This is a genomic window from Sphingomonas sp. GW821-FHT09E03 (assembly GCF_059416225.1).
Genome location: NZ_JBWKOS010000006.1, coordinates 56,571 through 114,241 on the forward strand (window position 1 = coordinate 56,571; position 57,671 = coordinate 114,241).

The 57,671-nt window shown below is 67.1% G+C and carries 47 protein-coding genes and 1 pseudogene (2 of these 48 cut by a window edge); 26 read left to right on the forward strand and 22 right to left on the reverse strand.

Annotation, left to right across the window (positions count from 1 at the left end; translation table 11 throughout):
• The 6 genes from AC07M8_RS13875 to AC07M8_RS13900 all read right to left on the reverse strand — a co-directional run.
• Nucleotides 1-233, reverse strand: the start of a protein-coding gene (locus AC07M8_RS13875; protein WP_495174921.1) for an HpcH/HpaI aldolase/citrate lyase family protein. The gene continues 613 nt to the left of window position 1, outside the view; only the first 233 of its 846 coding nucleotides appear in the window; the start codon lies at nucleotides 231-233; its stop codon lies off the left edge, out of view.
• 428 nt (nucleotides 234-661) lie between these two features.
• A complete protein-coding gene (locus AC07M8_RS13880) occupies nucleotides 662-3,307 on the reverse strand; it encodes a sensor domain-containing protein (RefSeq protein WP_495174922.1) in 2,646 nt (881 codons plus the stop codon).
• A gap of 120 nt (nucleotides 3,308-3,427) precedes the next feature.
• On the reverse strand, nucleotides 3,428-4,111 hold the full coding sequence (locus tag AC07M8_RS13885; RefSeq protein WP_495174923.1) for a TadE/TadG family type IV pilus assembly protein: 684 nt from the start codon (nucleotides 4,109-4,111) through the stop codon (nucleotides 3,428-3,430).
• Nucleotides 4,108-4,713 (reverse strand): TadE/TadG family type IV pilus assembly protein, encoded by a 606-nt coding sequence (locus AC07M8_RS13890; protein ID WP_495174924.1) that lies wholly within the window; start codon nucleotides 4,711-4,713, stop codon nucleotides 4,108-4,110. The genes AC07M8_RS13885 and AC07M8_RS13890 overlap by 4 nt, the downstream gene beginning before the upstream one ends.
• Nucleotides 4,710-6,611 carry a TadE/TadG family type IV pilus assembly protein gene (locus AC07M8_RS13895; RefSeq protein ID WP_495174925.1) on the reverse strand — a complete coding sequence of 634 codons (1,902 nt, stop codon included), beginning with the start codon at nucleotides 6,609-6,611 and terminating at the stop codon, nucleotides 4,710-4,712. The genes AC07M8_RS13890 and AC07M8_RS13895 overlap by 4 nt, the downstream gene beginning before the upstream one ends.
• A 272-nt stretch (nucleotides 6,612-6,883) precedes the next feature.
• A complete protein-coding gene (locus AC07M8_RS13900) occupies nucleotides 6,884-7,240 on the reverse strand; it encodes a hypothetical protein (protein WP_495174926.1) in 357 nt (118 codons plus the stop codon).
• Nucleotides 7,241-7,386: 146 nt separating this feature from the next.
• On the opposite strand from AC07M8_RS13900, the gene uvrA reads away from it, so the two are divergent.
• From uvrA to AC07M8_RS13930, 6 genes are all read left to right on the forward strand, one after another.
• A complete protein-coding gene (gene uvrA / locus AC07M8_RS13905) occupies nucleotides 7,387-10,311 on the forward strand; it encodes an excinuclease ABC subunit UvrA (RefSeq protein WP_495174927.1) in 2,925 nt (974 codons plus the stop codon).
• Between the two features lie 147 nt (nucleotides 10,312-10,458).
• A complete protein-coding gene (locus tag AC07M8_RS13910) occupies nucleotides 10,459-11,394 on the forward strand; it encodes a hypothetical protein (RefSeq protein WP_495174928.1) in 936 nt (311 codons plus the stop codon).
• A gap of 707 nt (nucleotides 11,395-12,101) precedes the next feature.
• Nucleotides 12,102-12,776 (forward strand): SOS response-associated peptidase family protein, encoded by a 675-nt coding sequence (locus AC07M8_RS13915; protein WP_495174929.1) that lies wholly within the window; start codon nucleotides 12,102-12,104, stop codon nucleotides 12,774-12,776.
• Between the two features lie 306 nt (nucleotides 12,777-13,082).
• Nucleotides 13,083-14,273 carry a hypothetical protein gene (locus AC07M8_RS13920; RefSeq protein WP_495174930.1) on the forward strand — a complete coding sequence of 397 codons (1,191 nt, stop codon included), beginning with the start codon at nucleotides 13,083-13,085 and terminating at the stop codon, nucleotides 14,271-14,273.
• Nucleotides 14,274-14,305: 32 nt separating this feature from the next.
• Nucleotides 14,306-14,800: a hypothetical protein gene (locus tag AC07M8_RS13925; RefSeq protein WP_495174931.1), complete on the forward strand. Its 495-nt coding sequence runs from the start codon at nucleotides 14,306-14,308 to the stop codon at nucleotides 14,798-14,800.
• Between the two features lie 353 nt (nucleotides 14,801-15,153).
• On the forward strand, nucleotides 15,154-17,097 hold the full coding sequence (locus AC07M8_RS13930; protein WP_495174932.1) for a S9 family peptidase: 1,944 nt from the start codon (nucleotides 15,154-15,156) through the stop codon (nucleotides 17,095-17,097).
• A 6-nt stretch (nucleotides 17,098-17,103) separates the two neighbouring features.
• On the opposite strand, the gene AC07M8_RS13935 is transcribed toward AC07M8_RS13930, so the two are convergent.
• The 5 genes from AC07M8_RS13935 to AC07M8_RS13955 all read right to left on the reverse strand — a co-directional run bounded on the left by AC07M8_RS13935 (nucleotide 17,104) and on the right by AC07M8_RS13955 (nucleotide 23,375).
• A complete protein-coding gene (locus tag AC07M8_RS13935; RefSeq protein WP_495174933.1) occupies nucleotides 17,104-18,159 on the reverse strand; it encodes a cell wall hydrolase in 1,056 nt (351 codons plus the stop codon).
• Nucleotides 18,160-18,230: 71 nt separating this feature from the next.
• A complete protein-coding gene (locus AC07M8_RS13940; RefSeq protein WP_495174934.1) occupies nucleotides 18,231-21,083 on the reverse strand; it encodes a M16 family metallopeptidase in 2,853 nt (950 codons plus the stop codon).
• A 93-nt stretch (nucleotides 21,084-21,176) separates the two neighbouring features.
• On the reverse strand, nucleotides 21,177-21,368 hold the full coding sequence (locus tag AC07M8_RS13945; protein ID WP_495174935.1) for a hypothetical protein: 192 nt from the start codon (nucleotides 21,366-21,368) through the stop codon (nucleotides 21,177-21,179).
• A 1-nt stretch (nucleotide 21,369) separates the two neighbouring features.
• Nucleotides 21,370-22,506, reverse strand: a complete 1,137-nt coding sequence (gene tgt, locus AC07M8_RS13950; protein ID WP_495174936.1) for a tRNA guanosine(34) transglycosylase Tgt — start codon at nucleotides 22,504-22,506, stop codon at nucleotides 21,370-21,372.
• Between the two features lie 395 nt (nucleotides 22,507-22,901).
• The gene (locus AC07M8_RS13955; RefSeq protein WP_495174937.1) at nucleotides 22,902-23,375 is read right to left on the reverse strand and encodes an EF-hand domain-containing protein; all 474 of its coding nucleotides are present in this window, start codon (nucleotides 23,373-23,375) and stop codon (nucleotides 22,902-22,904) included.
• Nucleotides 23,376-23,532: 157 nt separating this feature from the next.
• Here AC07M8_RS13955 and AC07M8_RS13960 point away from each other — a divergent pair, with 157 nt between their 5' ends.
• Nucleotides 23,533-24,312 carry an SDR family oxidoreductase gene (locus AC07M8_RS13960; RefSeq protein ID WP_495174938.1) on the forward strand — a complete coding sequence of 260 codons (780 nt, stop codon included), beginning with the start codon at nucleotides 23,533-23,535 and terminating at the stop codon, nucleotides 24,310-24,312.
• A 130-nt stretch (nucleotides 24,313-24,442) separates the two neighbouring features.
• Here the strand turns inward: AC07M8_RS13960 and AC07M8_RS13965 are convergent, their stop codons facing one another.
• Nucleotides 24,443-25,720 carry a M20/M25/M40 family metallo-hydrolase gene (locus AC07M8_RS13965; RefSeq protein WP_495174939.1) on the reverse strand — a complete coding sequence of 426 codons (1,278 nt, stop codon included), beginning with the start codon at nucleotides 25,718-25,720 and terminating at the stop codon, nucleotides 24,443-24,445.
• 87 nt (nucleotides 25,721-25,807) lie between these two features.
• On the opposite strand from AC07M8_RS13965, the gene AC07M8_RS13970 reads away from it, so the two are divergent.
• Nucleotides 25,808-26,887, forward strand: coding sequence for an enoyl-CoA hydratase/isomerase family protein (locus AC07M8_RS13970; protein ID WP_495174940.1), 1,080 nt, complete (start codon nucleotides 25,808-25,810; stop codon nucleotides 26,885-26,887).
• A gap of 15 nt (nucleotides 26,888-26,902) precedes the next feature.
• Nucleotides 26,903-27,676 (forward strand): enoyl-CoA hydratase, encoded by a 774-nt coding sequence (locus AC07M8_RS13975; protein ID WP_495174941.1) that lies wholly within the window; start codon nucleotides 26,903-26,905, stop codon nucleotides 27,674-27,676.
• Between the two features lie 6 nt (nucleotides 27,677-27,682).
• Here AC07M8_RS13975 and AC07M8_RS13980 read toward each other — a convergent pair whose 3' ends face one another.
• From AC07M8_RS13980 to AC07M8_RS13995, 4 genes are all read right to left on the reverse strand, one after another.
• Nucleotides 27,683-28,054, reverse strand: a complete 372-nt coding sequence (locus tag AC07M8_RS13980) for a response regulator (RefSeq protein ID WP_495174942.1) — start codon at nucleotides 28,052-28,054, stop codon at nucleotides 27,683-27,685.
• A 68-nt stretch (nucleotides 28,055-28,122) separates the two neighbouring features.
• Complete coding sequence (locus tag AC07M8_RS13985; RefSeq protein ID WP_495174943.1) at nucleotides 28,123-29,694, reverse strand: efflux transporter outer membrane subunit; 1,572 nt, start codon at nucleotides 29,692-29,694, stop codon at nucleotides 28,123-28,125.
• Complete coding sequence (locus AC07M8_RS13990) at nucleotides 29,694-32,948, reverse strand: multidrug efflux RND transporter permease subunit (protein WP_495174944.1); 3,255 nt, start codon at nucleotides 32,946-32,948, stop codon at nucleotides 29,694-29,696. The genes AC07M8_RS13985 and AC07M8_RS13990 overlap by 1 nt, the downstream gene beginning before the upstream one ends.
• A gap of 7 nt (nucleotides 32,949-32,955) precedes the next feature.
• Complete coding sequence (locus AC07M8_RS13995; RefSeq protein ID WP_495175006.1) at nucleotides 32,956-34,137, reverse strand: efflux RND transporter periplasmic adaptor subunit; 1,182 nt, start codon at nucleotides 34,135-34,137, stop codon at nucleotides 32,956-32,958.
• A 207-nt stretch (nucleotides 34,138-34,344) separates the two neighbouring features.
• On the opposite strand from AC07M8_RS13995, the gene rpiA reads away from it, so the two are divergent.
• From rpiA to AC07M8_RS14030, 7 genes are all read left to right on the forward strand, one after another.
• Nucleotides 34,345-35,025, forward strand: coding sequence for a ribose-5-phosphate isomerase RpiA (gene rpiA / locus AC07M8_RS14000; RefSeq protein ID WP_495174945.1), 681 nt, complete (start codon nucleotides 34,345-34,347; stop codon nucleotides 35,023-35,025).
• A 71-nt stretch (nucleotides 35,026-35,096) separates the two neighbouring features.
• Nucleotides 35,097-37,190 (forward strand): transketolase, encoded by a 2,094-nt coding sequence (gene tkt / locus AC07M8_RS14005; RefSeq protein WP_495174946.1) that lies wholly within the window; start codon nucleotides 35,097-35,099, stop codon nucleotides 37,188-37,190.
• A complete protein-coding gene (tal, locus tag AC07M8_RS14010) occupies nucleotides 37,190-38,299 on the forward strand; it encodes a transaldolase (protein ID WP_495174947.1) in 1,110 nt (369 codons plus the stop codon). Before tkt ends, tal begins: the two co-directional genes overlap by 1 nt.
• 34 nt (nucleotides 38,300-38,333) lie before the next feature.
• Complete coding sequence (gene gnd, locus AC07M8_RS14015; protein ID WP_495174948.1) at nucleotides 38,334-39,317, forward strand: phosphogluconate dehydrogenase (NAD(+)-dependent, decarboxylating); 984 nt, start codon at nucleotides 38,334-38,336, stop codon at nucleotides 39,315-39,317.
• The gene (locus AC07M8_RS14020; RefSeq protein WP_495174949.1) at nucleotides 39,314-40,126 is read left to right on the forward strand and encodes a Cof-type HAD-IIB family hydrolase; all 813 of its coding nucleotides are present in this window, start codon (nucleotides 39,314-39,316) and stop codon (nucleotides 40,124-40,126) included. Before gnd ends, AC07M8_RS14020 begins: the two co-directional genes overlap by 4 nt.
• Nucleotides 40,123-40,869 (forward strand): HAD-IIB family hydrolase, encoded by a 747-nt coding sequence (locus tag AC07M8_RS14025; RefSeq protein ID WP_495174950.1) that lies wholly within the window; start codon nucleotides 40,123-40,125, stop codon nucleotides 40,867-40,869. The genes AC07M8_RS14020 and AC07M8_RS14025 overlap by 4 nt, the downstream gene beginning before the upstream one ends.
• Before the next feature lie 332 nt (nucleotides 40,870-41,201).
• Nucleotides 41,202-42,275, forward strand: coding sequence for a spore coat protein U domain-containing protein (locus AC07M8_RS14030; protein ID WP_495174951.1), 1,074 nt, complete (start codon nucleotides 41,202-41,204; stop codon nucleotides 42,273-42,275).
• An 18-nt stretch (nucleotides 42,276-42,293) separates the two neighbouring features.
• On the opposite strand, the gene AC07M8_RS14035 is transcribed toward AC07M8_RS14030, so the two are convergent.
• On the reverse strand, nucleotides 42,294-42,446 hold the full coding sequence (locus AC07M8_RS14035; protein WP_495174952.1) for a hypothetical protein: 153 nt from the start codon (nucleotides 42,444-42,446) through the stop codon (nucleotides 42,294-42,296).
• Between the two features lie 293 nt (nucleotides 42,447-42,739).
• On the opposite strand from AC07M8_RS14035, the gene AC07M8_RS14040 reads away from it, so the two are divergent.
• Nucleotides 42,740-43,642, forward strand: a complete 903-nt coding sequence (locus AC07M8_RS14040; RefSeq protein ID WP_495174953.1) for a hypothetical protein — start codon at nucleotides 42,740-42,742, stop codon at nucleotides 43,640-43,642.
• Between the two features lie 181 nt (nucleotides 43,643-43,823).
• On the opposite strand, the gene glnA is transcribed toward AC07M8_RS14040, so the two are convergent.
• The 5 genes from glnA to aroQ form a co-directional block, all read right to left on the reverse strand.
• Entirely contained in the window at nucleotides 43,824-45,236 is a 1,413-nt protein-coding gene (gene glnA, locus AC07M8_RS14045; RefSeq protein WP_495174954.1) for a type I glutamate--ammonia ligase, read from the reverse strand.
• 91 nt (nucleotides 45,237-45,327) lie between these two features.
• The gene (locus AC07M8_RS14050) at nucleotides 45,328-45,666 is read right to left on the reverse strand and encodes a P-II family nitrogen regulator (protein WP_267394609.1); all 339 of its coding nucleotides are present in this window, start codon (nucleotides 45,664-45,666) and stop codon (nucleotides 45,328-45,330) included.
• Between the two features lie 300 nt (nucleotides 45,667-45,966).
• A complete protein-coding gene (accC, locus tag AC07M8_RS14055) occupies nucleotides 45,967-47,319 on the reverse strand; it encodes an acetyl-CoA carboxylase biotin carboxylase subunit (RefSeq protein WP_495174955.1) in 1,353 nt (450 codons plus the stop codon).
• A gap of 2 nt (nucleotides 47,320-47,321) precedes the next feature.
• Entirely contained in the window at nucleotides 47,322-47,846 is a 525-nt protein-coding gene (accB, locus tag AC07M8_RS14060; protein WP_495174956.1) for an acetyl-CoA carboxylase biotin carboxyl carrier protein, read from the reverse strand.
• A gap of 14 nt (nucleotides 47,847-47,860) precedes the next feature.
• Nucleotides 47,861-48,295 (reverse strand): type II 3-dehydroquinate dehydratase, encoded by a 435-nt coding sequence (aroQ, locus tag AC07M8_RS14065; RefSeq protein WP_495174957.1) that lies wholly within the window; start codon nucleotides 48,293-48,295, stop codon nucleotides 47,861-47,863.
• A gap of 136 nt (nucleotides 48,296-48,431) precedes the next feature.
• Between aroQ and thiS the strand changes: the two are divergent.
• The 9 genes and pseudogenes from thiS to AC07M8_RS14110 all read left to right on the forward strand — a co-directional run.
• Nucleotides 48,432-49,437: pseudogene (gene thiS / locus AC07M8_RS14070) on the forward strand (sulfur carrier protein ThiS).
• 113 nt (nucleotides 49,438-49,550) lie between these two features.
• On the forward strand, nucleotides 49,551-49,733 hold the full coding sequence (locus tag AC07M8_RS14075; RefSeq protein ID WP_267394625.1) for a CsbD family protein: 183 nt from the start codon (nucleotides 49,551-49,553) through the stop codon (nucleotides 49,731-49,733).
• 170 nt (nucleotides 49,734-49,903) lie between these two features.
• The gene (locus AC07M8_RS14080) at nucleotides 49,904-51,430 is read left to right on the forward strand and encodes an acyl-CoA carboxylase subunit beta (RefSeq protein WP_495174958.1); all 1,527 of its coding nucleotides are present in this window, start codon (nucleotides 49,904-49,906) and stop codon (nucleotides 51,428-51,430) included.
• A 9-nt stretch (nucleotides 51,431-51,439) separates the two neighbouring features.
• Nucleotides 51,440-51,859 carry a methylmalonyl-CoA epimerase gene (mce, locus tag AC07M8_RS14085; RefSeq protein ID WP_495174959.1) on the forward strand — a complete coding sequence of 140 codons (420 nt, stop codon included), beginning with the start codon at nucleotides 51,440-51,442 and terminating at the stop codon, nucleotides 51,857-51,859.
• Nucleotides 51,860-51,879: 20 nt separating this feature from the next.
• Nucleotides 51,880-52,665, forward strand: coding sequence for an enoyl-CoA hydratase-related protein (locus AC07M8_RS14090; RefSeq protein ID WP_495174960.1), 786 nt, complete (start codon nucleotides 51,880-51,882; stop codon nucleotides 52,663-52,665).
• A 95-nt stretch (nucleotides 52,666-52,760) separates the two neighbouring features.
• The gene (scpA, locus tag AC07M8_RS14095) at nucleotides 52,761-54,914 is read left to right on the forward strand and encodes a methylmalonyl-CoA mutase (RefSeq protein ID WP_495174961.1); all 2,154 of its coding nucleotides are present in this window, start codon (nucleotides 52,761-52,763) and stop codon (nucleotides 54,912-54,914) included.
• 104 nt (nucleotides 54,915-55,018) lie between these two features.
• Entirely contained in the window at nucleotides 55,019-56,014 is a 996-nt protein-coding gene (bioB, locus tag AC07M8_RS14100) for a biotin synthase BioB (protein ID WP_495175007.1), read from the forward strand.
• Nucleotides 56,005-56,373, forward strand: coding sequence for a lysozyme inhibitor LprI family protein (locus AC07M8_RS14105; protein WP_495174962.1), 369 nt, complete (start codon nucleotides 56,005-56,007; stop codon nucleotides 56,371-56,373). The genes bioB and AC07M8_RS14105 overlap by 10 nt, the downstream gene beginning before the upstream one ends.
• A 231-nt stretch (nucleotides 56,374-56,604) precedes the next feature.
• On the forward strand, nucleotides 56,605-57,671 hold the 5' portion of the coding sequence (locus AC07M8_RS14110) for an ATP-binding protein (protein WP_495175008.1). It continues 919 nt past the right edge of the window; the window shows 1,067 of its 1,986 coding nt (coding positions 1-1,067); its start codon is at nucleotides 56,605-56,607; its stop codon lies off the right edge, out of view.

Genomic DNA, 57,671 nt, shown 5'->3' on the forward strand with positions numbered 1-57,671 from the left:
AGCCCCCAGGGCGTGTCGAGCGCGTTGAGCCGGATCGCCCATTCGCGCGCGCCGAACCCCTCCACCGCGACCGCCGCGGCGCGCGCCGCGAGCTTGGCGTCGGGCGCCACCGCGTCCTCGAGATCGAGGATCACCACGTCGCACGCCAGCTCGCGCGCCTTGGCGATCGCGCGCGGGTTGGATGCCGGCATGAACAGGGCGGATCGCCGCCGCACGCTCGCCGCCGCGGTCATGGGCGGCCTACCGCGGGCAGGGCGGCGCCCGAAGCAAGAATAAGATGGTCTGCGGCCACTGTCGGCGCAGCGCGAACGGAAGCGCGGTCGATCATGGCCGCAAGTATAGCGCATGACAGCGCCGGCGCAAATAGATGCCACCACAGCGCTTGTTGCCAAGGATCATGCCTTACATAGGTTAACCGTGACAGTGCGCTAGCACTCGAGTGGATATAGCATCAGGTAACCGAGCATAACATCTACAGCAGCTGATATAATGCGATGCCAGCTATGAAGAATAGTGTCGATCTCCATTGATCGGGATGACTGCAATCATCCGTCACATTAAATTTTAAGACGGTTCTGGCAGTATAAGTACGGCATGCATCGCCGATGTCGACCGATGCCATGTGCAATGGCGACGATCGGACCGCCGCGAATCGGCGGCGTCAGCCGACCGCCTTCCACTGCTCGCCGACGATCAGCCCCGGCACCACCGCCGCCGGCACCGCGCGACCGAACAGATAGCCCTGGCCCTCGTCGCAGCCGCCCTCGCGCAGGTGGCGCGCCTGCGCCAGCGTCTCGACGCCCTCGGCGACCACCTTCATTCCCAGCCGGTGGCCGAGCCCGACCACCGCGTCGATGATCGCGGCGTCGCCGGCATCGGTATCGAGGCTGCTGACGAAGCTGCGGTCGATCTTGATCACGTCGACCGGGAAGGCCTTGAGGTGGGTCAGCGAGGCATAGCCGGTGCCGAAATCGTCGAGCGCGATGGTCACCCCGGCGCGGCTGAACGCGTCGAGCGTCTGGCCGACGCATTCGGCGTCGCGGCCGAGGAACACGGTTTCGGTCACCTCCAGCTCGAGCCGCGACGGCGGCACCCCGGCGCCGTGCAGCCGTTCCATGATCCGGTCGGCAAGGCTCTCGTGGCGGAATTCGGCGGGCGAGAGGTTGACCGCGACCCGGCCGAAATCGATCCCGCGGTCCAGCCAGTCGCGCATGTCGACGACGATCCGCTCCAGCATCCGCTCGCTCAGCGCCACCGCGAGGTCGAGGTCCTCGAACGCCGCCGCGATCGTGCCCGGCAGGTGCAGGCTGCCCTGACGGTCGCGCCAGCGCAGCAGCGCCTCGAACCCGCTCACCCGGCCGCTCAGCAGCTGCACCTTGGGCTGGTAGAAGGGGGTGATGCGATCGTCATGCGCGGCGTCGCGGGCGATGCTGATCATCGACGAGCGGCGCTGGACATCGGCGCGCATGTCGGCGCGGAACATCAGCAGCCCGCCGCGCTGGCGTCCCTTGGCCGCATAGAGCGCCATGTCGGCCGCCTTGAGCAGTTCGGCGGCGTCGCGGCCGTTGACCGGAAACATCGATCCGCCCGCGGTCGCCTGGCAGTCGAGGATCCGCCCCTCGTGCGTGAACGGCTCGCGCAGCACCCGCAGCACGCGCAGCACCAGCTCGCTCACCGTCGCTTCGCCGTCGATGTCGGTCAGCACCGCGGCAAACTCGTCGCCGCCGAGCCGCGCCACCGCGCAGTCAGGCCCCAGCGCCTCGCGCAGCCGCTCGGCAAAGGTGCGCAGCAGCAGGTCGCCGGCGTCATGGCCGATGGTGTCGTTGGTCTCCTTGAGGTGATCGACGTCGAACAGCACCAGCGCCAGCCGGCTGCCGTCGCGTTCCGCCTGCGCGATACCGCGCTCGAGCCGCTCGCCGAACGCGGCGCGGTTGGGCAGCCGGGTCATCGCATCGTGGCTCGCCGCCCAGCGGATGCGCTGCTCGGCGGTGCGCTCCTCGGTGACGTCGCGGACGGTGACGAGCACGCGGCCGAGCTGGCCCGCCGCGCCCTCGATCCGCCAGCCGCCGGTCTGCATCCAGCGCAGCGCGCCGTCGTCGGCGCGGTGGATGCGCAGCGTCACTTCGAAGCGGTGGCCGCCGTCGCCCGCCGCCACCGCGGCGACCAGGCGCTCGAGCGCATGGCGATCCTCGGGCACCACCAGCGCCAGCGCGGTGGCGACGTTGGGCTCGGTGTCGAGCGGCAGCCCGAGCATGCGCTTGAACTCATCGGACCATTCGCGCCGGTCATGGACCGCGTCATAATCCCAGATGCCGAGCCCCGCGGCATGAGCGGCGAGGCGGAACCGCTCCTCGCTTTCGCGCAACGCATTCTCGGCAAGCTTGCGGTCGTCGATATCCTCGAGCGTGCCGTACCAGCGGATCGCGCGACCCTCGCCGTCGAGCCGCGCCGCGGCGCGCGAGCGGAACCAGCGATAGCTGCCGTCGCGGGTACGCAGCCGATATTCGATGTCGACCGGCTGGCAGGTCGCCAGCGCCTCGACCCAGGCGGCCATGGTCGGCGCGGCGTCGTCGGGGTGGAGTGCCTCCAGCCAGCGCTCGCCGAGCGCATCGGCGGGCGCACCGCCGGTGACGTCCTCCCACCGCGAGCTGACCTCTTCGATCAGGCCCTCGGCGGAGCCGATCCAGTTGATCGTCGGGCTGAGGTCCACTGAATAGCGGTAATGCCGTTCGCTTTCGCGCAGGCCTTCCTCGGCCGTCCGCCGGCTGGTGATGTCGCGCAGCACGGTGATCGTCGAGATCGCCCGACCGACGTCGTCGCACACAAAGGAGATGGAGATCGCGCACCAAACCACGCTGCCGTCGCGGCGCACGAAGCGCAGGTCGCGGTCGTACGGCGTCGCTGTCGCGGTATGGCTGTTATATTCGGCATTGGCGGCGGCGGCGTCGTCGGGGTGGATGTAGGCCTCGAGCGACACGCCCGCCAGTTCATCGGCCCGGCGGCCGATCAGTTCGCAGAACCGCTCGTTGACGGCGAGCACGCGGCGCGCGGAATCGCGGTGGAGGATGCCGATCCGCGCCCGGCTCAGCGCCCGATCGAGATCGGCGCTGCCGAAATCGCCGGTTGATCCCCGTGCGGGCGGCGCCGGCGACGGCTCGGCCGCAGCGGCCGCGGCAGACAGCGCAGGATGAGCGGCGAGCGCGTCATAGATACCGGCCAGCGTGGCGGAGATTTCATCTCCGTCATCCGCGCTGCCGACGAACCTGCGACCCTCCACCTGTTCCATCCGGTCTCTGCCCCTCGTCACCCGGCCCGGTCCGAGCCTTATCCGCTTTCCCCGTTTGCTGCTTAACGAACTGTAACAGAACCGTTTTGGGTAGATGGTCAGGGCTTGCGCCTTGGCCTCTGCGGCCAGCGAGCGCCGCCGCTACACGCCAAGCGGCGTGGTGCAGTTGCTCTTCACCGGATGCGCGCTGTCGCCGGAGACGCTGAATTGGTTCTTGCGCATCCGGAAATCGGCGGTGCGGGTGATCACCAGCGGTGCCTTGAAATAGCTGAACACGCTGGTCGGCAGCAGCGGCTGGTAGCGATAGGTCACCTGCGCGTGCGCCATGATCTCGCCCACCGGCAGCACCCGGCTGAAGCTCGGCAGCGTCTGGGTGGTGTGGCACCCGAGCCTGGGCAGCGCCGCGACATAGCCGCCGTCGAACTGCTGGGCGTAGGTCGCGTCGGCAAAGACGTTGCGCACCACCCCGTCGGACTGGCGCTCGGCGCGGACCACGGTGAAGATCACCCGGCCATATTGGCGCATCTTGAGCGGCTGCGCGGAGACGTCGATTGCCTGGAACAGATCGTAGATCTGCGCTTCGGAGGTGGCGATCCCGCCCACCCCGGTCTGCGCGACCATGTCGGCGACCATCGTCGCCAGCCGCTGCGTGGTGTTGGAGGCGAGGATGTAATTGGCCATCTCCAGCCCGCCAAGCGCGAAGCCGAGCAGCAGCGGCATGGCGAGCGCGAACTCGATCAGGCTCACCGCGCCGCGATCACGCGCCAGCCGGGGCAGCACGCCGGCGCGCCGCGGGGCGGGAGAGGGCGTTGGTGCGACGCTCATTGTGTCTTCACCGGCTCGTTGCGCACCACCGAGGCTGCGCGCAGCGTCACGCCGCGCGCACCGGGGCCGCCGAGGTTGAGAAAGCCGAACAGATGCTGGACCGGGAAGGTCGCGGTATAGGTGACGACATCGCCCTCGGCGCCCACCGTGCTGTTGGCGATCGGCAGCGCCGGATCCCACACGCCGTTGCCGTTGCGATCGGTATAGGGCTCGCCGACGAACGATCCCGAAGGGCCGTCATATTTGCCGTTGCCGTTGGTGTCGGTGTAATCTTCGGGCCGGGTTTCGCTAAAATTGCGATAGGCGGTGGCGACGACGTTGAGGTGCTGGCCGGGGACGAGCAGGAACCGGTTCATCGTCCGTGAGATCGCGGTCTGCATCGCGGCGTTGCGATCGGCCTGGCTGCTCTCCTGGGTGGCGCTGCTCGCACGCGCCGCTGCGGCGACCGCGCCGGTGAGGCTGCTCTGCGCGACATAGATATAGCCGAGGTCGATGGTCCCGCAGATCAGCAGGATCAGCACCGGCGCGAGCATCGCGAACTCGACGGCGGAGATGCCGCGCAGGTCGGCCGCGAGCCGGCGGAGCGGGAGCAGCGCGATCATTGCGTCAGATGCACGTCGACGAGGGTGCGGGCGATCTGCGAAAAGGCGCTGTTGAGATCGGTCGGGCTGGTGGTCAGGAAGAAGCCATTCTTGCCGCAATTCGCCAGGCGGGTCTGACTGGCGGAATCGATGTCGTTGGAGCCGTTGATCGCGACCACATAGATCTGCGGGCTCTTGCCGCTGTCGGGAAAGACATAGGAATTGGCCAGCGCGCATGATTTGGCGAACCGCAGGTCGGCAGCGGCGAAGAAGTTGTTGGAGGCATTGTTGAGCGAGGTGGTGATGGTCTGGTCGTTCATCGAGCCATAGGCCGTGTACACCTTGTCGTTGGCATTGCTCGTCGTGCTCAGGGCCGTCTCGCCATCGGTCATGAACACCATCGCGCGCACCGGTTTGCCATAGCCGGTCGGCTGGGTGCGCGCGAACTTGTCGTAGCGCGACAGGATCCGCCATCCCCAGATAAAGCCGGTATGGTGCATCGTGCCGTTGGCCGGCTTGATCGCCCACACCTTCTGGTCGACGTAATTGTCGAAGGTGGCGCGCGGCACATTATAGGTGATCGGCAGCCCCGGCTCCGGGCATTGCCAGTTGGGCGAGGGCAAAGCGGTGCTGTTGCTCGTCACCACATAGGCCGCCGCTGCCCTGAACGAGGCGAGGTTGGGCAGTTTGTCGGCGCGGACGTAGAAATCGGTGCCGGTGTTGGTCAGCGGGTTGAACGCGCCCGCGGCGGTGGTGTCGTAGTAGCTGCTCTGGTCGGTCGCGACGATGACGTCATCCGTCATGCTCGACGCACCATTGTTCAGCGCTTTGTAGTAACGGTAGAAAAAGCGCTTGAACGTCGGTGAGTTCGCCAGCGCGCTCACGGCCGCCGTCCCGGTCCCTACCTTGGGGTCGAAATACAGGTTGTTGGTGTCGGGGCTGCTCGGCGTGTAATATGTGGTCGCCGTGGTCTGCGGCTGGCCGGTATCCTTGGGCGTCCACAGCGGCGGCATGATCAGCGGCTTGATCGCCGCCATCGTATGGGTCGACGTCGGCTGGGGAAGCTCGCCGGGCAGCACGTTGGTGATGTCATAGGCGCCGGGCTCCGGCTTGCTGGGATCGGCGACCATGTTCGTCACCGTCTCGTCATTGGCGACGCAGCCCTTCCAGCCGATTGTATCTCCCGTTGCCCAGTTGCGGTCGCTGAACCCCGCCAGGGTTTCGATCGGGATGTTCGCGGCCTTGAGCAGCGAGCCAACGTTTACCTGGTTGGTATAGTTGATGATCCCCAACGCCAGGTTCGGCTGTGGATTCTGCGATCCCTGGTACAGCACGTTGATAAAGCCGTGCATCGCGGTCTTGAGCGCGTTGATCTTGGTGGTGCCGTTGATCGAGTCCTGCATCGATCCGGTATTGTCCAGCACCACCATCACCTCCAGCGGGTGCGGCTGGAATTCGGCGTGCGCGGTGACGGACACGGTGTGCGGCCCGATCCCGAAGATGCTCATGAACGTCATCGGCACCAGCCCGACCGCGTTCACCACCGTCTGGCTGACGCCGTTGTTGGTGGTGAAGATCGGGTCCTCCAGCGCCTTGGTACCGCCGATCGGCGGGGTGCCGCCGCCTTGCTGGACGCCCATGTAGCCGTCCGGAAAGTTGTCCCGGAAATAGGCGATCACCTGCTGCTTGCGGCCGTTGGGGTCGCTGTCATCCTTGTTGTCGAAAGCATTGGCGCCGGCCAGCGCCGCCGCGTCGACGCCGGCCTGCATCTGGCTGGTGGTGATGTAGAGCCGGGCAAGGTCGATCGCCGCGCCGATCGAGGCGATCATCGGAAACAGGCCTGCCGCCATCAGCGCCAGCGTCGAGCCGCGCCGGTTGCGGCGCAGCGCGTCGACCGCCAGCACCAGCCTCGCCACCATGGTGCCGCGCGTTCGCGGCGAATTCCCCAACGACACCGTCATCTTGCCCCGCGACGTAATCTTCGCCGCCGGCATTTGACCCGAATCGGTTAATATCCAGTATGGACGTTTTCAGATGGTTGCATCGCTGCTTCCTGGGAGAATGCCGTTATTTCAGCAGTCTGGCCGCCCGAACTGGCTGTGATCAACACGTCCGGGGCGATCATTGTGACCAAATATACGCGTTTGTACGGTGATCTGGCGGCGGGGTGTTTACCAGCCGCCGCCCTGGATCAGGCCTTCTTGCCGAACAGTCGGCCCAGTACCGCGTCGGCCGCCTGGCCCAGCGCATCGGCGATCACCTGCGGGTCCGGTGCCTTGTGCGTCCCGCCCGCGCCCGGCGGCGGCGGCGATGCCGCCGCCTCGGCGCGTGGCTCGCTTGTGGTCTTCGCCTGCGTCCGGTTGCGCGCCACCGCCGCGCTCGCCGCCGCAGCCGCCATGGTCAGCCCCGCCGCGAGCATCTCGCGCCCGTGCGGGCTGTTGGCCTTCTCCAGCAGCGCGCCGCCCACCTCGCGCACCTCCTTGGGCAGCCGGATGCCCAGCACTTCCTTGGGGAGCTTCGCCTTCTTCTGCTTCTTGTCCTTGGCCATGCCGGTGCCTCTCGTTCGTGTGTCGCCAACATAAGACACTGGCGCAGGCTTTCAATTGCTGCCGGGCGCGGGTGCTGGCAGCGGCTCCCGTGCGTTCCTATCTGCCAGACTAGCCTCGCCCCCAGAACAGAAGTAGAACTGCCTCCATGAGCCTCACCAAGATCTCCGTCCGCGGCGCGCGCGAGCACAACCTCAAGGACGTCGACGTCGACATCCCTCGCGATACGTTGACGGTGATCACCGGCCTGTCGGGGTCGGGCAAGTCGAGCCTCGCGTTCGACACCATCTATGCCGAAGGGCAGCGCCGCTACGTCGAGAGCCTCTCGGCCTATGCCCGCCAGTTCCTCGAGCTGATGCAGAAGCCCGATGTCGACCATATCGAGGGGCTCAGCCCCGCGATCTCGATCGAGCAGAAGACCACCAGCCGCAACCCGCGCTCGACGGTGGCGACCGTCACCGAGATCTACGATTACATGCGCCTGCTGTGGGCGCGGGTCGGCGTGCCCTATTCGCCGACCACCGGCGAGCCGATCGCCGCGCAGACGGTCAGCCAGATGGTCGACCGGGTGATGGCGCTGCCCGAGGGCACGCGGCTGTACCTGCTCGCGCCGGTCGTCCGCGGCCGCAAGGGCGAGTATAAGAAGGAGATGCTCGAGTGGCAGAAGGCGGGCTTCACCCGCGTCCGCGTCGACGGCCAGATCCACGAGATCGACGAGGCCCCCGCGCTCGACAAGAAGTATAAGCACGACATCGAGGTGGTGGTCGACCGCCTCGTCGTCCGCCCCACCGAGGGCGACAATTCCATCTCCACCCGCCTCGCGGAGAGCTTCGAGACCGCGCTGAAACTCGCCGACGGCCTCGCCTATGTCGACCCCGCCGACCCGGTCGAGGCGCACACCCCCAAGTCCGAGGTGCTCGGCGACAACGCGCCCCCCGGCCGCATCGTCTTTTCCGAGAAGTTCGCCTGCCCGGTGTCGGGCTTCACCATCGCCGAGATCGAGCCGCGCCTGTTCTCGTTCAACGCCCCCCAGGGCGCCTGCCCGGCGTGCGACGGCCTCGGCGAGAAACTGATCTTCGACGAGGACCTCGTCGTTCCCAATCACGCGCTGTCGATCAAGAAGGGCGCGGTGGTGCCCTGGGCCAAGTCCAACCCGCCGTCGCCTTACTACATGCAGGTGCTAGGCTCCCTCGCGCGCGCCTATGACTTCAGCCTCGACACCCCCTGGGACGATCTCGCCCCCGCGGTCCAGGACACCATCCTCCACGGCACCAAGGGCAAGCCGGTCGTCCTCACGTTCGTGGACGGCAAGAAGAAATACGACGTCAACAAGCCGTTCGAGGGCGTGATCGGCAACCTCAACCGCCGCCTGCTCCAGACCGAGAGCGCGTGGATGCGCGAGGAACTGGCGAAGTATCAGAGCTCGCGCCCCTGCGAGGTCTGCCACGGCGCGCGGCTCAAGCCCGAGGCGCTCGCGGTCAAGATCGCGATGCGCGACATCGCTTATGCCACCCATCTCTCGGTGGTCGACGCGCTCGCCTTCTTCACTGACATGCCCCAGCACCTCGGCGACCAGCAGAATGCGATCGCCGAGCGCATCCTCAAGGAGATCGTCGAGCGCCTCGGCTTCCTCAACAACGTCGGGCTCGATTACCTCAACCTCGATCGCACCTCCGGCACGCTGTCGGGCGGCGAATCGCAGCGCATCCGCCTCGCCAGCCAGATCGGTTCGGGGCTGTCGGGCGTGCTCTACGTGCTCGACGAGCCCTCGATCGGCCTCCACCAGCGCGACAACGACATGCTGCTCGCCACCCTCCGGCGCCTGCGCGACCTCGGCAACACCGTGCTCGTCGTCGAGCATGACGAGGATGCGATCCGCACCGCCGATTATGTGATCGACATGGGGCCGGGCGCCGGCGTCCACGGCGGCGCGATCGTCGCGCAGGGCACGCTCAAGCAGATCCTCAAGAGCAAGACCAGCATCACCGCCGATTACCTCAACGGCACCCGCGAGGTGCCGGTCCCCGCCACCCGCCGCCAGGGCAACGGCCGCGAGATCACCGTCCACAACGCCACCGCCAACAACCTCACCGGCGTCACCGCGTCGATCCCCTTGGGCACCTTCACCTGCATCACCGGCGTCTCGGGCTCGGGCAAGTCGAGCTTCACCATCGACACGCTGTTCGCCGCCGCCGCGCGGACCCTCAACGGCGCCCGCATCCAACAGGGCAAGCACGACAAGATCACCGGCCTCCAGCACCTCGACAAGGTGATCGACATCGACCAGTCGCCGATCGGCCGCACCCCGCGCTCGAACCCGGCGACCTACACCGGCAGCTTCACCCAGATCCGCGACTGGTTCGCCGGCCTCCCCGAGAGCCAGGCGCGCGGCTACAAGCCCGGGCGCTTCTCGTTCAACGTCAAGGGCGGCCGCTGCGAGGCGTGCCAGGGCGATGGCGTGCTCAAGATCGAGATGCACTTCCTCCCCGACGTCTATGTGGAATGCGACGTCTGCCACGGCGCGCGCTACAACCGCGAGACGCTCGAGGTGAAGTTCAAGGGCAAGAGCATCGCCGACGTGCTCGACATGACGGTCGAGGATGCCGCCGAGTTCTTCAAGGCGGTGCCGCCGATCCGCGACAAGATGGAGATGCTGGTCGAGGTCGGCCTCGGCTATGTCAAGGTCGGCCAGCAGGCGACGACGCTGTCGGGCGGCGAGGCGCAACGCGTCAAGCTCGCCAAGGAACTCGCCCGCCGCGCCACCGGCAACACTCTCTACATCCTCGACGAGCCGACCACGGGCCTGCACTTCGAGGACGTCCGCAAGCTGCTCGAGGTGCTCCATGCCTTGGTGGAGCAAGGCAACACCGTGGTGGTGATCGAGCACAATCTCGACGTCATCAAGACCGCCGACTGGGTGATCGACCTCGGCCCCGAAGGCGGCGTCAAAGGCGGCGAAATCGTCGCGGTCGGCACGCCGGAAGATGTGGTCAAGGAGCCGCGGAGCTACACGGGCAAGTATCTTAAGCCGTTGCTCAAAGGGCGCGGGCCGGAGGCGGTGGCGGCGGAGTGATGTCAAGCAAACGCTGAGACAAGATGCTGAACTCTGAGGTAATCTGCGCTTAGTACACCCGCCTAAGACTATGCAAAATTATGAGCCATTGACTCTATTGTCCGTTTGTGGAGACTTCTGCTGAGGAGAGCTCTGTAGGGGTGCAATGTGGCTAAACGTCAGCGTAACAACCAGGTGACTGTGGCGTTCAATTACCTCGTTAAATCAACGCCAAATGACGAAGATCCCGATCAACCCATTGAAGAAGGGTTCACGACCGGTGAGTTCGAGCGTATCGTGCAGCGGATCAGGGATACTCATCCACTGGACGAAGGTAATGACGAAGTGGTTGCTGCCATAAAGGCTGGCCGTGATCTTCCTTTCAATTTCCATGTCGAGCCAGAGCGTGGCGTGCACTTCGGAGATTTTGACGGGGCGTATTACGGACAGAGATACCGCAATAACCGCTTGGGTGTAGTAGAAGCTGCAGATCTGAATTTGCGGGGCTTCCACTATCTCATAACGCACTTGCGTGACGGGAAGATACTTATCGGCACAACTTATCATGGCCTTTACGGCGACTATGATGGTTTGAGAAGCTGCTTCGTGAACCTGCTGCGCGGAAACTATCGGGTCATTTCTAAAACATTGAAAAGCCTCTCGGCGGAAATAGGTGCGGGGCAGCCAATCTCCCTCAAGCTGCTATATAGGAAAGCCGCTGATAGGTTGGAGCGTCGCACTCTCTTTGGTAGATCTGGAGCTATTGCCATAACAAGTGCGGAATTTGGAAACGACTTTGGCGAACGTGTCATTGATACTGCGCGTCGTGTAACTGGAGACAATGATCAGAGAAAGCGCATACTCGCTGAGATTGTGAACCAGGCAGAAATAATTTCACTTGATGAAAACGATATCATCGGATGTTCTGCCGTAATCAGTGAAGACGGCAGGCAGCGGACAATATACCTCCTTGGTGAAAATAACTTCTCTACAAAATTCGGACTTCAGGTTGGCGTGAATGAACATGGGCTTGCGGACAGGGATACTGTGATGCGCGAAATGATACGGATTATGCGACAACAAATAATGCCGCTGATGCAGTAACGACTGTGTTACCATCACTGATTCGTGAGGTATACGGCACTTACAGAGGTGACGACGCCCGACATAAGACCAGACTATGCTTTGAGCTGATATGTGTCTTAATCATTGCGATATTTGCCAATCGGGTGATTGACCAGACGTTCCCTGTGGTCTCGCTGGTCATATCGGTGTTAACTGGTTTTAGCTTTACCGCCTTGTTTTCAGAGCCCGCAGTAAGAACAACGGATCTTCCATCTCCGGACAATGAGACTGATCGTCAGGACATTGTCAAGTTGAAGGCTCTGTCTGCTAGATTTCAGACGCGAATGAGACTATTTATTGTCATTGCTGTATCAGAGCTTGCTCTCTTGACAGCTCTTACAGTATCATTTGGCGTTCCGCCCTGGCTAAGCTCGCAACTCTCTATAAACATGGTGACTTCGGATAGCTTCGCAAGCATCAAGTCGGCCGCTTTGGCAATCGGCTTTGGCGTCCGGAGAATTGCTGCTGGAATTGTAATAGGGCTTTTTCTAGAGTGGATCTATACGTTCTATCGACTTGCCGAGACGATACTAGCTATACTTAAGATCCGCACTGAATACCTAGATGCCCGGTCTGACGTGAGTCGATGACAAGAGATTGCAGGTGGCGAGCGTTCGGCAACCACCGGGTGATGACCAATCTATTTGAGCTAGCACTAGCCAGCGCTAAACCTTAGCGTTCGCGCGATGTGCAACGAAGTCGCCCGCCGCATCGCCTTGGGCCAGTTTCGCGAGGACTGGTCGGAGCTCAAGGTGCCGCTGCTCTTTCCCGAGGGGCTGCCCAACCTCGCCCCGCTCGACTCGATCCGCATCACCGATCCTACGCTGATCCTCCGCGCCGCGGCCGATGGCGTCGGCGTCGACGGCGTGATCCGCCGCTGGAGCTGGCCCGGCCCCACCGGCAAGCCGGTGTACAATTATCGCTCGGAGGGCCGCGCCTTCGCCCCGGCTGAAAGCGCCGGCTCGGGGTCCCCGCACAATACTATTGTGCGGGGTGGATCCGGCCGCTGCCTGATCCCGGTCGACGCCTTCTACGAATTCACCGATCCGCCCGCCGACCTGCTCGGCGCCAAGCCCAAGCGCGCCCGCAAGACCAAATGGCGCTTCACCGCCACCCATGATGCCTGGTTCTGCGTCGCCGGCTTCTGGCGCACCGAACCCAAGCTCGGCGAAGGCAGGGCAGGCGAGGCCTTTACCCTGCTCACCTGCGAGCCCGGGCCGGACATCGCGCCCTATCACCACCGCCAGATCGTTCTCCCCGCGCGCGCGCAATGGGCCGGCTGGCTTGACGGCTCGCTTCCCGCCGCCGACGTCTGCCGCCCGGCCGCCGCCGGCCGGTTCGCGGCGGAGCAGATGGGGTAGAGACTTCGGGCGCCTGCGCCCGCAGCAGCCCGCCGCGGTGAAGCGTCGATGGTCGCGTGCCGGCCTAACGCGGCTCGATCACCGACGGCCACGGCGATCGACAGCGCTCCAGCGCCTCCCCCCGTTCGCCCTGAGCCTGTCGAAGGGCCTGAGACTCACCGCGCGTCGAGAGGCTCAGCGCGAACGGCGGCGTGTGGCCTCCCAAGTCCTTCACGCCCCCCCAAAAACCCGCTGTCCTACAGCCCCGCGTTCTGCATATGTTCACCATCCTCCGCGCCATCGCGCGCCGCACAGGAGGAAAGGCTCGTGCTCGACGACTATCCCATTCCCGCCGCCACCCCGCTTCCCGAGGCCGCCAGGGTTCCCGCCGACCCGCTCGGCGCCGAGCCCAGCCCCACCGATAGCTTCGGCCGCGCCATGCGCCATGACGGCTGGACCCCGGCCCGCCAGCGCCGCTTCCTCGAATTCATCGCCGACGGCCACACCGTCGATCACGCCGCGCAGATGGTCGGGCTCACCGCCACCTCGGCCTATGCGCTGCGCCGCCGCCCGGCCGGCGCCGGCTTCGCGCTCGGCTGGCGCGCCGCCAATCTCGTCGCGCGCGATCACCTCGCCGATATCATGCTCGAGCGCGCGCTCCACGGCTCCACCGAGACGATCACCCGGCCCGATGGCTCGACCGTCGAGCGCCACCGCCTCAACGATCGCCTCGGCCTGCAGCTGCTCGCCCGGCTCGATCGCCAGGCCGAGGCCACGGCGACGCCCGGCGCGGTCGGCGATGCCGCCGCCGCGCGCCTCGTCGCCGGCGATTTCGAGACCTATCTCGATCTGGTCGCCGCCGAGGCCGGCCCGGCGCGCGCCGGCCTGTTCCTCGCCGCGCGCACCGATGCCGCCGCCGATCTTGCCGACATCGCCGCGCTCGCCCGCGCCGATCGCGCCCGCCGCGCGCTGCCGGACGGCACCGGCGACGATCTCGATCCCGCCGAGCGCCACCGCTGGACCGCCGAGCAATGGGCCCGCGCCGAGGCCGCCGGCCTTGTCGTGCTCGCGCCGCCGCCCCCCGAGCCCGCGCCCGAACCGGACCCTGCGACAGCCGCAGGAGCGTCTCAACTTTCTCAACTTGTCACCGCCGCTGCGGCCCAGGCCGAGTTCGAGCGCAACGTCTGGTGGTCGTCCGAAGCGGACGATTACCGCACCCATTTCCCGCCACCCGACGACTTCATCGGCGACGAGCAGGGCAGCTGGGGTGACGACGATTATGAGCGCGCGCTGTCCGACGAGGAACGCACGCTGCTCGATCTGCCCGAGTACGATCCCGACCGCGCCTGGCTCGAGGCCGCCGCCGGGCGCGACGCCTGGTTCGCTGCCAATGCCGTGGCGCTCGACGATGCCGACGAGCCGCCGCTTGATCCGGCGCGTGATCAGGCGTCCGAACAGGCATCTGGGGGAGCGCCGTCCCCCGACCACCCCGGAACACCCCCGTCACCCGCCCGTTAACCGCCCACGACCAGCGACAACGGAGTGACGCCATGGATATCAAGAAGATCGGCATCGGCCTTGGCGCCTTTGCGGTGGGCGCGGTGGCCTGGACGGTGGGCACCGCCAAATTCGGCCCCAAGCCCGGCAGCACCCGCGGTCTGCGCGCGCTGCGCCTGCCGCGCGCGACGACGGCGGCGGCGGCAGACAGCGACGAGGCCGGCGCCGGCGCGGTGGTCGGCGACAGCATCACCGCACCGATCGCCCCCAAGCCCGCCGACATGGCCGCCGCGCCGGTCGGCATGGCCGAGACCGAGAAGCATTTCCACGAGGGCACGGCCAATCCTGCGGCCGAGCACGTCCCGAGCGATCTGATCGGTGGCCGTCACCCCGGCGCCGGTGATCGCGCGCCCGAGGCGTTCCGCCCGGACCCGACCGCGGTACCGACCGACGCCGAAAAGGAAGCGCTCCGCCCCGCCACCGGCCCGGCGCCGACGCTGGTCGCCGATCGCGGCAGCGGCTTCAGCGAGGCCGCCGGCGCCGCGTGAACCGCGGATCGCTGGTCTGGTTGGCTAGTGGCTGGCCGGCGGCTGGAACGGGGGGAAGCGGGCACAGCCTCCCCCCGTTCTGCACACACCGCGGGGAGGACGCGGTATGCGCGATCCGCTGCGAGTTCGCGCCTGAAGGGGAGGGGGGCACGAACCGCGACGTCATCCGCGGCACCGCCGGGCGCCGCGACTCCTTCATAGCGTTGGGAGCGATAAGAAACCGTCAACTATTACAACAGCTTCCGGTGTAAATCCGGCTCATTCCGGGGGCGAATTCGAAGGCGGCGCAAGCATGCGGCTTGTGGCGGTGGGCGCAGCCGCTAAGCATCGCGGCTTCCTTCTCGGAGACCCCGATGCGCCTCACCGCTGCTGCTGCCGTTGCCGCCCTGCTCGCCACCACCGCCGCCATCGCCGGCCCGGCGGCGCCGACCCCGCCGCTCCACCAATATGGCGGGCTGATGATCTCGCCGCGCGGCGACCGGCTGGCGGCGATCGAGTCGAGCAGCGGCCGCGGCGGCCATGCCGCGATCACCCTGCGTTCGGCCGCCGACGGCCATGTCCTGCGCACCCTCGATCCCTGCACCACCTGTTCCTACGCCGGCCTCGCCTTCGCCCCCAACGGCGACCTCGTCTTCCTCAGCCGGGATCGCACCGCCGGCACCGTCTCGCTCCAATTGGCCACCGACAAGGCAATCCGCACCCTTGCCACCATCCCCGGCATCGCCCAGACCCCCCGGGTGTCGCCGGACGGCAAGCGCGTCGCCCTGCTCGTCACCCTCGGCGCCGCCAAGGAGAGCGGTGCCACCCAAGCCGGCGCCCGGCAGGTCGGCGAGATCGGCGAGAAGAGCGACGAGCAGCGGCTGGCGGTATTCGACATCGCCGCCACCGTTCCGGCAACCGCGGTCGCCCCGGTCTCCCCGGCCGGCCGCTATGTCTATGAATATGACTGGACCCCCGACAGCCGCGGCTTCGTGGCCACCACGGCACTCGGCAACGGCGACAACAATTGGTGGGTCGCCACCCTCGACGCCATCGACGCCGCCACCGGCGCCGTCCGCCAGATCGCCAAGCCCGCCACCCAGCTCAACCAGCCCAGGGTGTCGCCGGACGGCAAGACGGTGGCCTATATCGGCGGGTTGATGAGCGATTTCGGCTCGGTCGGCGGCGACGTCTTCACCGTCCCCTTCGCCGGCGGCAAGCCCCGCAACCTCACCGCCGGCGCCAGGTCGACGGTGACCACCATCGCCTGGACGCAAGGCGGTCTGCGCACCGTCAGCCTCGCCGGCGACGCGGTCGAGGTCGCCTCGCTGACTCCCGGCGCCGCCCCGGTCGTCGGGTTCAGCCGCCCGGTCAGCACCGCCGCCGGCGACGGCCGTGCCGTCTTCTCCGCCGACGGCAGGGTGGCGGCGGCCGTCGTCCAGGATTTCGAGCATGCCCCGGCGATCAACGCCGGCCCGCTCGCCGCAATCCGCCAACTGACCCACGACAATGACGCCGCCGGCTCGCTGGTCGCCGCCCGCAGCATCAGCTGGAGCAGCGAGGGCCACAGCGTCCAGGGCTGGCTGCTCGCACCTCGCCAGCCGGCGGCGGCGGACGGGGCGAAGGCGCCGATGATCGTCAGCGTCCACGGCGGCCCCGCCGCCGCCTCGACCCCCTCCTATGTCACCGCCGGCAGCTCGACTGCGGCGATGCTCGAGGGCGGCTATTATCTGTTCCTGCCCAATCCGCGGGGCAGCTACGGCCAGGGCGAGGCGTTCACCGCCGCCAACCGCCGCGACTTCGGCGGCGGCGACCTCCGCGACATCCTCGCCGGCGTCGATGCCGCCGAGCGCGTCGCTCCGATCGACGATGCCCGGCTCGGCCTCGCCGGCTGCAGCTACGGCGGCTTCATGGCGATGTGGGCCAACACCCAGACCAATCGCTTCAAGGCAATCGTCGCCGGGGCGGGACTGTCGAACTGGGTGAGCTATTACGGCACCAACGGCATTGACCAGTGGATGCTGCCCTATTTCGGCAAGTCGATGTACGACGACATGAAAGCCTATGAGGATGCCTCCGCGATCTACCAGGCCGGCAAGGCGAAGACGCCGACCTTCATCTACGTCGGCGAGCGCGACATTGAGGTGCCGCCGACCCAGTCGATCGAGTGGTGGCATGCCCTCAAGGACCGCGGCGTCCCTGTCAGTCTGGTGATCTACCCTGATGCCGGCCACTGCGTGACCGCTCCTGACCAGGCCGCTGACGTCCGCAAACGCTCGCTCGCCTGGTTCGACACCTTTGTGAAGAATGCCAAATAGGGCGGGTTAGAACAGCAGCTTGCCCGAATCCTTCCACCGGTCGAGCACCTGTGCGGCCGGTGGCAGATGGTCATCGGCTGCGACCTGCGCCGACGCCGGCGCCGCAGCGGCGGCGTTGGTCTCGGCCAGTGGCATCGCCGCCAGCGGCGCGGTCGCGGCAATGATTGTGGCGATCGGCGCTAGTGTCGTTGGCAGATGCGGCCCTGGGATCGGCTCGCCACCCCGATATATTTGCCTGCACGCCGCCGCGGTGCCCCAATACCCCTTCCAGCGATGGAAGAAATGGGCACCCACTACGTCTGTCATCACCATGCTGCGGTTCCACGCCGGGGTCACGGCATAGGTGTGGTAATGCGTCGCCAGCCCCACTGGGGCGTAGACATAGCCGGCGAGCGCCATTCCGGCAGTCCGCCCGGCCCGTAGCCACGCCGCCTTCTCTGGAATCCGGGCCAACGCGCCGTCGCAAGCGAAGCTGAACTGGCAGCCGGCGTGCTCGGATCCCTGATAAACCACTCCGCACACCGTCGCCGGAAACGCCGGGAGTCGAACCCGGTTGAGGATGACCTGTGCCACGGCGGACTGGCCCGCATCCGGTTCGGACGCGGCTTCATAGTAGATCGCCGTAGTCAGGCATTCGAGGGCCCGGGCTTGATCGACATAGCTTGCGGACCGCATCGAGAATGGAGCCGCCGGCATTACGCCGCCGTCTGCCATCCCCGTGGAGGCAGACGCCTCCGCACCGGCTGGCGGGGTTGGCAGAGCAATCGTCCCTGTGACCCCTGCCGCCGGCGCGGCCGTATCCGCCACCGGCTGGGCGCTGCCGATCGGGGTGCCGCCGGTGGGTTTAGCAGTGGTCTCGTCGCTAGCGGCAGTCGAGGGGAGCGAGCCTTGGTGCTCGATCACTGCTCGATAGGCGGCTTGAGCCGACAACAACGCAAGCAGCAGCAGTCCGGTGCCGGCGAGCATCAGCCAGACCCGCATCATCGTCCGGAACGTCTGCTGCCGTACCCTCAAGCCTGCCTCCGCGGCTGCCCCGTGCAGCGCGGCCGCGTCGTAGCGCATATCGGTGGCATCGTCCGCCCTGGATTCCGCTGCGTCCCGGGGTGGGACGCAGCGGATCGGCGGTAAGACTTTTACTTCAACGTCGCGCTGTCGAGCTTGAGCTCGGCCTCCGTCAGCGTTTCGACTCGCGGATAGGACCGACGCAGCGGATCGATGAACTGCTTGGCGTCGCCGACCACGACGATGCTCGCCGCCTTGGGATCGAGGAAGGCGGCGGAGGCAGCCTGCACCGACGCCGGGGTAACCGCCTCCACCTCGGCGGTGAACTGCTGCAATTCGACGAGCGGGATGTCGTTCTGGACGTAGGCGCCGATGATGCCGGCGATGCCGCCGGTGGTTTCGATCGTCCGCCCAAAGTTGCCGACCAGCACCGCCTTGCGGGTGCTGAGCTCGTTGGCCGACACCGGCGCCTGCCCCATCTTGGCCATTTCCGCCGTCATCAGCGTCGCCACGTCGGCCGCCGTCTGGTTCTTGGTCTGGGTCCGCGCGGCGATGGTGCCCTGGACCCGACTGGCGTCAAACCCGCTGCCGGCGCCATAAGCCAGCCCGCGCTTGATCCGCACTTCCTGGTTGAGCCGCGACGAGAAGCCGCCGCCGAGCACGGTGTTGGCGACCCCGAGCGGGTAATAACGGGGATCCGAGCGGGCGATCGCCGGCCGCTCGACGACGACGCCGGCCTGCCCGGCGCCGGGCATGTCGATGACGATAACGCGCGGTGCCGGATAGGCGGCCGGTGCGGTGGCGGCGGCGGGGGCGCTGCCAGCGGCTCGCCAACCGCCGAGCTGGCGCTCGGCAAGCGCCTCGGCCTGGGCCGGGGTGACGTCGCCGACCATGACCAGGGCACTTCGATCGGGACGGAAGGTGCGGGCGTAGGCGGCGGTCACGTCGGCCCGGGTGATCGCCTTGAGCGAAGCCGGGGTGCCACCTTCGGGCGCGCCGAATGACGAGGCGCCGAAGGTTGCGCGGTCGGCCACCAGAGCCGCCAACTGCGACGGGTTCTTGAGCGAAACGGTAACGGCGTCGATCTGCTGAGCCCGGGCGCGCTCCAGTTCTGCCGGAGCGAACACCGGATGGGTGGCGACATCGGCGAGGATCGCCATCGCCGGGGCAAGCTGATCGGACTTGACGGTGACGTTCACCGAGCCGCCGTCGGTGGCGATGTCGCTGTCGATCGAAGCGCCGAGGCTCTCGATCTGGCGGGCGATGTCGGTCGCCGAGCGGGTCGTCGTGCCCTTGGTGAGCAGCTCGGCAGTGAGGTTGCCGACCCCGGCCCGGTTTGCCGGGTCGAGCGCCGATCCGCCGGTGGAGACAAGATAGGCGGTGACGATGGGCAGGTCGTGCCGCTCGACGGTGATCACCCGCAGGCCGTTGGCGAGACGGGTTTCCACCGGTTGCGGCAGGCTCGCGGCGACGGGTGCAGCCGGCGCTGGCGGGGCGATCCGCTGACTGTCGGGTGCCGGGGTGACGATTGGGATGTCGGCGGGCGGCGTCAGCGCCGCGGTTTGGACGCTCGCTGCGACCTGGATGACGTCACCGGCGGCGCCGGCGGGCTTGGCGGTGTCGGGCAGGTAGCGGATCGTCGCCGACTGGTGGTCGCCGAGATACTGGCGGGCAACGCGCTGGACGTCGGCGGCGGTGACCCGTGCGATCGCGGCGAGCTGGCGATCATTGTCGCGGGGGTCGCCGTCGATGATCACCGAGGAGGCGAGCACCCGGGCCTTGCCCTCGGCGGTCTCACGCTGCTTGATCGCGGCGGTAAGGATCTCATTCTTGGCTTCGGCGAGCTCTGCCGCGCTCACCGGCGCGTCGCGGAAGCGACCGATCTCGCGCTTCAACGCCGCCTCGCCCTGGTCGACCGTCTTGCCGCCGGCAAGGATGGCATAAGCGATCAGATTGCCGGTGCCCTGCTTGCTGTCGAGGAACGACGACGCATCCTGGGCGAGCTGGTCGCGGTAGACCAGGCTTTCGTAGAGCCGCGAGCTTTCACCGGTGGAGAGGATCCCCTGAAGCACCGTCAACGCCGGGATGTCGGCGGCGCGGTCGGCGGGGATGTGCCAGCTGATCAGCACCGCGGGCAGCGGCGTGTTGGGTTCGTAGACGGTGTAGCTGACCGCCTTGGTGCGGTCCGGCTCGGTGACGGTGACGCGGGGGATGACGGCGGCCGGCTTCTTGATGCCGGCAAAATACTGGTCGATCCAGGCATTCAGCTGCTGCTCGTCAAAATTGCCGGAGACGACGAGAATGGCGTTGTCCGGCCGGTAATAGGTCGCATGGAAGGCGCGGACGTCGTCGATCGACGCGGCTTCGAGGTTCTCGATGCTGCCGATCGTCGAGCGGGCATAGGGATGGGTCGTGTAGGCGGCGGCCGACGAATAGGTGGAGAACAGCTTGCCATAGGGGCGGGCGAGCGTGCTCTGGCGCAGTTCCTCCTTCACCACGTCGCGCTCCGAGCCGAAGCTGGTGGGCTCCACCACCAGGCTCGCCATCCGGTCTGCCTCGGCGAACAGCAGCCGCTGCAGGTGGTTGGCGGGGATCACCTCGAAATAGTTGGTGTAGTCGTCGTTGGTGGAGGCGTTGTTATAGCCGCCGACATCCTCGGTGAGCCGATCCATCTGCTCGGAGACGAGGTTGCGCGTCGCCTTGAACATGAGGTGCTCGAACATGTGGGCGAAGCCCGAGCGGCCCTTGGGATCGTCCTTCGAGCCGACGTCGTACCACACTTGCACCGCTACATTGGGCGTCGAAGTGTCGCGCAGGGCATAGACCCGCAGGCCGTTGGCGAGGGTGCGTTCGGTGAACGCCAGCGGCTTCACCGCCGCAGCCGCTGCTGCCGGGACAGGCCGAGCCGGCGCGGTCTGGGCGGCGGCGGCGGCGATCGGGAGCAGCGCTGCACCCAGCAGCAGGGTGGCACGAACAAGGCGCATGGAGGTCTCCGGTCGGGCAGGATGATGCCTGGCGTTCACCCGGAGCCGGAGCAGGGTGTCAATCGACCGCGACGCCTTGCGCGGCCGATCCGCTCAATCCTTCTTCTTGCCCGAGTTGGCAAACAGCACCGCCGCGGCGACCGCGGCCGAGCCGATCCCGACGCCGATGATCCGCATCGGCCAGCGGCTCTTGCTCGCCGGATCGGCGGTGCCGGCCGCGGCATGGTCGCGCGCGTGCTTGGCCGCGGCGGCTGCTTCCAGGATCTCGTTGGGTTGATCGGCCATGTTACTCTCCCTGTCCTCCGCCATAACGCGCGCGGAAGTCACTGGCGAAGGTGGTTAATTGCGCCGCTGCAATGGCCTCCCTGAGGTCCGCCATCAAGGCCTCGTAGAAGCAAATGTTATGCTCGGTCATCAGCATTGCGCCCAATATCTCGCCGGCGCGGACGAGATGATGGATATAGGCGCGGCTCCAGGTGGCGCACACCGGGCAGCCGCAGGCGGGGTCGAGCGGACCGGTATCCTCGCCGAACTTGGCGTTGCGCAGGTTGATCGGACCAGTCCTGGTGAACGCCTGACCGGTGCGGCCCGAGCGGGTGGGCATCACGCAATCGAACATGTCGATGCCGCGCTCGACCGCGCCGACGATATCGGTCGGTTTGCCGACCCCCATCAGATAGCGCGGCTTGTCCGCGGGGAGCTGCCCAGGTGCGAAATCGAGGCAGCCGAACATCGCCTCCTGGCCCTCGCCGACCGCCAATCCGCCAACCGCATAGCCATCGAAGCCGATGTCGATCAGCGCATCGGCCGACGCCTTGCGCAGGCCTTCGTTCAGCGCGCCCTGCTGGATACCGAAGATTGCATTCTCGGCACCATGCGCGCCCCCGGCATCGAAGGCGGCGCGGCTGCGCCTCGCCCAGCGCATCGAACGCTCCATCGCGGCGGCCTGCACCTCGGGGAGGGAGGTCGTCGGCACGAGTTCGTCGAACGCCATGACGATGTTGGAGCCCAACAGCCGCTGGATCTCGATCGAGCGTTCGGGGCTGAGCAGGTGCCGGGTGCCGTCGAGGTGCGACTTGAACGACACGCCCTCCTCGGACCGCTTGGTGAGATCGGCGAGGCTCATCACCTGATAGCCGCCGGAATCGGTGAGGATCGGCTTCGACCAGCCCATGAAGCCGTGCAGCCCGCCGAGGCGCGCCACTCGCTCGGCGCCGGGGCGGAGCATCAGGTGATAGGTGTTGCCGAGGATGATATCGGCGCCGCTCGCGGCGACGTCGGCCGGCTTCATCGCCTTGACGGTGGCGGCGGTGCCGACCGGCATGAACGCCGGCGTGCGGATGGTGCCGCGGTGCATCTCGATCGTGCCGGTACGGGCACGCCCGTCGGTGGCGGCGATGGTGAAGGCGAAACGCGAGGTCATGGCGGCGGCTTCTGGCCGAGCAGAGCGGTGGTGTCGAGCCGCGGCGTGGTGAGTCGGTGCGTCGCTGGCGTGAGTCGACTACCGTATCTATGCGGTGGTTTTGGCGACAAGTTGAGGAAGTTGTCAGTCTCGGACGAAACAGTTGCGGGCAATCGTTTCGGATCGTTTGACGATGGCAAAGAGCGGCAGCGTGTTGCGCCGTCAGTCTAGCAATGGTGCGACGCTGTAGGACAGCGGTTGTTCGTTGGCAGCCCGCCAACGCCGTCACTCCGACGCAGGATGGTCATGTGCGGCGTCTGTGCTGCGTTTGCGGGTTGAGATCCCAGCGTTCGCCGGGATGACGGAATGATGGGGCTGACCGTTCGTCGCGGGCGTGGTCGGCGACGACTTTTGGCCTAGCGCTTCTTGCGCCCGGGCCGGTCGGCGGCGTTGGTCATGGCGCGGATGGTGAGCAGTTCCTTGCGGGTGACATAGCCGTCGTGGTCGCGATCAAGCCGGTCAAAGGTGTGGGCAAGGTTTGCCTGCAGTTCGGCGAGGGTGATGCGATTGTCGCCATCGGCGTCGATCTCGAACGGGCTCGGCAGCGCGTTGCGATCCCCGAGCCAGCGCTCCGCCCAATCGGCGAAGGCGATATAGCCGATCGCGCCGGCATGCGCGGTGTCGATCGCGGCGAAGCTGCGGCGTACCCCGGCCTCGAGCTCGGCGCGGCTGGTGCGGCCATCGCCGTCGGCATCGAAGGTGGCGATTGCCATCGCGATCGGCTCCACCACCATGGTCGCCGGCGGCTGGCCGGGGCCGGCGGGCGGCAGGCCCGGTGGACCCGCGGCCTGGCTGGGCGAGGCGGCCTGGAGCAGCAGGGCAAACAGCATGATAACCTCGATGTTCGGCGACGCGACCCTGATGCGGGCAAGCGACCGGCCGTGCAAGCGCAGCGTCGCGGCACGGCGTGGACGGCGCCTGCCATGCAACATGCGCGGCGCTGCCGGGTTGGGAGACGCTGAACCTGCGGACAATCGGAGCCCCTTCATGCAGATCGACCTCAGCAACCGCGTCGCGCTCGTCACCGGCGGTGACTCGGGCATCGGCGCCGCCTGCGCGCGGGCGCTCGCCGAAGCCGGCGCGGATGTCGCTATTCTCTATCACTCCGACGAGGAGGGCGCGCAGCAGACCGCGCGAGCGATCCGCGCCGGTGGCCGCAATGTCGAGGTGATCCAGGGCGACGTCGGCCGCGAGGAGGATGTCGATCGCGCGTTCGACACCACCGTCGCGGCGCTCGGCGCGCCCACCATCCTGGTCAATTCCGCCGGGCTCAACATGAGCGACACGCCGGTGGCCGAGATGGACCTTGCGCAATGGGAACGGGTGCTGCGCACCGACCTCACCGGCGTGTTTCTCGCCGCGCGGCGGTTCATCCGCCAGCTCGACGGCCACGACGCTCCTGCGGCGATCATCAACATCAGTTCGATCCATGAATCGGTGATGCGCGCCGGCGGTGCCGATTATGCCGCGGCCAAGGGTGGCGTGCGCAACCTCACCCAGACGCTGGCGCTCGAGGTCGCGGCGCGGCGGATCACCGTCAACAGCATCGCGCCGGGGATGATCCTGACGCCGATGAACCAGGAAGCGATGGATGACGAAGGCAAGCGCCAGGAGGCGGAGAGCCACATCCCCGCCAGGCGCGCCGGGCAGCCCGAGGAGATCGGGCGGATCGCGGTGTTCCTCGCCGCGGCGGAATCGGGGTATATCACGGGCACGACGGTGACGGCGGATGGCGCGCTGTCGTTGCAGCTCGGGCAGGGGGCCTGATCGATCTCCGAGCGTCGTCATGCTGAACTTGGTTCAGCATCCATGGCCTGCGCTGTCCCCGTGCTCGCGGCGCGGGATGGGCCATGGATCCTGAACCAAGTTCAGGATGACGAAGGATCTTTGGGGGGCGCTACCGCGCCCGCCGCTCTGCCCCTAGCCGCGTCATCAGGATCGCGGCGCGCTTGGCCTGGCGGCGGATGCTCTGCAGGTCGATCACCTCGGCGGGGGTGTGATCGCCGCGGCTGGCGGTGCCGAGCCCGACCAGCCCGTCGACATCGGCGGCGACGAACGAGATGTCGCCGGCGCCGCGCTTGAGCGGGTCGAGCGGCAGCATCGCGGGCAGGCCGAGGTCCTGGTTCACCGCGTTGAGCGCGGCGAGCAGCGCCTGGTTGCCCGCGGTGGGCGCCATTGCCGGATAGCCGCCCTTGAAGCTGATCGTCGCCGTGGTGCCGGGCGCGTGGCGGGCGACGATCGAGATCATCCGGGCGCGGACCCGCTCGGTCTGCGCATCGCTGAGGGTGCGGAAATCGCCGGACGCGACCGCGGCGGCGGGGATGATGTTGCTCTTGCCGGTGGCGCGGGCGCCCGCCGTATCCAGGGTCGCGGTAGCGCCGGCGGCGAGCACCCCGGTGTTGAAGGTGAGGTTGGGCTCGGGCAGCTCGGTGCGGAAGGCGGCAAGGATCCGTGCCAGCTCGTTGGCGGCACCGTCGCCGAACTCGTCGCTGAAGATCCGCGACGAATGGCCGGTCTTGCCGGTGACCGCGAGCGACCAGTCGTTGACCGAGCGGCGCGCGATCGAGCCCATGTCGTGGCCGTCCTCGACCGCGAGCCCCTCGAAATCGAGCGCGGCATCGGCGCGCTTGCCGGCGGCGATCAGATCGGCGCGCGCCAGCGACTGCGGATCGCCGGCATCCTCTTCGTCGCCGGAGAGCATGATCTCGATGTTGGTGCGCGCGAGCGTACCCGCAGCCTTCATCGCGCGGAGCGCGGCGAGCATCACCACCATCCCGCCCTTGTCGTCGCCGACGCCGGGGCCCGCCGCCTCGTCGCCGTGCCGCGCAAACCGCTGGAACGGCGAATCCTGCTCGAACACCGTATCGAGATGGCCGATCAGCAGCAGGCGCGTGGTGCCCGCCGCGCCGCGGTGGACGGCGATGAGGTGGCCGGCGCGACCCGCGGCGGTCATCGGCTTCCAGCTCACCGCGAAGCCGAGCGGCTCGAGCTCGCGGCGCATCATGGTGCCGACCGCGGTGACCCCGGCGATGTTCATCGTGCCGCTATTCTGGTTGACCAGCGCCTCCAGCGTCGCGACCGACCGGTCGAACTCGGCATCGACAGTGGCGGCCATCCGGGTTTCGGCAGGCGACAGCTGCGGCGCAGCGGCGAGGAGGAGCAGGGCGGTGAGCATCGGCGGTATCGTCGCCGGTCGGCGCGGCGCTGACAAGCCGGCGGTTGGCCATTTCACCCCCGGGCGATCCGCTCTAAGAGGCGCTCCATGAACGAGGCGATCAACCGGCCCGAGACACCCGACGGCGAGGATGTCATCTGCGCGACGGAGGGGCCGGTCGGCCGCCTCCGGCTGCACCGACCCAAGGCGCTCAACGCGCTCAACACGGGCATGTGCGAAAGCATGCTCGGCGCGCTGGAGGGCTGGGCGGCCGATGGCGCGGTGGCGGCGGTGATGATCGACCACGCCGAGGGCCGCGGCTTTTGCGCGGGCGGCGACATCCGCCTGCTCGCCGACAGCGGCGCGGGCGACGGCGCCGCGGCGCGCGCCTTCTTCTTTTCCGAATATCGCCTCAACCACCGCCTGTTCACCTTCGCCAAGCCGACGGTGGCGGTGATGGACGGCATCACCATGGGCGGCGGCGTCGGCCTGGCGCTGCCGTGCCGCTATCGCATCGCCACCGAGAACACCCGGCTGGCGATGCCCGAGACCGGGATCGGCCTGTTCCCCGATGTCGGCGGCGGCTGGTATCTGTCGCGGCTGCCCGGGCGGATGGGGCAGTATATCGCGCTCACCGGTGCGCGGCTCGACGGCGCCGACTGCCTGGCGCTGGGGCTCGCCACCCATTATGTCAGCGCGGCGACGCTCCCGGAACTGAAGCAGTGGCTGGTCGAGCGGCCGGTCGCGGAGATGGCGGCGATCCTCGACGAGGTGGCGGACGTGCCCGGCGAGGGCACACTCGCCGCGCATCGCGACGCGATCGACCAGCTGTTCGCTCCGCACGCGCTGGAGGACATCCTCGCCGCGCTCGAGACGGCGGACAGCGCCTTTGCCGCCGAGACGCTGGCGACGCTGCGCGGCAAATCGCCGCAGGCGATGAAGGTGTCGCTGCGCCTGCTCCATGACGGCGCGCAGATGGCGAGCTTCGCCGACGAGATGGCACAGGAATATGCCGTCGCCACCCGCGTGGTGCAGCGCCACGATTTCGTCGAGGGCGTGCGCGCGGTGATCGTCGACAAGGATCATGCGCCGCGTTGGCAGCCGGCGACCGCCGCGGACGTCACCGATCACGTCATCGACCAGATCTTCGCGCCCTTGTCGGCCGACGCCGCCTGGTCGCCTGCCTGAAGGAGCCTATCGCCGATGACTTACGACACCATCCTCGTCGACCAGCGTGGTGCGGTGACGCTGATCACGCTCAATCGCCCGGCCGCGCTCAACGCGCTGAACGGCCAGCTGCTCGCCGACCTGCTCGCGGCGCTGGCGGCGTTCGACGCCGATCCGGCGCAGGGCTGCGCGGTGCTGACCGGGAGCGACAAGGCGTTCGCCGCGGGCGCGGACATCAAGGAGATGGCCGACATGTCATTCGCCGACATGTACGCGACCAATCATTTTGCCGGCTATGAGCAGCTGACCCGGACCCGCAAGCCGGTCATCGCCGCGGTCGCCGGCTATGCGCTCGGCGGCGGCTGCGAGCTGGCGATGATGTGCGACTTCATCCTGGCGGCCGACAATGCGCGCTTCGGCCAGCCCGAGATCAAGCTCGGCGTGACGCCGGGGATGGGCGGCTCGCAGCGGCTGACCCGCGCGGTCGGCAAGGCCAAGGCGATGGAGATGTGCCTGACCGGCCGGCTGATGGACGCCGCCGAGGCCGAACGCGCCGGGCTGGTGAGCCGGATCGTGCCGGTCGCCGAGCTGGTCGAGGAGGCGGTGAAGACCGCCGCGTCGATCGCCGCGATGGCGCCGCTTGCGGTGCTCGCCAACAAGGAGCTGGTCGACGCCGCGTTCGAGACCCATCTTGCGCAGGGCGTGCAGGTGGAGCGGCGGCTGTTCAACGGCCTGTTCGCCACCGCCGACCAGAAGGAAGGCATGGCCGCGTTCGTCGAGAAGCGACCCGGCAACTGGCAGGGGCGCTGAACCGGATCACTGGCTGATCGCGTGGCCGATCGCCTGGGCGAGCTTGCGCATCGACACCGGCTTTTCGCAGCGGGCGATATTGGCATAACGCTGGGGAATTGCCGAGGCATCGTAGCCGGTGGCGAACACCAGCCGCACGCCGCGCTCGATCAAGATGTCAGCGACGGGATAGACCACCTCGCCGGCGAGGTTGATGTCGAGCACCGCGCCGTCGAGCGGCGGCTCGGTGGCGATCAGCCGCAGCGCCGCGGCGAGGCTGGGCGCGGGGCCGACCACCACCGCGCCGACCTCGGCAAGCGCGCTGGTGAGATCGTCGGCAAGCAGATATTCGTCCTCGGCGACGAGAATGCGGCAACCGCGCAGGCTATAGTCGTTCATCTGTCGATCCCCCCGGAACCGCCAGCCTCTCAGAGCGCTCGCGCGAAGGCAAGCCCGGGTGCCGATCCCTACCGTGCTGGCGGCGGGGGCGTATCCGCGGTCACCGGCACAGGGCCGGTGGACTTGGCCTCGAGCAGCGAATCGCCGCCGAGCACGCGGTAGAGCTCGACGCGGTTGGTGGCGCCGACCAGCTGGGTCGCGACCAGCGTGCGCTGGGCGGTATAGTATGACCGCTGCGCGTCGAGGCTGGTGAGGAAGGTGTCGATACCGCCGCGATAGCGGGCGTTGGTGAGGCGCAGCGTATCGGCCGCGGCGACCTGGAAGTTGGTGTTGGCACGCAGCTGCGCCGCGAGCGTACCCTGGCGGGCGAGCGCATCGGCGGTCTCGCGGAACGCGGTCTGGATCGAGCGTTCGTAGGTCGCGAGCGCGACGTCGCGCTCGGCCTGCGTGTAGCGGACATTGGCCTTGGCGGCGCCGGCCTGGAAGATCGGATAGCTGATCGACGGCGCGACCGAATAGTTGAAGGCGCCGCCGGTGAACAGCGACGACAGGCCGGTGCTGGCGAAGCCGAGCAGGCCGGTGAGCGAGATGCGCGGGAACAGCGCCGCGCGCGCGGCGCCGATCTCGGCATTGGTGGCGCGCAGCTCATATTCCGCCTCGACCACGTCGGGGCGGCGCAACAGAATGCCGCTGTCGAGCCCGGCCGGAAGGGTGGCGACCGTGGTCATCGCCTCTTCGATGCTGGCGGGCAGCAGCGCGACATCGACCGGCGCGCCGACCAGCAGCTGGAGCGCGTTGACATCCTGCGCGACCAGCGTGGTCTGCTCGGCGAGATCGGCGTTGGCGGTCTCGAGCACCTGCTGCGCCTGGGTGAGATCGGTGCGCGGGCTGACGCCGCCGCTGAGCCGCGCCTGGGTGAGGCGAACGCTCTGCTCGGCGCTGGCGGCGGTGTTGCGCGCGATCGTCAGCAGGCTCTGGTCGGCGGCATAATTGAGCCACGCCTCGGCGACATCGCCCACCAGCGTGAGGCGGGTCGCGCGCGCGGCGGCCTCGGTTTCGAAATAGCGGTTGAGTGCTGCGCCGGTGAGCGAGCGGACCCGGCCGAACAGGTCGAGCTCGAACGCGGTGGCGCCGAGGTCGACCGACCAGGAACTGCTCGAGCCCGACGAGGTGACCACGCTGGAGCCGGTGCCGCCGGTGCTCGTGCCGGTGTCGGTGCCTGTTCCGGTGCCCGTCCCAGTGCCGGTGCCCGTGCCGCCGGAGCCGGTGCTGCTGCTCGCGGTGCTGCGGGTGCCGTTGCCGCCGCCCGAACGGGTGTAGCGGCCGGTGGCGTCGATCTCGGGCAGCAGGTCGGCGCGCTGGATGCGATATTGCGCGCGCGCCGCGGTGATGTTGGCGGCGGCGATGCGCAGGTCGCGATTGTTGGCGAGCGCAGAATCGATGATCTGCTGGAGCCGCGCGTCCTTGAAGATGTCGCGGTAGGTGACCGCCGGCAGCGTCGCCTCCGACTGGCGCAGATAGGCGTCGCCCACCGGCCACGACGTCGGCACTGGGGCCACCGGACGGATGTACTTGGGCGCCATCGAGCAGGCCGACAGCGCGGTGCCGGCGAGCACCAGCGAAAGGATCAGGCGGCGCATCAGGCAGGCTCCGGCTCGGTCGTGGGCGGCATCGGCGGGGCGGGCGGATCCTTGGGCTTGCCGTCCTGCTGCTTGACCGGCCGGCCGCGCAGCTTGGCGATGCCCTCGCCGACGCCGCTGCGAACGAGCACGAAGAACAGCGGAATGTAGAAGATCGCCAGCACCGTCGCGCTGAGCATGCCGCCGACCACCGCGGTGCCGATCGCGATCCGGCTGTTGGCGCCGGCGCCGGTGGAGATCGCCAGCGGCATCACGCCGAAAATGAAGGCGAGGCTGGTCATCAGGATCGGGCGGAGACGGATCTTGGCCGCCTCCAGCGCCGCGTCCATCACGCTCGCCCCGCCGCGTTCGGCCTGTTCGGCGAACTCGATCATCAGGATCGCGTTCTTTGCCGCCAGCCCCATCGTCGTCAGCAGCCCGATCTGCAGATAGACGTCGTTGATCAGCCCGCGCAGCGTCACGAACAGGATCGCGCCGACCAGCCCGAGCGGGATGATCAGCAGCACCGCGATCGGGATCGACCAGCTCTCGTACAGCGCCGCGAGGCACAGGAAGACGACGAGCAGCGACAGGCCGTAGAGCAGGGGCGCCTGGCCGCCGGCGAGTCGCTCCTGATAGGATAGGCCGGACCAGGCAATGCTGGTGCCCTTCACCTGGCCGGCAAGCTCGGCGATCCGGGTCATCGCGTCGCCCGAGCTCTTGCCCGCCGCCGCCGATCCCTGAATCTCGTAGGATTGGATGCCGTTGAACCGTGACAGGGTGGTCGGCGCCTGGCCCCAGCTGGTCCTGGCAAAGGACGAGAAAGGGGTCATCGCGCCGGTGGTGCCGCGCACGAACCACTGGCTGAGATCGGACGGCTCGGCGCGGAATGGCGCATCGCCCTGGACATAGACCCGCTTGACGCGACCGCGATCGACGAAATCGTTGACGTAGGATCCACCCCAGGCGGTCGACAGCGTCGAATTGACGTTGGCCTGGGTGAGCCCGAGCGCCGATAGCTTCTGCGGATCGGCCTGCACCTGGAGGGTGGCGACGTCAGGCAGCTCGGTGAGGCGGACCGAGGCGAGCGCGGGATCCCCGCGCGCGGCGGCGAGCAGCTTGTCACGCGCTGCCTGGAAGTCGGCGAGTGGCATGCCGCTGGTGTTCTGCAGCTCCATGGTGAAGCCGTTGGACGAGCCGAGGCCGCGGATCGCCGGCGGCACCAGCGCATAGACCTGGCCATCGCGGAAGCCCTTGAACGCCGACGAGGCACGGGCGACGATCGAGTCGGCGTTATTGTCCTTGCCCTTGCGCTCGGCCCAGTCGCGAAAGGCGAGGAAGCCCTGGCCGGTGTTCTGGCCGCTCGCACCGCCGCCGCCGCCACCGCTGACGGTGAACATGGTGACGGTGTTGCTGCCCTCATGCTGACGGAAGTAATTCTCCACCTGCTTCTGCAACGCGAAGGTGCGGCCCTGGGTGGCGCCGGCGGGAAGCTGGAACTGGACGATGGCGCCGCCCTGGTCCTCGGTGGGCAGGAAGCCCGTCGGCAGGCGCAGGAACAGCACCGCGAGCAGCGCGACGACGCCGGCATAGATCAGCAGGAACAGCCATTTGCGCGCGACCACGGCCTTCACCGCGCCGGTATATTTCTCGATGCCCTTGTCGAACGTCTCGTTGAACTTCTCGCCGCTGCGGCTGAAGAAGTGGGTGACGCCCGGAAAGCGCTGGCCGAACCAGCTTTTCTCGACATTGCCGTCGGCATCGCGCTTCTTCTGTTTGAGCAGCGTCGCGGTCAGCGCCGGCGACAGCACGAGGGCGACGATCACCGACAGCACCATCGCCGAGACCATGGTCAGCGAGAACTGGCGGTAGATCACGCCGGTCGAGCCGCCGAAGAACGCCATCGGCAGGAACACCGCCGACAGCACCAGCGCGATCGCGATCAGCGCGACGGTGATCTCGTCCATCGACTTCACCGTCGCGTCGCGCGGCGAGAGATCGGGATCCTCCTCCATCAGCCGCTCGACGTTCTCGACGACCACGATCGCATCGTCGACCAGCAGGCCGATCGCGAGCACCAGCCCGAACAGGGTGAGGGTGTTGATCGAGAAGCCGGCGATGTAGAAGATGCCGACCGTGCCGAGCAGCACTACCGGCACCGCGATCGCCGGGATCAGCGTCGCGCGCCAGCTTTGCAGGAACACGAACATGACGATGACGACGAGGATGATCGCCTCGATCAGCGTCTTGACCACTTCCTCGATCGACAGCTTGATAAAATCGGTGGTGTCGTTGGCATAGGCATATTTCAGCCCCGGCGGGAACGCCTTGCCCGCGGTCGCGATCTCGGCCTTGACCAGCTCGGCCGTGGCGAGCGCATCGGCGCCCGGCGCGAGCAGGATGGCGATGCCGGCACCCGGATGCTGATTGACGCGGCTGCGCGCGTTATAGTTCTCGGCGCCGAGCTCGATGCGGGCGACGTCCTTCAGCCGCACGGTAGCGCCGTCGGTCTGCGTCTTGACGATGATGTTGGCGAACTGCTCGGGCGTCTGCAGCCGCGACTGCGCGGTCACGGTGGCGTTGAGCATCTGCGTGTCGGGCTGCGGCTGGCCGCCGATCTCGCCCGCCGCCACTTCGGTGTTCTGGTTGGTGATCGCGGTGGTGATGTCGCTCGGCATCAACTGGTAGCTGGCCAGCTTGTTGGGGTTGAGCCAGATGCGCATCGCATATTGCGCGCCGAACACGTTGGTGTCGCCGACACCCTTGATGCGGCCGAGCGGATCCTGGAGATTCGAGACCAGATAGTCCGACACGTCCTGGTTGGTCATCTTGTCGGTAGCGTCATAGACGCCGACGATCAGCAGATTGTCCGGGTTGGACTTGCGGACGATCAGGCCCTGCTGCTGGACCTGCTGGGGCAGGCGCGACAGCGTCTGCTGGACCTGATTCTGCACCTGGACCTGGGCGATGTCCGGATCGGTGCCCTTGGAGAAGGTGACGGTGATCGTCACCGACCCGCGCGACGAGGAGGAGGAGCTGAAATAGAGCAGCCCGTCGATTCCGGTCAGCGATTGCTCGACGACCTGGGTGACGCTGTTCTGGATGGTCTGGGCGGACGCGCCAGGGAAGGTTGCGCGCACCGTTACCTGCGGCGGGGCGACATCGGGATATTGGGCGATCGGCAGCGCGAACATCGCGCCGATCCCGCCCAGCATAATGATGATCGCGATCACCCAGGCGAAGATCGGCCGGTCGATGAAAATGCGGGAAATCATGAGCGGGTCAGCCGGCCTTGCTTTGTGCGGCCGCCTGCTTGGCGTCCTTCGATCCCTTTTTCGGGGGGGCGATATCCTGTGGCGTGCTCGCGGGCACCGCCTTCACCGCCTGGTTGGGCGCGATCTTGGCCAGGCCTTCGGTGATGATCTTGTCGCCGACGTTGATGCCCTTGGTCACCACCCAGAAGGCGCCCTGCGCGCGGTCCGCCTGGACGGTGCGCTGGATCGCCTTGTCGCCCGGTCCGACAATATAGACCGTCGCATTGCCCTTGGGATCGCGCGCCACCGCGGCCTGCGGCACCAGGAAGGCGCGGGTATTGGTCGCCTGCGCGAAGCTCGCATTGACGAACATGCCGGGGAGCAGCACCCCCTGGCTGTTGGGAAAGCGGGCGCGCAGCGTCACCGTGCCGGTGCTGGTGTCGACCAGCGCCTCGGAGAATTCGACGCTGCCGGTGGCGCCATAGTCGCTGCCGTCCTCGAGCGTCAGCCGCACCTGGGCACGGGTGGCGACGATGCCGTCCTGGCCAAGCGAGCGGCGCAGCGCGAGCATGTCGCCGCTGGACTGCTGGATGTCGACGAACATCGGGTCGAGCCGCTGGATCTGCGCGAGCGGGTCGGTCTGGCTTGCCGAGACGAGCGCGCCGACGGTGAACAGCGAGCGTCCGATCCGGCCGGTGATCGGCGCGGGGACGGTGGTGAACTTGAGGTTGATCTGCGCGGTCTGCAGCGCCGCCTGGGTCTGCCCGACCGCGGCGGTGGCCTGGCGGGCGGTGGCGACCGCGTTGGTGTAATCCTGCTTGCTAACCGCCTCGATCGCGGCGAGCGGCTTGTAGCGCTCGGCCTGGATCCGCGTCGCCTCGGCGTTGGCGCGCGCGCTCGCCAGATTGGCCTGCGCCTCGTTGGTCGCGGCGCGATACAGGCGGGGATCGATCTCGTAGAGCGGCTGGCCCCTGGTCACCAGCGAGCCTTCGGTGAAGAACCGCCGGCGGATGATGCCGTTGACCTGCGGGCGGACGTCGGAGCTTTCGAAGGCGGTGGTGCGACCGCTGAGCGTCGTCGTCATCGCGACGCTGCTCGGCTGGACCGTGACGTAACCGACCGTCACCGGCCCCTGACCGGCGCCGCCCTTGCCCGCGCCCTTACCCTGCGCCTGGTCGCCGCCGCCGCCACAGGCTGCGAGCGCCAAGATACTCGCGGCCGCTACCGATGCGAGAAGCGATCGGTTCAATCGTGTGGCTGTCAACTGGCTCTATCCGCTCTCTTTATCCTGGCGGGCGGCTGGCACCCGACGGAATGCACGACTCGCCGATTTCGGCCGGAGGACCAAAATCGGCAATGTCGCGTTCCTGTGCATCAGGTGGCGCGGCCCGTCCATCCTTGTGGTAGAAATTAGGTCATGATCGATGACGAAAAGAGCGCGGCGGCCGCAGCGGCCGTCGCGGAAGTGGCCGACGGCATGCTCGTCGGCCTGGGCACCGGGTCCACCGCCGCCTGGGCGATCCGGCATCTGGCTGCGCGAGTCGCGGCCGGGCTGTCGATCCGCGCGGTCGCGACCTCGGAGGCGAGCGCCTCGCTCGCACGATCGCTCGGGATCGAGGTGCTCGACTTCGCCGAGGTGGACAGCCTCGACCTGACGATCGACGGCACCGACGAGATCGATCCGCGCTTCTTCGCCATCAAGGGTGCCGGCGGCGCGATGCTGCGCGAGAAGGTGGTGGCGGCGGCGTCGCGGCGGATGGTGGTGATCGCGGATGCCTCCAAGCGGGTGGAGGCGATCGGCCACGCCAAGCTGCCGGTGGAGATTCTCGGCTTCGCGCGCGCCTCGATCATGGCCGCGCTCGGCCCGATCGCGACGATCCGCATGATCGATGGCGTGCCGTTCGTCACCGATGGCGGCAATCTGATTGCCGATTGCGTGTTCGAGGGCGGGCTCGCCGACCCGCGCGGCACCGCGCGCTGGCTGGAGGGTATTCCTGGCGTGCTCGGCCATGGCCTGTTCCTCGACGAGGTGGATGCGGCTTATATCGCGACGGGCGATATCGTTACGCGCTTGGAACGGCAGGGTGCATCGGGCTAAAGGCGTTCCTATCTTGGCAACCGGATCGAACGTGCTGCGTTCGACACACCGATAGAACGAGGCCCCACTGCATGTCCGATACACAGACCGCCGCCCCCGCCACGGCGGATCCGAAGCTGCACGAAGACGGCAGCCTCGAACGACTGACGATCGACACCATCCGCACCCTGTCGATGGACGCCGTGCAGAAGGCGAATTCCGGCCACCCCGGCACGCCGATGGCGCTCGCCCCGGTCGGCTATGAATTGTGGGCGAAATTCCTGCGCTACGATCCGTCGCGCCCCGATTGGCCGAACCGCGACCGCTTCGTGCTGTCGGTCGGCCATGCCTCGATGCTGCTCTATTCGCTGATCCACCTCGCGGGGATCGAGGAAGTCGGCTCGGACGGCAACAAGACCGGCAACGAGGCGGTCAGCCTCGAGGACATCAAGGGCTTCCGCCAGCTCTCGTCCAAGACCCCGGGCCATCCGGAATATCGTCACACCACCGGTGTCGAGACGACCACCGGGCCGCTCGGCGCGGGTTGCTCCAATTCGGTCGGCATGGCGATCGCCGAGCGCTGGCTGGCGGCGCGCTACAACAAGCAGGGCTTCACGCTGTTCGACCATGACGTCTACACGCTGTGCGGCGACGGCGACATGATGGAGGGCGTCGCCTCCGAGGCCGCGAGCCTCGCCGGCCACCTCAAGCTGTCGAACCTCTGCTGGATCTACGATTCCAACCACATCTCGATCGAAGGCAGCACCTCGATCGCGTTCGACGAGGATGTCGGCCAGCGCTTCCAGGCTTATGGCTGGTACGTCATCCACATCAACGACGCCAACGACACCAAGGCGCTCGACCAAGCGATCGCGACGTTCAAGGCGACCAATGACAAGCCGACCTTCATCGTGGTTCATTCGGTCATCGGCTACGGCAGCCCCAAGGCGGGCAGCGAGAAGGCGCATGGCGAGCCGCTCGGCGAGGAGAATGTCCGCCTCACCAAGCAGGCCTATGGCTGGCCCGAGGACAAGAGCTTCTACGTGCCCGAGGGCGTCGCCGAGCATTTCCACGACGCGATCGCCGGCCGCGGCCAGCCGTTGCGCGAGGAATGGGAGCAGACGTTCGCGCGCTATCGCACCGAACATGCCGATCTTGCCGCCGAGCTCGACCTGATGCTCAAGGACAAGCTTCCCGAGGGCTGGGACGCGGACGTGCCGGTGTTCCCGGCCGATCCCAAGGGGATTGCCAGCCGCGATTCGGGCGGCAAGGTGCTCAACGCGCTGGTTGGCAAGGTGCCGTGGCTGATCGGCGGCTCGGCGGATCTGTCGCCCTCCACCAAGACCGACATCAAGGGCGCGGATTCGTTCGAGCCCGACAATTATGGCGGCCGCAACTTCCACTTCGGCGTCCGCGAGCATGGCATGGGCGGCGTGGTCAACGGCATGTCGCTGTCGCACCTGCGCAGCTACGGCTCCACCTTCCTGGTGTTCGTCGATTACATGCGCGCGCCGGTCCGGCTGTCGGCGATCATGGAGCTCGCCTCGATCTGGGTGTTCACCCATGATTCGATCGGCGTCGGCGAGGATGGCCCCACCCACCAGCCGATCGAGCATCTCGCAACGCTGCGCGCGATCCCCGGGCTGGACACGATACGCCCGGGCGACGCCAATGAGGTCGCCTATGCCTGGCGCGCCGCGCTCGAGGACGCCAGCCGCCCGACCGCGCTGATCTTCTCGCGCCAGGCGCTGCCGACGCTCGACCGCGACAAATACGCGCCGGCCGAGGGCGTGCTCAAGGGCGGCTATGTGCTCGCCGACTGCGAGGGCACGCCGGACGTGATCCTGATCGCGACGGGCTCGGAACTGTCGCTGGTGGTCGATGCGCATGAGAAGTTGATCGCCGACGGGGTCAAGAGCCGGGTGGTCTCGCTGCCGAGCTGGTATCGCTACGAGCTGCAGGACGAGAACTATAAGGAGAGCGTGCTGCCGTCCGCGGTGCCGCTGCGCCTCGCGGTGGAGCAGGCCGGCGAGATGGGCTGGCACCGCTACGTCGGGCTCAAGGGCAAGACGATCACCATGTCGACCTTCGGTGCCTCGGCACCGCTCGCCAAGTTGCAGGACAAATACGGCTTCACGCTCGACAATGTCGTCAAGGTGGCCAAGCAGATGCTGGAGACCAAGTGATGGGCACGCTCAACGATCTGAGTGCCAAGGGCACCGCGGTGTGGCTCGATTTCGTCGATCGCAAGTTCCTGGAGGCCGGTGGCCTCCAGAAGCTGGTCGACGAGGACAGCCTGTCGGGCGTCACCTCCAACCCGTCGATCTTCGAGAAGGCGATGGGCCATGGCACCGCCTATGACGAGACGCTGGCGGCCTATGACAAGGACCATGCCGGCGCCGCGACGATCGACCGCTACGAGCACCTCGCGATCCAGGACATCAAGGCCGCGGCCGAGACGCTGCGCCCGGTCTACGATCGGCTCGACAGCAAGGACGGCTATGTCAGCCTCGAAGTGTCGCCGTACATCGCCGACGATACCGATGCGACCATCACCGAGGCGCAGAAGCTTTGGAAGGCGGTCGATCGCCCGAACCTGATGATCAAGATCCCGGGCACGCTCGCGGGCGGCCCGGCGATTTCGGCGACGATCGCGGCCGGGATCAACGTCAACGTCACGCTGCTGTTCGCGGTGGACGCCTATATCCGCGTCGCCGAGGCCTATGCCGCCGGCCTCGAGGAGCGCGTTCGCCAAGGCCAGCCGATCGACCGGATCGCCAGCGTCGCCAGCTTCTTCGTCAGCCGCATCGATGCGGTGATCGACAAGAAGATCGATGCACTCGGCACCGACGAGGCCAAGGCGCTGCGCGGCAAGGTTGCGATCGCCAACGCCAAGATGGCGTATCAATGGTATCTCGACTTCCTCAAGTCGGACCGCTGGCAGGCGCTCGCCGCCAAGGGCGCGCAGCCGCAGCGGCTGCTGTGGGCGTCGACCGGCGTCAAGGACAAGGCGTATAAGGACACGCTCTACGTCGACCAGCTGATCGGTGCCGACACGGTCAACACCATGCCGCCGGCGACGATGGACGCGTTCCGCGAGCGCGGCACCGTCGGCGACACGCTGACCCAGAATGTCGACGAGGCCCGTCACGTCATGGCCGAGGCCGAGCGCCTCGGGCTCGATCTCACCGGGGTCACCGACACGCTAGTCGAGGAAGGCGTCGCCTCCTTCGCCAAGGCGTTCGACGATCTCTTGGGCTCGATCGCCAAGAAGCAGCCGGCCACCGCCGCCTGAGCCGCGACCTCCCGAATTTACCGAAGGACTTACCATGAAGATCGGACTGATCGGCCTTGGCCGGATGGGTGGCAATATCGCACGCCGCCTGATGAAGAACGGGCATGAGGTGGTCGCGTTCGATCGCAATGCCGACGCCGTCGCCGCGCTCGCCGCGGACGGCGCCGAGGGTGCGAGCTCGTTGCAGGAGGCGCGCGCCAAGCTCGACACGCCGGCGATCTGGTGGGTGATGCTCCCCGCCGGCGACCCGACCGAGCAGACCATCGATGCGATCGCGACCGACGCGCGCGACGGCGACATCATCATCGATGGCGGCAACACCTTCTACAAGGACGACATCCGCCGCGCCAAGAAGCTGGCGGAAAAGGGCATCCATTACGTCGACGTCGGCACCTCGGGTGGCGTCTGGGGCCTCGAGCGCGGCTATTGCATGATGATCGGCGGCGACAAGGCGACCGTCGACCTGCTCGATCCGATCTTCGACACGCTGGCGCCGGGCATCGGCACCATCGTCCGCACCCCCGGTCGCGACGCCGCCAACGAGGATCCGCGCGCCGAGAAGGGCTATATCCATGCCGGCCCGGCGGGCGCGGGCCATTTCGTCAAGATGGTCCACAACGGCATCGAATACGGCCTGATGCAGGCCTATGCCGAGGGCTTCGACATCCTCAAGGGCAAGTCGACCGACAAGCTGCCCGAGGACGAGCGCTTCGACCTCAACCTCACCGACATCGCTGAGGTGTGGCGCCGCGGCAGCGTGATCTCGTCGTGGCTGCTCGATCTCACCGCGATCGGCCTCGCCAAGGACCAGATGCTCGAGCATTTCACCGGCAGCGTTGCCGATTCGGGCGAAGGCCAGTGGACGATCGACGCCGCGATGGAGGAGAAGGTCCCCGCCAACGTCCTCACCGCGGCGCTGTTCGCGCGCTACCGCAGCCGCGTCGACCATACCTTCGGTGACAAGCTGCTGTCGGCGATGCGCTTCGGCTTCGGCGGCCATGTCGAGATGCCGCAGTGAGCGCCATCAAGCTGGTCGTGTCCGATGTCGATGGTACCCTGGTAGACAAGCAGAAGCAGCTCACCCCCGCCACCATCGAGGCCGTCAAGCGGCTCGAAGCGGCGGGGATCGGCTTCACGGTGATCAGCGCCCGCCCGCGCTCGGGCGTGCAGCCGATCGCCGATGCGCTGGAGATCGACGGCGTGATCGCCGCGTTCAACGGCGGCATCATCTTCAAGCGCGATGGCACCGTGGCCGAGCATCACACCATCGACGAGGCCGCGGTGCGCGGCATCCTCGCGCTGGCCGAGGGCGCCGCGGTCGACACCTGGCTGTTCGCCGACGACCAATGGTTTGCCTCGACCGACCAGGGCGCGCATGTCGGCAGCGAGCGCAAGGCGGCGAACCAGGAGCCGGTGGTCGACATCGCCGCGGCCAATCTGGCGCAGATCGACAAGATCACCTTCGTCAGCGACGAGCCCCAGGTGCTGATCGACCTCAAGGCGAAGATCGCCGGCTTCAACGACCAGGCCACCATCGCCCAGTCGCAGACCTATTATCTCGACGTGACCGCGCCACTCGCCAACAAGGGCGACGGCATCGTCTCGCTGGCCAAGACGCTCGGCCAGCCGATGGAGGCGATCGCGGCGATCGGCGACCAGTTCAACGATGTCCCGATGCTGGAAAAGGCCGGTTTCGCGGTCGTGATGGGCAATGCGCCGGACGGGGTGAAGGCCTATGCGGACGAGGTGACCACCGCTAACGATGCCGATGGCGTCGCCCACGCGATCCACACGTTCATCTTCCCCCGCCTTGGAGTGCCCGCATGAAACAACTGGTTGCCTTCGACCTCGACGGAACGCTGGCCGAGAGCAAGCAGCCCCTGCAGGCACCGATGGGCGAGGCGCTCGCCGACCTGCTCGGCGTCGCCCATGTCGCGGTGATCTCGGGTGGCGACTGGCCGCAGTTCGAAAAGCAGGTGGCGAGCCGGTTGCCCGAGCGCGCCGATCGCACCAAGCTGTGGCTGATGCCGACCACCGGCACCAAGCTCTACACCTATCGCGACGGCGCCTGGAGCTCGGTCTATGCCGAATTGTTCGACGACGAGCTGAAGCACAAGATCCTCACCGCCTTCGATGCCTCGCTGGAAGCGACCGGCTTCGTGCCCGAGCAGACCTGGGGCGAGCGGATCGAGGATCGCGGCAGCCAGATCACCTTCTCCGCGCTCGGCCAGCAGGCGCCGATCGACGCCAAGGAACATTGGGATCCCAAGTTCGAGAAGCGCAAGATCATCCAGGCCGATCTCAAGCAGCGGCTGCCGGGCCTGTCGATCAACATGGGCGGCGCGACCTCGATCGACATCACCCGCGAGGGTGTCGACAAGGCCTATGGCCTCAAGAAGCTGCGTGACGAGAGCGGCATCGCGCTCGATTCGATGATGTTCATCGGCGACGCGATCTTCCCGGGCGGCAACGACTATCCGGCGAAGGAACTCGGCCTCGACACGGTGCGCGTGCGCGATCCCGAGGAAACCATCTCGGTGATCACCGCCATCGTCGCCTGCCAGAAATAGGCGGGGTGCCGCGGGGCTGGGGCAGGTGGCCCCAGCCCGTCAGTGTTGCCACCAACCTTTGCTACCTCGTCATCCCAGCGAAAGCTGGGCTCTCCTTGAGGAGAGGACATCGCGCCGCCGCGCAAGACCCCAGCTTCCGCTGGGGTGACGGTCAGGCGCGAGCGGGATGGGCAGGAGCCGCTCAAGCCCCCAGCGTTCGCTGGGGTGACAACCGGGCGGAACGGGGTGGTTGCGCTCTTCACGCGGCAAAACACACCCATTCTGGTTCTCTTACGTCTCGTTAAGCGCCTCGCCGCCACACCTGCCCGATAACGACGGAGGGCAGGGGCCCGGTGAACGACGAACACGGAACGATCGGCACTGTAAGCCGGCATTGGCGCGGCCTTGCCGCTTTGCTGCTCGCGCTGTGCGGGTTGATGGCGGCAGCACCGGCGATGGCCGCCTGTTCGGCGCCGACGACGCTGACCGATACGGTCGGCGACTATTCGGCGCCCGCAGTGAAGGCCGGTGCCATGGGCTATGTCGCGGTGCCTGGCGGGTTCACCTGCCCTGCCAACGTCCTCACCCTGCTCAGCAACAATTATCTGCGCGCGACCGTCACCAGCATCAACCCGCTGAAACTGACGCCTCCGGTGTCGGGCAACACCGATGCGATCACCTATACTCTAGCGGCGGCGGCGTCCGGCACGCCGGCAATGCCGCTCAACACCCAGGTCTATTTCATCAACGGGACGGCGGTGAACCTGCTCGGCCTGCTCAGCGGCACCATGAACGTGCCGATCTACGTCAAGCTAGGCAGCACCAACACCGTGGCGCCAGGCACCTATACCGGCACCGCGACCGTGAAATGGGAGTGGCATTTCTGCCCTAGCGTCGATGTGCTCGGCGGCTGTCTGCTCGCCGCGGCCGACGACGGCACCGTCAACACGGTGATCACCTTCAAGGTCACGGTCAGCGCCAAGCCGGCCACCGTCACCATCGCCTCGGTGATCACCTGGGACCCGGTGTCGGGCACCAACAGTCCCAAGATGATCCCCGGCGCCAAGCGGCGGGTGACGATGACGGTCGCCAACCCCGATCTGGTGCCGCTCGATCTCAACAAGCTCAAGGTGACGCTGCCGACCCCGGCAGGCACGGTGATCGCGCTCGACGGCGACGGCACGGGCCAGGGGCAGGTGATGCAGTTCACCGCCAACGCATCGACGCTGCTGTTCAACTACACCAGCCCGAGCGATCTCGGCGACGACGTCGATTTCTCCACCAACGGCGGCGCAAGTTATATCGCGGTCCCCACCCCGGGCGATGCCGCCAGCCAGGCCTCGATCAACAGCGTGCAGTTTCATCCGCGCGGCGCGATGGCTGCGGGGTCGTCGTTCAGCGTGTCCTTGCCTTATTCGGTGAGGTGAACTGGACAAACATCCGGCTCATCCTGGATGCTGGCGATAACGCCGGGGTAAGACCATAAACGCGCGCTGCGCGGCGGTAGAGAGGAGAGGAGCAATAGTACCGATGTGGGTTCGACTGTTGTGGCTATCGGCGTCATTGGTGCTGATGACACGGCTGATGTTGTCGGTCACAAGCCGACGCCTATCTACGCCATGGAGTCGTGTTGTTTGGGATCCACCGCCGTTGTTGTTCTGGACGATAATGGCAGCCACCAGCTTTCTCTCCATAGCGATGCTGGCACTCGCCGTCGGCTCCTGGCTTTGATGATATCGCTGTTCTGGGCAAGGTAAGGTGGCGTCACGATCAGCCGACGGAAAGATGTATGGCTGTCGAGTAGGCACTCTCTGTTGAAAGCGCGCAGGCTTGATGGCAGACTGTGACCGAACGAGACGGGGACTTCGGACAGTTGACAAGGCTTGGCAAGATGTTGCTTCCGCTCCTGCTGCTCGGCGCAGCCCGCATCGCTTATGGCCAAGCTGGCGTTCAGGCCGCGCAGGTGCCCGAAGCGCCTCGCGAGCCTGACATCGTTGTTAAGGGCATGAACGAGAAGGAGCGGGACAAGGCAATCGGCGGGTATGTCGATGCGTTGACCGATATAAGCTCCTCTGACCCGGTCGCGCTGTACGAGCCCGGCATCTACTGCCCGGCCGTCTTCGGGCTCAGCGAAATGCGCAACGAGGAGATCACGGCGCGCATGTGGCGCGTGGCGGACGAGGCCGGCATCAAGCCTGCATCTCGCCCCTGCACTGCCAGTGTCTTCGTGTTCTTCGTCGACGACATTGCCGCCTTTCTGAAGACCCTCAAGGTGCGACAGCCCGTGCTGGTGGGTGATCTCCTGGACAAGGACCCTCGCCCTGACGGCGGCCCGGTGCTTTCCTGGCAGTTGAAGCGCGATTTCGATCCCCAGCACATGCCACTGGCGATCAAGCGTTGGGGTGGGCGTACCGTGAGCAGCCCGGCCGGGGGATCGCGCATCCTGTCGATGATCACGCGTGCGGTCGCCGCCTCGGTCGTCATCGTCGATCGCAAGGCATTGGTAGGGCTTTCCGCCACCCAGATTGCCGATTACGCGGCAATGCGTAGCGTCGTCGATGGCAATCTACGCCTGGGCGCGGCCAAGTCGTCGAGCATCCTCAGCGTGCTCGACGGGTCGACGGATGGCCAGCGACCTGTGTCGCTCACCCAATGGGATTCCGGGTACCTCAAGGGTCGGTACAAGGGTGATCCGCGGTTTTACGGGTTGAGGCAGCAAACCAACATCAAGGTTGCGATAAAGCACGAACTCAACTCCGAGCCGTCGGCTTCCCCGATTTCTGATGCCCCGTGAAACTCGATCCACAGTGCCATCGCAGCGCGCGCGACCGTTCTTCATAGCGGCCTGGCCGGTTGCGACCTTCCGACCCGCCGCAGTCCATCGGCCGAGCAGGGTAGCCCTTGACTGACAAGCTCGACGCAAAAAGGGCGCCCGGCTCGTGCCGGACGCCCCCTTTCACGGCTGAACCGAGGGTTCAGGCCGAATAGTACATGTCGTATTCGACCGGCGACGGGGTCATTTCCCAGCGCGCGACTTCCTGGAACTTCAGCTCGATGTAGGATTCGATCTGGTCCTTCGAGAACACGTCGCCCTTGAGCAGGAAGTCGTGATCGGCGGCCAGGCTGTCGAGCGCTTCGCGGAGCGAGGCGCAGACGGTCGGAACCTCGGCGAGCTCGGCCGGCGGCAGGTCGTACAGGTTCTTGTCCATCGCCTCGCCGGGATGGATCTTGTTCTGGATGCCGTCCATGCCGGCCATCATCAGCGCCGCATAAGCGAGATAGGGGTTGGCCATCGCGTCCGGGAAACGGACCTCGACGCGCTTCGCCTTGGCGCCCGAGCCATAAGGAATGCGGCACGAGGCGGAGCGGTTGCGCGCCGAATAGGCGAGCAGCACCGGCGCTTCGTAACCCGGCACCAGCCGCTTGTAGCTGTTGGTGGTCGGATTGGTGAAGGCGTTCACCGCCTTGGCATGCTTGATGATGCCGCCGATGAAGTAGAGGCACATGTCGCTGAGACCGGCATAGCCGTTGCCGGCGAACAGCGGCTCCTTGCCGTTCCAGATCGAGAAGTGGGTGTGCATTCCCGAGCCGTTATCTTCCTTGATCGGCTTGGGCATGAAGGTCGCCGACTTGCCATAGGCATGCGCCACCTGGTGGACGACATACTTGTAGATCTGCATGCGATCGGCGGTGGTGGTCAGCGTGCCGAAGGTCAGGCCGAGCTCGTGCTGCGCGGCAGCGACCTCATGGTGATGCTTGTCGCAGGGCAGGCCCATCTCGAGCATGGTCGAGACCATCTCGCCGCGGATGTCGACGGCGCTGTCGACCGGCGCGACCGGGAAATAGCCGCCCTTGGCGCGCGGCCGGTGGCCGAGGTTGCCGCCCTCATAGTCGCGGCCGGTGTTGGTCGGCAGCTCGATGTCGTCGATCTTGAAGTAGGATTCGGCATAGTTCGTGTCGAACTGCACGTTGTCGAACATGAAGAACTCGGCCTCGGGGCCGACGTAGACGGTGTCGCCGATCCCGGTGGTCTTGAGATAGGCCTCGGCGCGCTTGGCGGTCGAGCGCGGGTCACGCACGTAGAGCTCGCCGGTCGAGGGCTCGACGATGTCGCAGAACACGATCAGCATCGGCGTCGCCGAGAAGGGATCGGTGTAGACCGCGTCGAGATCGGGCTTGAGCACCATGTCGGACTCGTTGATGACCTTCCAGCCCTCGATCGAGGAGCCGTCGAACATCAGGCCGTCGGTGAACTCGTCCTCGCCCATGATGCTCGCGACCATGGTGAGGTGCTGCCACTTGCCCTTGGGGTCGGTGAAGCGCAGATCGACCCACTCGATCTCCTCTTCCTTGATCTTCTTCAGGATATCGCCGGCCGAATTCGCCATGTGCTTGGTCTTCCCTATCGACACCCCGGCGGACACCGGGGTCGTTACGTTGCAAGAGGTGCCGGCGTGCGCCGGACAATGGAAATGCCTGCTAGATCGCCGCTTCGTCGCGCTCGCCGGTGCGGATGCGCAGCACGGTCTCGACCGGAATCACGAAGATCTTGCCGTCGCCGATCCGCCCGGTCTGCGCCGCGGCGGCGATCGCCTCGACGACGCGCTCGGCAAGGCCGTCTTCCACGACCACCTCGAGCTTCACCTTGGGCAGGAAATCGACGACATATTCGGCGCCGCGATACAGTTCGGTATGGCCCTTCTGGCGACCGAAGCCCTTGGCCTCGGTGACGGTGATGCCGCTGACGCCGATTTCGTGGAGCGCTTCCTTTACCTCATCCAGCTTGAACGGCTTGATGATGGCCTCGACCTTCTTCACCTCGAAATTGCCCCTTCGTGGATGCCGCGCCCGAGCCGGCGCCTTGCATCAAGGGTGCCACTCCAGGGCGCTGCGGGCAACCGGATTCAGGGGTGATTCGCTGCCGTAAAAACGGGCAGAAAGTGGCGTCGTGCCTGCTTGTTGGGCAGACTGGAGGATGGTGCGTGGCCGCCGAACGCGCCGAAGTCCGTCATGCTGAACCCGTTTCAGCATCCACCACTCGACGCGACCAGCGAGCGCGCGGACAGTGTCGGCCATGGATGCTGAAACGAGTTCAGCATGACGGAACAAGGGTGAGGCTCAGCCGTCCTGCTTGGCGAGCCATTCCTCCAGCCACTTGATCGTATAGGCGCCTTCCTGGAACTCGGGATCGTCGAGCAGCGCCTGATGGAGCGGGATGGTGGTGGTCGGCCCCTCAATCACGAATTCCTCCAGCGCCCGCCGCAGCCGGCGCAGCGCGCCCTGGCGGGTGGTGCCGTAGACGATCAGCTTGGCGATCATCGAATCGTAATAGGGCGGCACGCGATAGCCGGCGTAGAGCCCGCTATCGACGCGGACGTGCATGCCGCCGGGCGCGTGGAACTGCTTCACCAGGCCGGGCGAGGGCGCGAAGGTGCGCGGGTCCTCGGCGTTGATACGGCATTCGATGGCGTGGCCGCGGAATTGGACGTCCTCCTGGCGCAGCGTCAGGCCATGGCCCTCGGCAACGCGGATCTGCTCGCGGACGAGGTCGAGCCCGGTGATCATCTCAGTGACGGGATGCTCCACCTGCAGGCGGGTGTTCATCTCGATGAAGTAGAACTCGCCGTCTTCCCACAGGAACTCGATGGTGCCGGCGCCGCGATAGCCCATGTCGGCCATCGCCTTGGCGACGATCCTGCCCATCCGCTCGCGCTCCTCGGCCGAGATGATCGGCGAGGGGGCTTCTTCCAGGACCTTCTGGTGACGCCGCTGCAACGAACAGTCGCGCTCGCCGAGGTGGATGGCATTGCCCTCGCCATCGCCGAAGATCTGGAACTCGATGTGCCGCGGGTTGCCGAGGTACTTTTCCATGTACACCGTGGCGTCGCCGAACGCGGCCTTGGCCTCGGTGCCGGCCTGCTGCATCAGCGTCTCGAGGCTGTCGGGGCCGGTGCACACCTTCATGCCGCGGCCGCCGCCGCCCGAGGCGGCCTTGATGATCACCGGATAGCCGATGCTCTCGGCCAGGGCCTTAGCCTCAGCGAGGTCGCTGATCGCGCCGTCGGAGCCCGGCACCAGCGGCAGCCCCAGCGCGCCGGCGGTGCGCTTGGCCTCCACCTTGTCGCCCATGGTGCGGATATGCTCGGGCTTGGGCCCGACGAAGAGCAGCCCGTGCAGCTCGACGATCTCGGCGAAGCGCGCGTTCTCGCTGAGGAAGCCATAGCCCGGGTGGATCGCGTCGGCGCCGCTGATCTCGGCCGCCGAGATGATGTTGGGGATGTTGAGGTAGCTGTCGGTCGCCGCCGGCGGTCCGATGCAGATCGCCTCGTCGGCGAGGCGGACGTGCATGGCGTCGCTGTCGGCGGTGGAATGCACCGCGACCGTCTTGATCCCCATCTCGTGGCAGGCGCGATGGATGCGTAGCGCGATCTCGCCGCGGTTCGCGATCAGGAGCTTCTTGATCTGACGCATGATTACTCGACGACGATCAGGGGCTGGTCGAACTCGACCGGCTGGCCGTTCTCGATCAGCACGGCAGTGACGGTGCCGCCGGACGGCGCGGTGATCGGATTCATCACCTTCATCGCCTCGACGATCAGCAGCGTGTCACCCGCCGACACTTTCTGGCCGATCGCCGCAAACGGCTTGGCGCCAGGTTCTGCCGACAGATAGGCGGTGCCGACCATCGGCGACTTGACGGCATTGGCGGTGCTCGCCGGTGCCGGGGCGCCGACCTCGGCGGCGACCGGGGTGGGGAGCGACAGCGGCGCGGTCGTCATCGGCGCCGGCGCGTTGCCGTAATGCACCGGGGCCGCGGCGGCGGCCTTGCGGGCGACGCGGATCTTGCGCTCGCCATGCTCGACCTCGATCTCGGTCAGCTGGGTGGCGTCGAGCAATTCGGCGAGCTGGCGGACCAGATCGATATCGACCTGCATCGATCCGTTAGGGGAGCCGGTCTGTGCGCCGTTGGCGGCATCATCGTTGGTGAAGTCGGTCATGGGCGGGCCTCCTGTCAGAAGCGCGCAACGGCTTCAAGCGCGAGCAGGTAGGAAAGCGCGCCGAACCCGGCAATGGTTCCCTTGGCGGCTTGGCCGACATAGCTCATGTGGCGGAAGCGTTCGCGCGCATGCGGGTTGGAAAGATGGACTTCGATCACCGGGGTCTTCACCCCCTTGATCGCATCGTGGATGGCGATGGAGGTGTGGGTGAAGGCGCCGGCGTTGAGCAGCACGCCCCGTGCGCCGACCGCCTGCGCTTCCTGGATCCAGTCGACCAGATGGCCTTCATGGTTGGACTGGCGCATGTCGATCTCAAGGCCGAGCGCGCGGGCGCGGTCCTCGAGCTGGCCGGCGATGTCGTCGAGCGTCTCATCGCCATAGATTTCCGGCTCGCGGGTGCCGAGCAGGTTGAGGTTGGGGCCGTTGAGGACGAAAACCGTGTCCGACATGCTGGGTCCTTCGCTGGCCCTTCAGCCCGGGCCGGGGTTGCGACGCCCGGTGGCGGCGCCTAGATCGACGCTCTCCCTACCCGGTCGCGTCGCGTGAAGTCGAGATGCGCCTCATCCATGGTGGATCACCCTCGTCATGCCCCATTCCGACGGCACCGTCTCGATCACCGTCAACGGCGCCCACAAGCGCGTCAACGCCGGGATCAGCCTCGCCGATCTCGCCAACGAACTCGGCCTGGTGCCCGAGAAGGTCGCGGTGGAGCGCAACATGGAGGTGGTGCCGCGCTCGACGCTCGCGGACGTCTGCGTCGAGGATGGCGACGACATCGAGATCGTCCATTTCGTAGGCGGCGGCGATCATGACCGTGGCTGATCAGGATGCATGGACGGTCGCAGGCAAGACCTTCCGCTCGCGGCTGATCGTTGGCACCGGCAAGTATAAGGATTTCGCGCAGAACGCCGCGGCGCTCGAAGCGTCGGGCGCCGAGATCGTCACCGTGGCGGTGCGGCGGGTCAACGTGTCGGATCGCAACGCGCCGATGCTGACCGATTTCATCGATCCCAAAAAGGTGACCTACCTGCCCAACACCGCGGGCTGCTTCGACGCCGAATCGGCGATCCGGACGCTGCGGCTGGCGCGCGAGGCGGGCGGCTGGGACCTGGTCAAGCTCGAGGTGCTGGGCGAGGCCAAGACGCTGTACCCGGACATGGTGGAAACGTTGCGCGCCACCGAGGTGCTGGCCAACGAAGGCTTCAAGCCGATGGTCTATTGCGTCGACGATCCGATCGCGGCGAAGCGGCTGGAAAATGCCGGTGCGGTCGCGATCATGCCGCTCGGCGCGCCGATCGGCTCGGGGCTCGGCATCCAGAACCAGATTACCATCCGCCTGATCGTCGAGGGTGCGGGCGTGCCGGTGCTGGTGGATGCCGGCGTCGGCACCGCCTCGGACGCGGCGCTGGCGATGGAATTGGGCTGCGACGGCGTGCTGATGAACACCGCGATCGCCGAGGCCAAGGACCCGATCATGATGGCCGCCGCGATGCGCGCCGCGGTGGAGAGCGGCAGGCTCGCCTATCGCGCCGGGCGGATGGGCAAGCGCCGGTATGCCGACCCGTCGAGCCCGCTCGCCGGGCTCATCTAGCCACAGCTCGCCAAAGCAAGCCGGAACATCGGTCGATCTGGGCCGTTTTAAAACCGTGATTCACCGCGAGCCGCCATCCCGGCCGGCCGCCGCGCGACACGATGGAGGACGCTATGGGCGAACTGACCGACAAGATCAAAGGCAACGTCAACGAAGCCGTCGGCAAGGTAAAGCAGGCGATCGGTGGCCACAACGGCGACACCGAGCTTCATGACGAGGGCGTTGCCCAGCAGGCGCAGGGCAAGGGCGAGCAGTTCAAGGGCAAGGTCAAGGGCGCGCTCGGCGACGACATCTGACCTGACCGAATCATCCGCGAGGGCGGATCGACAGGGCCGCGCCGGGACACCGGGGCGGCCTTTTCGTGTCGGCGTGCGTTTGGCCGGTGACCACTGCGCGATCAACCGGGCCGCCGGCTCGCTTGCTTTTGCCTGACCGCTCAGGGAAAGAGGCGGCAAAAGGAGAGGCCATGTCGTCGACGATCCAGGAACTCGAGCGCCGTCGCCAGGCGGCGCGGCTCGGGGGCGGCGAGAAGCGCATCGCGGCGCAGCATGCCAAGGGCAAGCTAACCGCGCGCGAGCGGCTCGACGTCTTGCTCGACGAGGGCAGCTTCGAAGAGATCGACATGTATGTCGAGCATAATTGCGTCGACTTCGGGATGCAGGACCAGGTGATCCCCGGCGACGGCGTGGTCACCGGATCGGGCACGATCAACGGCCGCCTCGTCTATGTGTTCAGCCAGGATTTCACCGTATTCGGCGGCTCGCTGTCCGAGCGCCACGCGCAGAAGATCTGCAAGGTAATGGACACCGCGATGAAGGTCGGCGCGCCGATCATCGGCCTCAACGATTCGGGCGGCGCGCGCATCCAGGAGGGCGTCGCCAGCCTCGGCGGCTATGCCGAGGTGTTCCAGCGCAACGTGCTCGCGAGCGGCGTCATCCCCCAGCTCAGCCTGATCATGGGGCCGTGCGCGGGCGGCGCGGTCTATTCGCCGGCGATGACCGACTTCATCTTCATGGTGAAGGACAGCTCGTACATGTTCGTCACCGGCCCCGACGTGGTCAAGACGGTGACCAACGAGGTGGTGACGCAGGAGGCGCTCGGCGGCGCGGTGACGCACACGTCGAAGACCTCGGTCGCCGACAATGCCTTCGACAACGACATCGAGGCGCTGCTCGCGGCGCGCGACTTCATCGATTTTCTGCCCGCCTCGAACCGCGATCCCGTGCCCGAGCGGCCGACCGCCGACGATTGGGACCGGATCGAAGAGAGCCTCGACACGCTGGTGCCGGCCAACGCCAACCAGCCCTATGACATGCACGAGCTGATCCGGAAGGTGGTCGACGAGGGCGACTTCTTCGAGACCCAGCCGGCGCATGCGGGCAACATCATCACCGGCTTCGGCCGCATCGAGGGCAGGACGGTGGGGTTTGTCGCCAACCAGCCGATGGTGCTCGCGGGCGTGCTCGACATCAACGCCTCCAAGAAAGCGGCGCGGTTCGTGCGCTTCTGCGACGCATTCGAGATCCCGATCGTCACCCTGGTCGACGTTCCCGGCTTCCTGCCCGGCACCGCCCAGGAGCATAACGGCATCATCAAGCACGGTGCCAAGCTGTTGTTCGCTTATGGCGAGGCGACCGTCCCCAAGATCACCGTGATCACGCGCAAGGCCTATGGCGGCGCCTATGACGTGATGGCGTCCAAGCATCTGCGCGGCGACCTCAACTATGCCTGGCCGACCGCCGAGATCGCGGTGATGGGGGCCAAGGGCGCGGTGGAGATCATCTTCCGCGGCCGCACCCCCGACGAGATCGCCGAGCGCACCGCCGAATATGAGGCGCGCTTCGCCAACCCGTTCGTCGCGGCGAGCAAGGGCTTCATCGACGAGGTGATCCAGCCCCACTCCACCCGCCGTAGGATCGCGCTGGGGCTGCGCAAGCTAAAGGGCAAGAGCCTGGAAAATCCGTGGAAGAAGCATGGCAACATTCCGCTCTAGGCTCGCCCGATGACGCTTGGTCGCCTCAATCATATCGGCATCGCGACGCCGTCGATCGACGCGGCGGTGGAGACGTATCGGACGTTGCTCGGCGCGACCGCGATCGGTGAGCCATTCGACCTGCCGGCGCAGGGCGTGCGGGTGTGCTTCATCGATGCGCCCAATACCCAGATCGAACTGATCGAGCCCTATGACGACGGCTCGCCGATCGCGAGCTTCCTCGCCAAGAACCCGGCCGGCGGGCAGCATCATCTCTGCTTCGAGGTGGCGGACATTCATGTGGCCGTCGCCGCGCTGGTGGCCAAGGGCGCGCGGGTGCTCGGCAGCCCGCGGATCGGCGCACATGGCACGCCGATCGTGTTCATCCACCCGCGCGACATGGGCGGCACGCTGGTTGAGCTGATGGAAACGCCCGCGCCGGGTCATTGAACCGGCAAGAAAGGTCGAGCATGCCCGATTACCAGCATATCCTGAGCGAGCGGCGCGGCGACGTGCTGGTGCTGACGCTCAACCGGCCCGAGCGGCTCAATGCCGCGCCGACCGTGATGTTCGACGAACTGACCGTGGCGCTCGGCGCGCTCGACGGCGCGCGCGCGGTGCTGCTGGCCGGCGCGGGCCGGGCGTTCTGTTCGGGTGCCGATGTCGCTGGCGACGCACTCGGCGGCGATGATCCCGGCGCGGCGACCCACGCGGCGCTGACGGCGCATTACAACCCGACCATCGCCGCGATCGCCGCGCTCGGTGTGCCGGTGGTGAGCGCGGTGCGTGGGCCGGCGGCGGGGATCGGCTGCAGCCTCGCGCTCGCCGCCGATTTCTGCGTCGCCGGCGACACCGGCTATTTCCTCCAGGCGTTCGTCAATATCGGGCTGGTGCCCGATGGCGGCGCCTCGTGGATGCTGCCGCGGCTGATCGGACGGGCGCGGGCGGCGGAGATGATGATGCTCGGCGAGCGGGTGCCGGCCGCCAAGGCGCTCGACTGGGGGATGATCCACAAGGTCGTCGCCGACGAAGCGCTGGATGGCGAGGCGCTAGCCCTCGCCGAGCGGCTCGCGGCCGGGCCGACGGTGGCGCTCGGCCTGATCCGGCGCGGGCTCGGCGCGGCGCTGGAGAGCAGCTATCCGGCCGCGCTGGCGCGCGAGGCCGACGACCAGCGCGCCGCGCGCGGCACCGCCGATGCGATGGAGGGCGGCATGGCCTTTCTGCAGAAGCGCAAGCCCGTGTTCCGCGGCGGCTGACCGGCAGGCGCTTGTCGCGGGGCGGTGATAGCTACTAGGGCGGACAACGACGCCAGCCTTGGACAGAAGCGGCGCGAACGGAGTAGGATAGCCGGATGGCCGACACGCCACCCCCCACGAGGTCAGGCCTCGACGACTGGACCGCGCTCGCCGCCAAGGAGGTGAAGGGCGCCGATCTCACCTGGCACACGCCCGAGGGGATCGCGGTCAAGCCGCTGTATACGGCTGCCGACGTCACCACCGACCCCGGTCTGCCGGGCTTTGCGCCGTTCACCCGCGGCGTGCGAGCCTCGATGTATGCGGGCCGGCCGTGGACGATCCGCCAATATGCCGGCTTTTCCACCGCGGAGGCCTCCAACGCCTTCTACCGGCGCAACCTCGCCGCCGGGCAGAAGGGCCTCTCGGTCGCGTTCGATCTCGCGACGCATCGCGGCTATGACAGCGATCACCCGCGCGTCGTCGGCGATGTCGGCAAGGCGGGCGTGGCGATCGACAGCGTCGAGGACATGAAGATCCTGTTCGATGCGATCCCGCTCGATCAGATGTCGGTGAGCATGACGATGAACGGCGCGGTGATCCCGATCCTCGCCTTCTTCATCGTCGCCGGCGAGGAACAGGGCGTGCCGCGCCACCTGCTCGACGGGACCATCCAGAACGACATCCTCAAGGAGTTCATGGTCCGCAACACCTACATCTACCCGCCCGATCCCTCGATGCGGATCATCGCCGACATCATCGCTTATACCTCGGCAGAAATGCCCAAGTTCAACAGCATCTCAATCTCCGGCTATCACATGCAGGAGGCGGGGGCGACGCAGGTGCAGGAGCTGGCGTTCACCATCGCGGATGGTCGCGAATATGCCCGCGCGGCGATCGCGGCGGGGCTCGATATCGACAAGTTTGCCGGGCGGCTCTCGTTCTTCTTCGCGATCGGCATGAACTTCTTCATGGAGGTTGCCAAGCTGCGCGCGGCGCGGACGCTGTGGCACCGGGTGATGACCGAACTCGGCGCGCAGGACGAGCGCTCGAAGATGCTGCGCACCCATTGCCAGACCTCGGGCGTGTCGCTGCAGGAGCAGGATCCGTACAACAACGTCATCCGCACCACCGTGGAGGCGCTCGCCGCGGCGTTCGGCGGCACCCAGAGCCTCCACACCAACGCGCTCGACGAGGCGATCGCGCTGCCCACCGACTTCTCGGCGCGGATCGCGCGCAACACGCAATTGGTGCTGCAGGAAGAAACGGGGATCACCAAGGTGATCGATCCGCTCGGCGGCAGCTATTATGTCGAGGCGCTGACGAGCGAGCTGGTCGACAAGGCCTGGGCGATCATCGAGCGGGTCGAGGCCGAGGGCGGGATGGCAAGGGCGGTCGCCGCCGGCTGGCCCAAGGCGATGATCGAGGAAGCGTCGGCGGCGCGCCAGGCCAAGGTCGATCGCGGCGAGGAGGTGATCGTCGGGGTCAACAAGTATCGGCTCGCCGAGCAGGACCCGATCGACATCCTCGACGTCGACAATCATGCGGTGCGTGAGGCGCAGGTGGCGCGGATCGCGCGGACCAAAGCGGCGCGCGACGAGGCGGGTTGCCGGGCTGCGCTGGACGCGCTGCGCGAGGGCGCCGCGGGCAGCGCCAACCTGCTCGCGCTGGCGGTGGAGGCGGCGCGCGCCCGCGCGACGCTCGGCGAGATCTCGGCGGCGATGGAGGATGTGTTCGGCCGCTACGGCACCCAGCCGACCCCGGTCAGCGGCATCTATGGCGGCGCCTATGCCGATGACGCGCGCTGGGCCCGGCTCGCCGACGGCGTCGTCGCCACCGAGCGCCGGCTCGGGCGGCGGCCGCGGATGCTGGTCGCCAAGATGGGCCAGGACGGCCATGACCGCGGCGCCAATCTGGTGAGCAGCATGTTCGGCGACCTCGGCTTCGAGATCGTCCCCGGGCCGCTGTTCCAGACCCCGGCCGAGGCCGCGGCGCTGGCGCTTGCCGAGGCGGTCGACGTGGTCGGTGCCTCAAGCCTCGCCGCAGGGCATAAAACCCTGATCCCTGAGTTGATCGACCACCTGCGCGCGGCGGGGCGAGCCGATATCAAGGTGATCGCGGGTGGTGTGATCCCCGCACAGGACTATCAGACGCTTCGCGATGCCGGGGTTCAGGCGATCTTCGGCCCCGGCACCAATCTTATCCAGGCCGCCGAAGAGGTGCTACGCCTCCTCGGCCACAACATGGCCCCCGAACAGGACGCTGCAGAATGAACGTGATGGTTGCCAACAGATCCCAGCTGGTCGCGAGCGACGTCGAGACGCCGGTCGAGAACGATCTGCAGCATTTCGGCACGGTGGCCGACGCGAGCGGATCGATGCGCACCGATTGGACGCGCGACGAGATCAAGGTGCTGTTCGACCTGCCGTTTACCGAGCTGCTGTTCCGCGCCGCCACTGTCCACCGCGCGCATCAGGCGGCGGACGAGATCCAGCTGTGCACGCTGCTGTCGATCAAGACCGGCGGCTGCGCCGAGGATTGCGGCTATTGTTCGCAGTCGGCGCATCACGGCACCGGGCTCAAGGCCGAGAAACTGATTGACGTCGACAGCGTCCTCGCCGCCGCCGCCGAAGCCAAGGCCGCCGGCTCGCAGCGCTTCTGCATGGGCGCCGCCTGGCGCAGCCCCAAGCCGCGTGACATGCCCAAGGTGGTGGCGATGATCGAGGGCGTGAAGGCGATGGGCCTCGAGACCTGCATGACGCTCGGCATGCTCGACGCCGACCAGGCCAAGGAGCTCGGCGCAGCGGGGCTCGATTACTACAATCACAATCTCGACAGCTCGCCCGAATATTATGACCGCGTCGTCACCACCCGCACCTATCAGGACCGGCTCGACACGCTCGGTCACGTCCGCGACGCCGGCGTCGCGGTGTGCTGCGGCGGCATCGTCGGCATGGGCGAGACCCGTGCCGACCGGATCGGCTTCGTCCACAGCCTGGCGACCTTGCCGCGCCATCCGGAGAGCGTGACCGTCAACGCGCTGGTGCCGATCCGCGGCACGCCGCTTGGCGACATGCTCGCCGACACGCCGATGGGCAAGCTCGACGACATCGAGTTCGTCCGCGTCGTCGCCGCGGCGCGGATCGCGATGCCGCGCTCGATGGTGCGGCTGTCGGCGGGGCGCGAGAGCATGTCGGAATCGACCCAGGCGCTGTGCTTCATGGCCGGCGCCAACTCGATCTTCACCGGCGACAAGCTGCTCACCACCGGCAACGCCGGCGACAGCGCCGATGCCGCGCTGTTCGCCAAGCTCGGGCTGACGCCGATGGCGGGCGAGGAGCCGATGCGGATCAAGGAGAAGGCATGCTGCTGATCACCCTGCTGCTCGCCGCCGCCGACTGCGGCAACCTGCGGACGCAGACGGCGATGACCGCCTGCGCCGGGCAAAGCTATGCCGCCGCCGACGCCGAGATGACCCGCCAGTGGAAGGTCACCTACGCCTATATGAAGGGCCGCGACGCGCATGACACGTCGCGCGGCGGCGGGTTCGGCTATGCCGCGGCGGCGCTCGCCAGCCAGCGGGCGTGGCTGCAGTATCGCGACACGCAGTGCGTGATCGAGGGCGGCGAGTTCGCCGGTGGCACACTGCAGCCGATGGCGCAGGCGCAATGCAAGGCGCGGCTGACGAAGGCGAGAACGGCGCAGCTGAAATCCCTGGTGTGGCGCACATAAATTCTTCGTCACACCGGACTTGATCCGGGGTCCACTCCTCCGCCTGGAAAGACGTCGCTTGTAGTGCGGTGGACCCGGAACAGGTCTGGGGTGACGGGGGAGGTGGAGCATTTGGGGCAACGAAAATAATGCACGCGGCAGGTCCTTCGGGCGTTGCCGCATGCGCGAGGAGAGCAAGCGGTGTTCAAGAAGATCCTGGTCGCCAATCGAGGCGAGATCGCCTGCCGGGTGATGCGCACCGCCAAGCGGATGGGGATTGCCACCGTGGCGGTCTATTCGGATGCCGATGCGCGCAGCCCGCATGTGCTGATGGCCGACGAGAGCGTCCGCCTCGGGCCGGCGCCGGCGGCCGACAGCTATCTCAAGGCCGAGCTGATCCTGCTTGCCGCGAAAGAGACCGGCGCCGACTGCATCCATCCGGGCTATGGCTTCCTCTCGGAGCGCGAGAGCTTCGCACGTGCCTGCGCCGAGGCGGGAATCGCCTTTGTCGGCCCGCCGCCGCACGCGATCGCCGCAATGGGCGACAAGATCGAATCCAAGAAGCTCGCCAAGCAGGCGGGGGTCAATGTTGTGCCCGGCTTCCTCGGCGAGATCGCCGACACCGATCATGCGGTGCGGATCGCCGGCGATATCGGCTATCCGGTGATGATGAAGGCCTCGGCCGGCGGCGGCGGCAAGGGGATGCGGCTCGCCTGGTCCGAGCAGGACGTGCGCGAGGGTTTCGAGGCGACCAAGCGCGAAGGCCTGGCGAGCTTCGGCGACGACCGCGTGTTCATCGAGAAGTTCATCGAGAGTCCGCGCCACATCGAGATCCAGGTGATGGGGGATCAACACGGCACCATCGTCTATCTCGGCGAGCGCGAATGCTCGATCCAGCGCCGCCACCAGAAGGTGGTCGAGGAGGCGCCGTCGCCGTTCGTGACGCCGGCGATGCGCCGCGCGATGGGCGAGCAGGCAGTCGCGCTGGCGCGGGCGGTGGGCTATCATTCCGCCGGCACGGTCGAGCTGATCGTGTCGGGTGCCGATACCAGCGGCGAGGGCTTCTACTTCCTCGAAATGAACACGCGGCTGCAGGTGGAGCATCCGGTGACCGAGGCAGTCACCGGGCTGGACCTCGTAGAATTGATGATCCGGGTGGCGGCGGGCGAGCCGCTCGGCTTCGGCCAGGATGACGTGACGCTCACCGGCTGGGCGATCGAGAACCGCGTCTATGCCGAGGATCCCTACCGCGGCTTCCTGCCGAGCATCGGCCGGCTGGTACGCTACGCGCCGCCCGAGAGCGAGGAGACGCCCTATCG

Coding starts and splice junctions, on each gene's coding strand:
- AC07M8_RS13980 (WP_495174942.1), bottom strand. CDS start 28,054: ATGAACGACTATAGCCTGCGCGGTTGCCGCATTCTCGTCGCCGAGGAC.
- AC07M8_RS13970 (WP_495174940.1), top strand. CDS start 25,808: ATGAACGAGGCGATCAACCGGCCCGAGACACCCGACGGCGAGGATGTC.
- scpA (WP_495174961.1), top strand. CDS start 52,761: ATGGCCGACACGCCACCCCCCACGAGGTCAGGCCTCGACGACTGGACC.
- AC07M8_RS14105 (WP_495174962.1), top strand. CDS start 56,005: ATGCTGCTGATCACCCTGCTGCTCGCCGCCGCCGACTGCGGCAACCTG.
- AC07M8_RS13895 (WP_495174925.1), bottom strand. CDS start 6,611: ATGGTGGCGAGGCTGGTGCTGGCGGTCGACGCGCTGCGCCGCAACCGG.
- AC07M8_RS14090 (WP_495174960.1), top strand. CDS start 51,880: ATGCCCGATTACCAGCATATCCTGAGCGAGCGGCGCGGCGACGTGCTG.
- bioB (WP_495175007.1), top strand. CDS start 55,019: ATGCGCACCGATTGGACGCGCGACGAGATCAAGGTGCTGTTCGACCTG.
- AC07M8_RS13925 (WP_495174931.1), top strand. CDS start 14,306: ATGGATATCAAGAAGATCGGCATCGGCCTTGGCGCCTTTGCGGTGGGC.
- AC07M8_RS13940 (WP_495174934.1), bottom strand. CDS start 21,083: ATGCGCCTTGTTCGTGCCACCCTGCTGCTGGGTGCAGCGCTGCTCCCG.
- AC07M8_RS13960 (WP_495174938.1), top strand. CDS start 23,533: ATGCAGATCGACCTCAGCAACCGCGTCGCGCTCGTCACCGGCGGTGAC.
- AC07M8_RS13885 (WP_495174923.1), bottom strand. CDS start 4,111: ATGAGCGTCGCACCAACGCCCTCTCCCGCCCCGCGGCGCGCCGGCGTG.
- glnA (WP_495174954.1), bottom strand. CDS start 45,236: ATGGCGAATTCGGCCGGCGATATCCTGAAGAAGATCAAGGAAGAGGAG.
- AC07M8_RS13900 (WP_495174926.1), bottom strand. CDS start 7,240: ATGGCCAAGGACAAGAAGCAGAAGAAGGCGAAGCTCCCCAAGGAAGTG.
- mce (WP_495174959.1), top strand. CDS start 51,440: ATGACGCTTGGTCGCCTCAATCATATCGGCATCGCGACGCCGTCGATC.
- AC07M8_RS13965 (WP_495174939.1), bottom strand. CDS start 25,720: ATGCTCACCGCCCTGCTCCTCCTCGCCGCTGCGCCGCAGCTGTCGCCT.
- AC07M8_RS13930 (WP_495174932.1), top strand. CDS start 15,154: ATGCGCCTCACCGCTGCTGCTGCCGTTGCCGCCCTGCTCGCCACCACC.
- AC07M8_RS13915 (WP_495174929.1), top strand. CDS start 12,102: ATGTGCAACGAAGTCGCCCGCCGCATCGCCTTGGGCCAGTTTCGCGAG.
- AC07M8_RS13935 (WP_495174933.1), bottom strand. CDS start 18,159: ATGCGCTACGACGCGGCCGCGCTGCACGGGGCAGCCGCGGAGGCAGGC.
- uvrA (WP_495174927.1), top strand. CDS start 7,387: ATGAGCCTCACCAAGATCTCCGTCCGCGGCGCGCGCGAGCACAACCTC.
- AC07M8_RS14075 (WP_267394625.1), top strand. CDS start 49,551: ATGGGCGAACTGACCGACAAGATCAAAGGCAACGTCAACGAAGCCGTC.
- AC07M8_RS14025 (WP_495174950.1), top strand. CDS start 40,123: ATGAAACAACTGGTTGCCTTCGACCTCGACGGAACGCTGGCCGAGAGC.
- tkt (WP_495174946.1), top strand. CDS start 35,097: ATGTCCGATACACAGACCGCCGCCCCCGCCACGGCGGATCCGAAGCTG.
- AC07M8_RS13990 (WP_495174944.1), bottom strand. CDS start 32,948: ATGATTTCCCGCATTTTCATCGACCGGCCGATCTTCGCCTGGGTGATC.
- AC07M8_RS14080 (WP_495174958.1), top strand. CDS start 49,904: ATGTCGTCGACGATCCAGGAACTCGAGCGCCGTCGCCAGGCGGCGCGG.
- accC (WP_495174955.1), bottom strand. CDS start 47,319: ATGCGTCAGATCAAGAAGCTCCTGATCGCGAACCGCGGCGAGATCGCG.
- AC07M8_RS13955 (WP_495174937.1), bottom strand. CDS start 23,375: ATGCTGTTTGCCCTGCTGCTCCAGGCCGCCTCGCCCAGCCAGGCCGCG.
- AC07M8_RS14040 (WP_495174953.1), top strand. CDS start 42,740: ATGTTGCTTCCGCTCCTGCTGCTCGGCGCAGCCCGCATCGCTTATGGC.
- accB (WP_495174956.1), bottom strand. CDS start 47,846: ATGACCGACTTCACCAACGATGATGCCGCCAACGGCGCACAGACCGGC.
- AC07M8_RS13890 (WP_495174924.1), bottom strand. CDS start 4,713: ATGATCGCGCTGCTCCCGCTCCGCCGGCTCGCGGCCGACCTGCGCGGC.
- aroQ (WP_495174957.1), bottom strand. CDS start 48,295: ATGTCGGACACGGTTTTCGTCCTCAACGGCCCCAACCTCAACCTGCTC.
- rpiA (WP_495174945.1), top strand. CDS start 34,345: ATGATCGATGACGAAAAGAGCGCGGCGGCCGCAGCGGCCGTCGCGGAA.
- tal (WP_495174947.1), top strand. CDS start 37,190: ATGGGCACGCTCAACGATCTGAGTGCCAAGGGCACCGCGGTGTGGCTC.
- AC07M8_RS13945 (WP_495174935.1), bottom strand. CDS start 21,368: ATGGCCGATCAACCCAACGAGATCCTGGAAGCAGCCGCCGCGGCCAAG.
- AC07M8_RS13975 (WP_495174941.1), top strand. CDS start 26,903: ATGACTTACGACACCATCCTCGTCGACCAGCGTGGTGCGGTGACGCTG.
- AC07M8_RS13985 (WP_495174943.1), bottom strand. CDS start 29,694: ATGCGCCGCCTGATCCTTTCGCTGGTGCTCGCCGGCACCGCGCTGTCG.
- tgt (WP_495174936.1), bottom strand. CDS start 22,506: ATGACCTCGCGTTTCGCCTTCACCATCGCCGCCACCGACGGGCGTGCC.
- gnd (WP_495174948.1), top strand. CDS start 38,334: ATGAAGATCGGACTGATCGGCCTTGGCCGGATGGGTGGCAATATCGCA.